The organism is Actinoplanes sp. NPDC051411, assembly GCF_040682075.1.
In the GTDB taxonomy this organism is placed as follows: domain Bacteria; phylum Actinomycetota; class Actinomycetes; order Mycobacteriales; family Micromonosporaceae; genus Actinoplanes.
The window spans coordinates 55,677-113,347 of record NZ_JBFBAD010000008.1 but is presented as its reverse complement, the minus strand read 5'-3'; the positions used below and the strand labels follow the sequence as shown (position 1 = coordinate 113,347).

The window sequence follows — 57,671 nt, the reverse complement described above, 5'->3', positions numbered from 1 at the left end:
CGGGAACCCGGCCCGGGCGGCCAAGCTCCGGCGTCTCCTGGACGCCGTCAGGCCATAGCGAGCAGCGCGAGCCCCATGCCGGCGCTCATCAGCCCGTGGCAGAGCGCGGACCAGCTCAACGGCCGCGGCCCGGGCGCCGGCGTGGTCGCCAGGCCGCCGAGGCGCAGGCCGCGCGCGAACCACCAGACCGCCGCGACCACCAGGTAACCCCCGAGCAGGCCGCTGATCAGGCCCGCCGTGGTCAGCCGGCCGGCGCCCCCGGACATCGCCATGCCGTCCATGGCGACCGGGGACGCCTGGGCCGGCATCGTCGCACCCATCCACGCGCAGGCCGCCATCGACGTCGCGAACAGCCCGAGCACGACCCGCCGGCCCGCCGACCGCAGCGCCCGCACGGCGAACCAGCCGGTCGAGGCGGTGAACACGGCGACCCACACCGGGGCCGGGACGACGCGGCCCCACGGCCAGATCATGGCGACCATCGCGAGGCCCATCACGAGGTGGACCGCCTCGGAGACGCGCTCGCCGCCGAGGGCTCGCGGCACCCGGGCCAGGTGGTAGGCCGAGGCCACGACAAAGGCCGCGGTCAGCACCCACCGCAGCGATTCGAGTCCGATCACGAGGCCTCCCCGTCGTGTGCCTTCACAGTAGAGACCGGCGACCGGCCGGTAAATCATCGGTCGACGTACTATCCGCCGGGTGATCTCCGAAGACCGGCGGCGCCGGTCACTCACGCTTTTCGCGTACGCCGTGGGCAGCGCGACCGTCGTCCTGACGATCAGCCTCGTGGCCGGGAAGTTCCCCTACACGTCGCTCAGCATCGAGGATCCGGGCGCCGTGGTCCGGGTCGGCGACCCGCTCCTGCGCCTGGTCGTCGACGCCGCCGCGACCGTGTGCACCGGCGCGCTGGTGTTCGCCGCGTTCTTCACCCGGCGGCGGGAGTCCGGCCTGATCTCGCCGTCCGCGTTCGCCGCTCTCCGCACGGCCGGCCGGGCCGCGCTCGTCTGGGCGGCCGCCGCGCTCGTCCTGTGGCCGTTCGACACCGCGGCCACCGCCGGGCTCCCCCTGCGCCGGATGCTCAACCTCGACGGCCTGGCCGTGGCGACGTGGACGCTCCCGGGCCCCAAGGCGTGGCTGGTCACGGCCGTCCTCGCGGCGACCCTGGCCGTCGCCGCCCGTCGCACCCTGCACTGGCGGGCCACCCCGGTGCTGAGCGCGCTCGCGGTCCTCGCCCTGCTGCCGGTCATCACCGCCGGGCACTCCGCTTCGGACACCGGCCACGACATCGCCACCGCGGCGATCGCCCTGCACATCCCCGCCGCGGTGGTCTGGCTCGGCACGCTGATCGCGCTGGTCCGCGCGCGGGGGCTCGGCGCCGACCGTCCGGCCGCGCTGCGCCGCTACGCCCGGCTGTCGCTCGGCTGCTGGTGCGTCGTGGTCTTCTCCGGCGTGGTCGACGCGGTGGTGCTGGCGCCGGGCCGGAGCTGGCTGACGACCGGGTTCGGCGCGCTGCTGCTGGTCAAGGCCGGCCTGATGGTCGCGCTTCTGGGCGTACGCAAGAAGCTGCTCACCGACCGGCCGGCGCCCGGGCGACTGCTGGCCGTCGAGCTGGCGGCCCTGGCCGCCGCCTTCGGGCTGTCGGTGGGGCTGACCGACCTGCCGGCGCCGAAGTTCCTGATCGACGCGGTGACCGGCGAGCAGTCGCTGCTCGGCTACGACCTGACCGCGCCGCCGACCCTGGTGCGGTTGCTGGCCGACTGGCGGTTCGAGCCACTGTTCGTTCCGCTCTGTGTCGCGCTGGCCGCCGCGTACGTCATCGGGGTGCGCCGCCGCCAGCGGCCGTGGCCGCGGAGCCGGACCACCGCCTGGCTCGCCGGTTGTGCGGTGTTGCTGCTGGCGACGTCGTCGGGCCTGGGGCGGTACGCGCCCGCGATGTTCAGCCTCGAGGCGGTCGACCACATGCTGGTCGGCATGCTCGCGCCGATGCTCCTGGCGCTCGGCGCGCCGCTGACCCTGGCGTCGGAGGCGCTGAAGCCGGGTGATCCGCCCGGGCCGCGCGAGTGGCTGCGGTGGGCCGGCGCGAAACGGTCGTTGACGAGACCGGTCGTGGTGACGCTGTTGTTCGTGGGGGCGCCGTTCCTGCTCTACTTCACCGACGCCTACGACCTCACCGTGCGCTTCCACTGGGCCCACCTGGGCATGGACCTGGTGTTCCTGGTCATCGGCTACCTGTTCGCGTGGACGGTGATCGGCGCCGACCCGACGCCCGACCCGGCACCGAGCCTGATCCGTCTCGGACTGCTGCTGGTCGCGATGCCGTTCGACATCGTGCTCGCGGCGGCGATCGCCGGCCGCGGGCGCCTGATCGGCGACGGGCCGGCGAGCGCGAACCTCTACACCGCGCTCGACCTGCCGTGGGTGCACAGCCTCGCCGCCGACCAGCGCCTCGGTGCGTATCGGGCGCTGGCCGTGAGCGAGGTGGTCATGTTCGCGATGCTGGTCGTGGTCGTCCTGCGCTGGCGGCCGTCCGCGCCCGACCGCGACTATGAGGCGGTCGTCGAGATGCTTCAGTCCCAGCAGAGGCTTCAGTCCCAGGAGACGCTTCAGTCCCAGCAGAGGCAGAAGGGCTTGCCGGCCGGGTCGGCGTAGACCCGCCAGTTGTCCCCGCTCGCGTTCAGTGAGGTCGCGCCCAGCTTGAGCACCGCCGCCTCGGCCGCGTCGACGTCGTCGACCGTGACGTCGATGTGGAGCTGCTGCGGGTAGGCCGGGTCGGGCCAGCGCGGTGCCCGGTAGTCGGCGATCTGCTGGAACATGATCGGCTGGGCGCCGTCCTCGCCGATCATCGCCACGCCCTCGCCCTCGTAGGTGACCGGCTTGCCGAGCAGCTCGGCGTAGAACGCGCCCAGCTCCTTCGCGTCGGGGCAGTCGAGCATGACGCCCATCAGCGTGGTCTCCGCCTTGGCCGGGAACAGGCACAGGTCGAACGGGTGCCCGGCCGGGTCGGCGAGGGTGTACCAGGCCTCGTTCTTCCGCAGCAGGGTGGCGCCCAGCTCGGCCGCCCGGGCCGCGCCGGCCTCGAGGTCGGGCACGCGCAGGTCGAGGTGGGCCTGCTGCGGGAAGGCCGGGTCGGGCCAGCGCGGCGCGACGTGGCCGGGGCTGAGCTGGAAGGCGATGCGCCAGCCGTCCGGCGCCTCGATGACGAACCACTCGTCGTCGGCCGACCGCTCGGTCCAGCCACCCAGGGCCAGATAGAACGCGGCGAGGCCGCGGGCGTCGGGAGTGTCGAGCGCGACCGCGCGCAGGGTTCCGATCATCGGACCATCATGCGGTCACCAGTCGACGGGGCGGTAGTCCTTGAGGAAGCAGCCGTACAGATCTTCGCCCTTCTCGCCGCGGACGATCGGGTCGTAGACCCGGGCCGCGCCGTCGACCAGGTCGAGCGGGGCGTGGAAGCCCTCCTCGTGCAGGCGCATCTTGGTCGGGTGCGGTCGCTCGTCGGTGATCCAGCCGGTGTCGACGCTGGTCATCAGGATGCCGTCGGCGAACATGTCGACCGCGCTGGTGCGGGTCAGCATGTTGAGCGCGGCCTTCGCCATGTTGGTGTGCGGGTGGCCGGCGCCCTTGTAGCCGCGCTTGAAGATGCCCTCCATGGCCGAGACGTTGACCACGTAGCGGCGCGGGTGCTCCGACCGGCGCATCGCCTCACGCAGGCGGCTGACCAGGATGAACGGGGCGGTCACGTTGCACAGCTGCACCTCGAGCAGTTCGAGCGGGTCGACCTCGTGCACCCGGTCGCTCCAGCTGTTGGTGGGGGCGATGTCGGGCACCAGGCCACCGGCGTCGATGATCGTTTGCCGGGCCGTGAGCGCCATTTCGGTGACCTGCCGCGCGGTCAGTCGGGTCTTGCCTTCCGTGAGGACGGCCGCCGGGCTCTTGCTCGCCACGCCGAAGTATTCGAGCTCGGGCAGCGGGCCGCCGGGCAGCGCCTCCTTCTCGGCCGCCACGATCGCCGCATAACTCCCCGGCGACCGCCGCACGGTCTGGGCCGCGTTGTTGATCAGGATGTCGAGCGGGCCCCGGGCCGCCACCGCGTCGGCGAGGCCGCTGACCTGCGCCGGATCACGCAGGTCGAGGCCGACCACCCGCAGCCGGTGCAGCCAGTCGGCGCTGTCCGGCATCGCGGTGAAGCGGCGGACGGCGTCGTGCGGGAACCGGGTCGTGATCGTCAGGTCGGCGCCGTCGCGGAGCAGGCGCAGCGCGATGTACATACCGATTTTGGCGCGGCCGCCGGTCAGCAGTGCCCGCCGGCCGGTCAGGTCGGTGCGGGCGTCCCGGCGCTCGTGGTTGAGCACCGCGCAGTCCGGGCAGAGCTGGTGATAGAACGCGTCGACCTGGGTGTAGCGCTGCTTGCAGACGTAACAGCCGCGCGGCTGCCGCAGCACCCCGGCGCTCGCCCCGGCCGTGGCGCTGCTCAGCGGGATGCCGGCCGTCTCGTCGTCGATGCGGCCGGGCGCGCCGGTCGCGGTCGCCGCGGTGACCGCGTTGTCGGCGGCCAGGATCGCGTCGCGCCGGTCCCGCCGGCGCTGCAACTTGACCGTCTTGAACAGGCCCGCGGTCGCCCGTCGCAGCGCGACGGCGTCGGGGTGCTCGGGCGGAAGGGCCTCGGCCGCTCGGATGACGGCCAGGCACTCGGCGAGCTTTTCGGGGTCGATTCGGTTCTCCATCGCCCCAAGACTGTACTTGGGCTGGTTAGATGTTCTGCCATGCGGACTAATCGTTCGGCTCCGATCGCCACGGTCATCCCGGTGCTGAGCTATCCCGACGTGCGGGCCGCGGTGGCGTGGCTCACTTCCGCCTTCGGCTTCGTGGAACGGGTGCGGGTCGGCGAGAACCACCGGTCACAGATGCGGTTCGGCGACGGCGACCTGATCGTGGCCGACACCGGCAGCCATCGTTCGCCGCCGGTGCCGGGCCAGGTCGTCGCATCGGTCATGGTGCGGGTCGAGGACGCCCGGGCGCACTGTGCGCACGCCCGGGCGGCCGGTGCCACGATCGTGATGGAGCCGACCGACTTCGAGTACGGGGAACGGCAGTACGAGGCCATGGATCTGGCCGGGCACTTCTGGACGTTCACCGAGACGATCGCCGACGTCGACCCGTCGGCCTTCCGTTACTGAGTGTCGGCCGCCCCCAGCCCCATGATCACCTGGTCGAAGCCGTTGCCGTCGTTGTCGTCGGTGTAGGCGACCGCCACCTCACCCCAGGGCGAGACCGCGAGGGTGTACTCGTACTGCTTGCCGGTCGCGACCTGGGTGAGCACCTGGGCAGCGGGCCGGCCGGCCGCGGTGCCGTCCGGGTTGAGGCCGCGCAGCCAGCCGTCGACCCCGCCGGCCGTCCAGCCGACCATCAGGCCGCCCTGGTCGTCGATGCCGACGCTCGGCCCAGCGCCCGCGGTGGTCACCTGGACGTCGCCGGCGTTCTCGGGAAGGCCGGCGACGTCATAGGAACGTTCCCACACTCCCTGGCTGCCTTCCCACGCGACCGAGAAGGCGCCGGCGAAGTTCTCGGCGATCGCCGGCTTCGTCTGCGCACCGGCGGCCTGGGTGTTGGCGTTGCGGATGCTGAGCAGGGCGGCGCCGTTCGCGCGGGCGACGCGGGTGAGACCGATGTTGCTCCCCGACTCCCACACCACCGTGGCATCCCCGGAGGCGCTCACGGCCACATCGGGACTGTGGTTGGCTCCCGTGGTCGCGGACACGATCTTCTCGTACGCCTTGGTGGTGGTGCCGGTGTAACCGGCGGCCTTGATCGTGTGCGTGGTTCCTTGGATGTCCTCCCAGGCCACCGTGAACGCGACCGCGGTCGTGCTCGTGGGCGCGCCGTCCGGGTCGACCGCGACGTGCGGGTGGATCTGGTCGCCGTCGGCGCTCGCGTTGGCGTCACCCTGACCGAGGATGGCGCCGGTCGGCGACACCACCCGGAACGGGATGTTGTGCACGCCGTTGCCGTCCGGGTCGTCGGCCCAGACCACGACCGCGTCGCCCTTGTCGTCCAGGCTGACGTCGGGCTGCACGTGGGTCCAGTTGACGCCGGCGGTGCCGCCCGGCGACAGCTTCTTCTCGTAGACGGCGGTCCCGTTCGACCACAGGCGCAGATAGATCTCGGGGTGGCCGGCGCTGGCCCGGTCGTCCTGCCAGACGACCGCGACCTGGCCATTGCGGTTGGTGGCGATCTGCGGGGCACTCTGCTCGTTGGTGGACACGGTGTTGGCGGTCTGCCAGGAGACCGTGAGGGCGAGAGCGATGTTCAGCAGCACGATTTTCCTTTACGCGGTCTGGAGGCCGGGCTTGCCGTCGAGGATCACGAACGACTTCGCGGTGGTGATCGCCCCACCGTGTTCACTGACCTTGGCCACGCTGCGGAAGTCCGCCTTGACCTGGCTGGGCGTGACGCTGGCGAGCGTGTAGCCGCGACGGTCCTGATAGAACTTCAGGTGCGGGTTGGTGGCCACGTTCGGGATCGTGGTGCTGCCGTTGCCGTCGCCGTCCGAGGTGATCGAGGTGCAGACCAGCTCGGTGCCGATCACCGCACTCGTCGACGTCGAATAGTCGGCCTTGAGCTCATTGGCCCACGCCCGGTGCACGTCGCCGCTGAGCACCACCGGGTTACGCACACTGCGATCCCGCCAGCCCTGCTGGATGCGGGCCCGGCTCTGGCGGTAGCCGTCCCAGGCGTCCATGTTGGCGGCGCCGGTCGAATCGAACTGCCGCGCGAAGAACACCTGCTGGCCGATGAAATCCCAATTACCCAGGTGCTGGCCGAGGCCGTCGAGAAGCCACGCCTCCTCGGCGGTCCCGGTGATCGTACGGGTGGTGGAGTCGGCGTCCGAGCACACCTTCCAGCCGTCCCCGCAGGCCTGATCGTCGCGGAACTGGCGGGTGTCCATCATGTGGAAGGTGGCCAGCGAACCCCAGCGGACCCGGCGGTAGAGCGGAATGCTGTTGCCGCTCGGCTTGGACGCCGGGCGCAACGGCATGTTCTCGTAGTAGGCCTGGTAGGCGGCGGTGCGGCGGGCCACCCACTGGGCACTGGTCAGGGCCGGGCTGCTGTCCGCCCGCGTGTTGGTGGCGTAGTTGTTCTCCACCTCGTGGTCGTCCGGGACGACGATCCACGGCGCGGCGGCGTGGGCGGCCTGCAGATCGGGGTCCGACTTGTACTGGGCGTACCGGCGGCGGTAATCGGCCAGCGAGACGCATTCGGCGCCCAGATGGGCGCGCACCTGACCGGTACGGGCGGCGCCCTCGTAGATGTAGTCGCCCAGATGCAGCACGACGTCCGGACGGTCGTTCGCGATGCCGCGGTAGGCGGTGTAGTAGCCCGTCTCGTAGTGGGCGCACGACGCGAACGCCATCGTGAAGCTGCTGGCCGTGGTGACCGCCGGAGTCGTACGGGTGCGGCCGACCGGCGAGAGGAAGCCCTGGGCCCGGAACCGGTAGTAGTACTCGGCATCCGGGTTGAGCCCACCGGCGACCACGTGCACCGAGTGGGCCTCGGCGTAGTGGGCGGTCACGGTGCCGCTGGCGACCAGCGTGCCGAACGTCTCCGAGGTCGACACCTGCCAGTCCACGGCGACGTCGGCATTCGGCATGCCGCCCTGGCCGTCGGCGTTCAGCGGGCTCGGCGCCAGCCGCGTCCAGAGGACCACACTGTCCGGCGCCGGGTCGCCGGAGGTCACACCGAGCTTGAACGGGAACGGGGTGGCGGCCCCAGCGGCCGGCGAGGCGATCGCCACGCCGCCGGCGGCCGCCAGACCACCGAGGATGAACGTGCGTCGATGAAGCGTCATGGTCGCTCACGCTCCGGGCGTGTGGTTAATACGCGGAGCGAGAAGCGTTAGCCAGATACCAACAAATTGACTGTTGTCGTTTAATGGTCGGTTTACTAGGTGCTTACTAACGGCGTACTTCGGGGCTTTCTTCCTGGTCGCCGTACCCGGAAAGGTCCCGCGTCGGCCCGTCCTCCGGCCGGCGCGGCGCCGGTACATGGTCGGCGAGGGTCGCCGGACGCTTCGGCGGCTCGTCACCCAGGTGCTCGGGGCGGTGCCAGGTCTCCTGCTGCCAGGTCTGCCCGTACTGGCCGAGGTCGGCCGGGCGCGCCTCACGGCCGGCGATCGCCGGGCGCCAGCCGCCGGTCAGCTCGGGCGGCGACGCGGTGTAGCTGCCGAGATCGGTGGGCCGGGCCGGCCTCGGCTGCTCGGCGTCCTCCGCTTTACGCGGACTGTGGCCGACATATCCGGCCAGATCGGCGGGACGCTCGGGGGCCGAACGGTGCTCGATGACCTGACGCCACGCCGCCGCGACCTCACTCAGGTCGGCGGGGCGGCGGCGCTCCTCAACCGGCCGCGCAGGTTCGAAAGCGGGAGCCGGCGGCAATGCCCGCTCGGCCGGCGAGGCTTCGGGGGCGGGCCTGGAATCGCGGGCGGGCGTGCGGTCGAAAGTCGGCGCGGTTGGGGAAACGGGCTCGGAGCTCGTCGCCGGGGCCGGATCGAAAACCGGCACCAAAGACGGCTCGAATGGCGGGGCCTCGAATACCGGAGTTCGCTCCGGAGGCTCAGAAACCGGCGCCCCGTCCATTTCCGAAACCGATTCCACCGGCGGTGCGAACGGCCGGTCAGCCGAAACCGGCGCGGCGAACGGCCGATCCACCGGCGCCGGCTCCGGAACCGGCACGGGCGACGAAGCGAACGGCCGGTCGGCGGACGCCGCCGCCGGGCTACGGTGCGGCAGCGGCTCCTCGAACGGCATCGGAGCCGGCTCCCGGGCCGGCGGGGCGAACGGCGGCTCCTCCGCCGCGGGAGTGCGTCGCCGCAACGGCTCCGCGACTGGTTCAGAACCCGAATCCACCGATGTAGCCGACCACTCTCCCTCCGCCTCGGCTGAGGAGACAATCGGCTCGGCCGCCGACTCCGCGACCGGCCCGGAATCCGGTTCCGCCAATGAAGGCGACCACTCTCCCGCCGCCCCGGCTGAAGAGACAATCGGCTCGGCCGCCGGATCCGCCGACGATGTCAACGAACCCGGTCGGGAGGCAACCGGCTCGGGCGTCGCAGGGGTGTCCTCCGGCAACGACGCCGCGAAGGGCCTCGCCTCCTCGGCGGACGAGGAGGGCTGGTGCACCACCGCAGGGGCGCGTTCCGGCTCCGGCCCGTCGGCGGGCTCAGCGGCTGGCTCAGCGGGCCGCTCGGCGAGCGGCTCGGCGAGCGGCTCGGCGAGCGGCTCGGCGAGCGGCTCGGCGAGCGGCTCGGCGAGCGGCTCGGCGGCCGGCTCGGCGAGCGGCTCGGCGGCCGGCTCGGCGAGCGGCTCGGCGGCCGGCCCAGCGAACGAGGAGAACGGACGGGATGGCGGCTCGGTCGGTGACACGCCCGGCGACAGGGTGCCGAATCCCTCGGCGGCCAGGCGTTCGCCCAGGCTGGCGACCGGTGATTCCTCCGCGGCCTGGTCCTCGGCCGGGGTGAGGGTCACGTAGCGTTCGTCCTCCGCCGCCGGCACCTCCGTCCGGTAGAGGAACGGGTCGGGCGCCGCCGGCGCGAAGAACGCCTCGTCGGACGTCGACGACCAATCCGGATAGCGGTTGGCCGCCGGCTCCGGCGCCGGATTGAACAGCTCCGGGAACAGCGCCGCGTAAGAATCATTCCCGGCGCCGGCGAACAACGGGGTGTCCGACGAGCCTTCCGGCTCGGCGCCGGGTTGCGCCTCCGAGACGTACGCGTCCTCAGCCGCCCCACCCCCGGCGGACCCGGCCGTCGCGACCTCCTCAACCGGTTCGCCACCAGCATCGTCGAGCATGTCCGCCGCGAGAATGGACTCGCCCGACCCGGCCAGATCGCCGGTCGCCGTTTCGAAAGCCTCGACCGGTTCGCCGACCGCGGCCGCTCCGGCAACCCCGGCCAGCTCGTCGCCCGCGGCTCCGAAACCCCCGGATCGCCCGTCAACCGCGGCGGTTCCGGCGGCCCCGATGCCCTCAACGACAACAGCGGTCGCGGCACCCTCGACGGGCTCGTCGACCGCAGCCACTACGACACCCTCGGCCGGCTCGTCGACCGCAGCCGCTCCGGCGACCTCGGCCACACCAGTTCGGGCAGCCTCGACCGGCTCGTCGACCGCAGCCGCCGCGCCAACCTCGACCGGCCCATCGGCCGCGGCCGTCTCGAAAGACCCAGCCGGCCGCTCGGCCACGCCAGTTCCGGAAAGCTGGGCCGGTCCGTCGGCCACGGCAGTTCCGAACTGCTCGTCGGCCTCGGCCGTACCCGGGGCCTCGACCGGGTCGTCGGCGACGGCCTCGGGCAGCAGTTCGGCGTCTGTGATGTCGTCGGTGGGAGGCGGTTCCAGCGTCAGGATGCCCGTCGCCTCGATGTCGGCGGCGGCCGCGCCCTCTTCGACCAGTTCCGCGTCGACTGTTTCGGCTGCGGCGGCGGCCTCGGCCGAGACCGTCGCCGCCTCCAGTTCGATGCGGACTGTGCTCTGCTTGTCGGTGCCGTCCGAGTAGCGGGGGAAGACCACCGTGTCGGCCGGCATCGGAATTTCGGCCAGCAGGCCCGGCCATTCGCGGAACTCGTCGTCGCGGTAGAGCAGTTCCGGCGCCGGCGGCGTTCGGCGGGCGGGTGCGGCCGGCAGGGCGAAGACCACCGTGTCGTCCGGTGCGGCGTGGCGGCCGGGTGGGGCGGGGGCTTCTTCACCCGCGTACTCGGAAAGGCCGGCCCGTTGCTGAAGCCGCCGCAGCGGGCCGGGGGCCCACCAGGCCGCGTCGCCGAGGAGGCCGAGGACGGCCGGCACGAGCAGCATGCGGACGACCGTGGCGTCCAGGAGCAGGGCGACGATCATGCCGATGCCGACGAACCGCATGGAAGTGACCGCGGACAGGGCGAACGCCCCGGTCACCACGATCAGCAGCAGGGCGGCCGCGCTGATCACGCGGCCGGTGCGGGCCAGGCCGGTGGTGACCGCCTCGGCGGTCGACGCGCCGCGGGTGCGCGCCTCGACCATGCGGCTGAGCAGGAACACCTCGTAGTCGGTGGAGAGGCCGAAGACGACCGCCGCCATGAGGATGACCGTGCCGACCTCGAGGGGGGCCGGGGTGATGTTGAGGACGCCGGAGAGGTGGCCGTCGACGAAGATCCAGACGAGGATGCCGAAGGTCGCGCTGAGGCTGACGCCGCTCACCAGCACCGCCTTGATCGGCAGCAGGATCGAGCCGAAGGCGAGGAACATCAGGATCAGCGTGGCCCCGGCGAGCAGGCCGATCATCAGCGGCAGTTTGGCCGCGGTGGCTTTCAGGCTGTCCTGGTTGCGGGCCGTCGTGCCGCCGACCAGCAGTGAGGCGCCGGGCGGCACCGGCAGGTCGCGGATCGCCTCGACCGCGTCGCGGGCCGACGTGCTGTAGGGGTCGGTGTCGGTCAGCGTCGCCGTCATGATCGCGCCGGACGAGGTCTTGACCGTCGGCCCGAGCTCGTCGATGCCGGGAATCGACCGGACGGCCGCCGCGAACGGCCCGGTCTGCTGGGTGCCCTGCAGGACGATCTGTACGCCGTTGCTGGTGAACTGCGGGTAGGACGCCTTGAGCGTCTCGACCGCGATGCGCGACGGGTCGTCGGGCGGCAGGATCCGCTCGTCGCTGTCGCCGAAGTGCACGCCGAGCCCGGGCGAGGCGATCAGGAGCAGCACCGCGACGATGGGCAGCGCGACCAGCAGCGGCCGCTTCAGCACCGCCCGGCCGATGCGCGCCCACACGCTTTCGCCGCCCGCCGAACGGGGCAGCCGGATCGGCAGCTTGTCGACCCCGCGCCCGATGATCGCCAGCATCGCGGGCAGCAGCGTCAGCGAGAGGATGAGGGCGAGCCCGACTGCGGCCAGGCCACCGTAGGCCAGCGATTTGAGGAAGCCCTGCGGGAACAGCAACAGGCCGGACAGCGCGATCATCAGCAGGGTGGCCGAGAAGAGCACGGTGCGGCCGGCCGTTCCCATGGTGCGGCTCACCGCCTCGGCCGGCGACCGGTCGCCCGCCAGTTCCTCGCGGAACCGGCCGACCATGAACAGGCCGTAGTCGATCGCCATGCCGAGGCCGAGCAGGCTGGCCACGTTGACCGCGAACGAGTTGACCGGGGTGCCGTTGGCGATCAGGTGCAGGATGCCGAACGAGCCGAGCACCGCCATGCCCCCGACCAGCACCGGCAGCGACGCCGCGACCAGCGAGCCGAAGATGAACAGCAGCAGGATCAGCGTGATCGGCAGCGAGATCAGCTCGGCCTTGCCGAGGTCGGACGTGGAGCGGGTGGACGAGGCGTCGTTGAGCGGCACCCCGCCGGCCAGCTGCACGGTCGCGCCGGGCACCGAGAACGAGTCTTTGATCGCGCGGAACTGGTCGAGCTTGGCCCCGTCGTCCGGGCCGACGAGCGTGATCACGGCGACCGCGCTCTTCTTGTCCTTGGCCGCGAAGGCGGCGGATTTCGACGACCAGTAGGAGGACACGACCTTGACGTCAGCGGAAGGCAGCGCCGCCAGCCGGGCCTTGACCGCCTTGGTCAGCCCCGCGTCACCGATCTTGCCGCCCACCGGGGTGTAGATCGCCACCACGTCGCCGCTCTGGGTGCCGAGCGCCTGCTGCACGATCGCCCCCGCGCGGCTCGACTCGCTGTGCGGGTCGTTGTAGCCGCCCTCGGTGAGCTGCCCGAACACGCCGAGCCCCCAGAGGCCGCCCGAGACCACCGCGACAAGCGCGACGATCAGGACCGGCCACCGGAAGCGGGCGACCCACGATCCCCAGCCCGCGAACACTCAATCCCCTTTATGTCCTAGCGCAGCGTGGCGGCCTGCAGAGCCACCCCGCCGCATCCCGTCCCGAATGCGTCGTCGGTGTTCCAGCGCAGCGTGATCTTGCCGTCCTTGGGTGCCCGGTAGCGCAGCGTGAAAACGGCGGTGTGGAAGGTGCCGTCCTTCTGCTGCAGCGTGGTCGACGCGCTCGCGCTGCCGGTGGTGAGTTCGGCCGACAGGCGGCCCTTGCCCGAGATGATGCCGACGTAGAGCTTCAGCGTGCGGGTGGTGTCACCGGCCGGCGCGGAGATGCTGAAGCCGTTGCCCTTGCCGCAGGTGCGGATGCCGGTCGTGGTGCCGTCGGTGTGGTCGACCGGGTCGCCGCCGGTCCACGTGAACTGCTGCGGGCTCAGCGCGTGCCGGAACCGGGGCGCGGTCGGCGCGCCCTCGAGGATGGCGAAGCCACCCTTCTTGTCGCGTTCCAGCGAGAACGTGCTCTGCTCACCCCAGTGCACCCAGTCGCGGCTGCCCTCGGCCGACAGGTCGACCGTGCCCGGCACCGCGCCGCTGGTGACCGTGAGCGCACCCGGGTCGGGCGGGGCCTTGGTGGTCGGCGTGGGCGACGGCGAGGAGTCCGACGGCGACGGCGACGGGCTGGTCAGCGGGATCAGGCCCTGGCTGACCGACGACGAGGGCAGCGTGACCTCGCCGAGCGCCGGCGCCTCGGGCACCGGGATGTTGGGCGCCTCGCTGTGCGAGCTCATGGCCCGGCTGGCCACGAAGCCGAACCCGACCACCACCAGCACACCGGCCAGGATCACGGCGGCCGACGACAGCGTCTCGTTCCACCGGCGACCCTCGTCGGGCGGCGGGAGACCGTCGTCGTCGCGCCGGCGGGTGCCGGCGGTGCGCGCGGCCGCGCGGTGCCCGGTGATGCGCTTGCGGATGGGCAGGCGGCCATTGCCGGTCGTGGACAACCGACCCTCCCCGGTTGGCGGAAACATGTTCCCTGGCGGAGGAACAGTAGGTGTTTACAGGGGGCGAACAGGTTGAAGCAACTCCGCCGCTGTGCGTGAGGGATAAACGATCTCATCTCGATCAGTGACGGAGAAGAGCGGATCGCGTGACGATCCGGACGGCCGAGGAGGTCCCTCGGCGGTTCGGCTAGAGCTCGGTCACCACCACGTCGAGCTGCCGGGGCCGTCCGGTCACCGCCGGCTGCTCTTCGACGGTCAGTTTCAGATCCCGCAGGGCCGTGATCATCTCATCGACGGTCGCGGGCGCCGCCCGGGCCTCGGCCAGCGCCCGGACGATGCGCCCCTTGGTCGCTTTGTTGAAATGGCTGACCACCGACCGCTGAGTCCGGCCGTTCAGGGTGCGCTCGTGCAGGACCCGCACGGCGGCCGAGGTCGCGGCGGGCGGCGTCCACATCGCCGCGTAGGACCCCGAGCGAAGATCAAGAACCGGCCGGTTGCCGGCCGCGCGGTCCAGGTGCGCTTTCAGCGCCTTTTTCCAGTACGCGGTGAGCCCGCCCACCGGCGCCGGAAGCGTCGAGCCGATCGCGCACCGGTAGGCCGGGATGCGGTCGCCCAGCCGAACGACGCCCCACAGCCCCGTGAACACGACCACGGTCTCGTCGAGCCACGCGCGCGCGGGCGGAGGAAGGGAGGACGCGTCCAACGCCTCGTACAGAACCCCGGTGTAGATCTCCGAAGCCGGCGCCGCCGGCGCCTCGCCCAGCCCACCGTTTCGGGCGATCTCGGACCGCTGGCCGTCGGTCAGCCCGAGCGCCCGCAGCGACTCGGCCACCGACCGGGCGCTGGTTCGCCGGCAGAGCGCCACCAGCCGGGTGAGCACCCGCTTGCGGGCGGTGGTCAGACCGGGCAGCCACAGGCCGGCCAGATCAACCGGTTCACCGGTGGCGGCGGGCGTCTTGCCCTCGGACGGCGGCAGCAGGATGAGCACGCCGGAAGATTAGTACGCGCCCCGGTCGACCAGCGCATCGGCGACCTCACGGTAGACCGGCACCGCCGGCGTCAACCCGACCCTGTCGAGCAGCCGGACGAGAAACTCACTCGGCGCGGCCAGCCGCACCCACCCGCCGAGCGCGGCCGCCCGGTGATGGCCGACCACGAACGCGCTCAGCCCGATCGAATCGCAGAACCCGATGCCCGACAGGTCGACCACCACCCGCGGTAACGGGACGGCCAGCACCTGATCGAGCGCGGTGGTCAGCACCGGCGCACTGTCGACATCGAGGTCGCCACGGACCACCACGACAACGGAGTCATCGGGCTGATCCACCAGGGAGACATGCACCACCATGGCATGCCCACTGGGCGACCGAAAGCCACCTGTGGTTCCTCGACAGCCCGGTGGAGTTCCCCAGTGTGCGCGATCAGGCGTTTCGGCCATGCCCGCAGTGCGGGCGCAAGCTGGAACTCGCCCCGGCCGGGCCCCTGCTCGAAGCCCGCGCCCAGCGGGCAGCCGGCCACGCGGCCGGCTCACCCAGCCCGGCCGGCTCGCTCAGCCCGGCGGACCCACCCAGCCCGGCCGACCCACTCAACCCGGCGGACCCACCCAGCCCGGCCGACTCGCTCAGCCCGGCGGACCCACCCAGCCCGGCGGACCCAGCCAGCCCGGCGGACCCACCCAGCCCGGCGGACCCACCCAGCCCGGCGGACTCACCCGGCAGGGGGCGGCTCCATCTCTCGGGGAGCCCACCAGGGCTGATGGAACCGCCCGGCGCCGCGGGCCCACCCGGCGCGATCGGCCCACCCGGCGCGATCGGCCCACCCGGCGCGATCGGCCCACCTCTCACGGCTGCCCACCCGGCCTGGTCGGCCCACCCGGCCCGGTCGGCGTGAGTAGTGGGCCGGAGCCGTTTGCAGAGGCGATGGCACGGTGGTGCTGGTGTCGATCGACGGTGAGGTCTGTGGCGGGCTGCTGCTGACCGACACGGTCAGGCCATCGGCGGCCGGCGCGGTGCGGGAGATGGGCCTGCGGACCGTCCTACTCACCAGCGACGACCGGGCCGCCGCCGATGCGGTCGGGGTCGATGAGGCGTTGCCGGCCGGCAAGGCCGACACCATCGAGCACTTCCCGGCCGAGGGCCGCGTCGTGGCGATGGTCGGCGCCGGCATCGACGGCGCGCCCGCCCTCGTCCGGGCCGACTGCGGCCTGGCCGTGGTGACCGGCACCGACGGTGTGGCCGATATCATCCTGGTCCGCGACGACCTGGACGCGGCGCCGACCGCGATCGCGCTGGCCCGGCGCACGATCCGGATCAAACTGGTGTGGGGCGTTCGGCTACAAGGTCGTCGCCCGGCCGATCGCCGGCGCCGGCCCCGCGACCCGCTGATCTCCAGCGCCGCGATTGGCCCTGTCCTTGATGCCCGTGGTCACCAACAGCCTGCGACTCCGGCGCTGACCGCCTTTCCTGGCCGTCGCGCGGAGGGCAGCGGCTCCCAGGCCTCGGCCCTCGCGCGATCGCGTAGTGGCCGAAGAGGGAACAGATGTTACAAGCCGGGCAATCGAGCACCGGCGCAACGGGATCGCGCAGTGGGCACACCAGCTCCGGGCCGCTGACGACCGACTCTCGGGCCGCTGCCGCACGGCGAGCGCGTGAGCACCGTGAGCGCCGTCAGCGCCGTGAGCACCGTGAGCACCGCGAGCCGAAGAACCAATGAGCGCGACCAGCGCGCGGAACGGGCCGCGCCTCGATGGGTGCGGCCCGTTGAGCACTTGCGGTCGCCGGTGTGTGCGGCCGGCGGCTGTGGATCAGTTGGTGTTCGGCGTGGCCGACGGCATGCCGACGTTGTTGCCGGCGCCGGCCTTGATGGTGCCCTTCATTCCGTGGTGCTGGTCGTGGAAGGGTCCGCCGTGGTGGTGGTGATCGTTGTTGAACGGGAATCCGTCGTGGTCGAACGGGGATCCGCCGCCGTGCCAGCTGTAGTCGACGACCAGGACCCAGTCGCCGTCGTGCCAGCCGCCGCGCGCCGGGTAGCAGTTCCAGTCGTCCCAGCGGCCCAGGCGGTCGCCGATCCGGCCGGCGATGCGGCATTCGATGCGGCTGTCGTAGTAGCCAGCCACCCGGTCTCCCGGCTTCGCCGTCGCGTCGGCGGTCGAGGACTTCACCGCACCCTGTCCGGTGTTCGCGGCCGCCATCGCCGGGCCGGCACCGATCGTGATGCCGGCGAACACGCCAAGGCTGGTAATCGTAAGCATCCGGGCAATTCGGTTCATGTCATACCTTCTCTCAGCAAAGCGTTATGCCTCGAGAAGAACAACATATTCACGTTAGGTGACTGGCGAGTACCTCATCGTGTAACACGATCGTGGAAAAACAGACTCCGCTACCTTTCGGGGAGGGCTCGGTAGGCCGGGCGAAGCAGATCGACTATCGGGCGGCCGTCGTGGGCCAGGGGCGGCGGGTCGAGCTGGTCGAGCAGCGCGTCGGGCCGGGTGACGGCTCCCGGGCGCGCTCCGGTCGGCACCAGCGCCGGTGGCCCGCCCAGTCCCCAGAAGGCGGCCACGTCCAGGTCGTCGGGCCGGTCAGCAGGAGGCGCGGAAGCCACGCCGCCGTCCGCCACGGCATCCATCGCCGCCACCGCGGACGCGCTACGCAACTCCCGCAGATGCATCAACAGCTCGTCCCGCGTCCGCCCCCGCCAGGCGAAAACCGCGAACGGATCCTCCTCGAACGTCCGCGCCAGCGCGTAACACGCCGCCGCCAGATGCACGCACGGCATCGGCCACCGCTCGCACGTGCAGTCCATCGCCACCTCGTCGAGGGAGAGCGGCACCAGGCTCAACCCGGCCTCCGCGAAGATCTCGCCGATCCCCGGGGGCATCCGCCCGGCGAGCAGGTCGGCCGCGAAGCGTGCCTGCCCGGCCAGGTCCTGCTCGGCTCGCGCCCACTCCGACGCCCCGAACGCGCGGACCGCGATCCGGGCCCGGAACGCCGCCGGGTCGTCGGGGCCGCGCACCTGCGCGACGACCAGGCTGCCCGAGATCATCAGGTTGCGGACGTGCCCGGCCCGTTCGTCGCGGCGGCCGCGGGCGAACGTCGGCCCCATCCGCAGCGACTCGAAGGTGCCCAGGAAGGCCAGGGCGAGACCGTCAGTCACCGATCGCCTCCGGTTCCAGTACGAGCAGGTCGCGCAGTTCGGTGGTGGAGAGCGTGGTCAGCCAGCCCTCGCCGTTGCCGACCACCCGCTCGGCGAGCACACCCTTGTCGAGCAGGAGCCGGTCGATGCGTTCCTCCAGTGTGCCGAGGCAGACCAGCGTGTGCACCTGCACGTCGCGACGTTGTCCGATGCGGTAGGCGCGGTCGGTCGCCTGGGCCTCGGTGGCCGGGTTCCACCAGCGGTCGATGTGGACCACGTGGTTGGCCGCGGTCAGGTTGAGCCCGGTGCCCCCGGCCTTCAGCGACAGCACGAAGATGCCGGGCGTTGCGGAAGCCTGAAATTCGGCGACGAGACGGTCCCGTTCCGCCCGCGGCGTGCCGCCGTGCAGGTAGCGCACCGGCACCCCGAACCGCCCGGCCAGATGGGGGGTGAGCATCGTGCCGAACCGCGCGAACTGGGTGAAGCACAGCACGCTCTCACCCGCCGCGAGCGCGCCGTCGACGATCTCCTCCAGCCGTTCGAGCTTGCCCGAGCGGCCGGGCAGCGGGGACCCGTCGCCGAGCAGGAGCGCCGGGTGCACGCACGCCTGTTTCAGCTTGGTCATCGCGGCCAGCACGATGCCCTTGTTCCACTTGTCGTGCGCCTCGCCGAGCCGGGTCGTCATCTCGTCGAGCACCGCGCGATAGAGGCTGGCCTGCTCGACGGTCAGCCCGCACAGTTGTCTGACGAGGCGTTTCTCGGGCAGGTCGGTGATCACGGCCGGGTCGGATTTGACCCGCCGGAGCAGGAACGGCCGGGTCGCCTGGCGCAGGCGGGCGGCCGCGTCCTCGTCGGCGTAGCGCTCGACCGGCACCGCGAAGCGCGCGCGGAACGTGTGGGCGTTGGCGAGGACGCCCGGATTCAGGAAGTCCATGATCGACCACAGTTCGGCCAGGCGGTTCTCCACCGGCGTACCCGTCAAGGCGATGCGACTGCGGGCCGGAAGGCGCCGGACGGCCCTGGCCGCCGCCGAGGCCGCGTTCTTGACGTGCTGGGCCTCGTCGAGCACGACCCGGTCCCAGCTCACCGCGGCCAGTTCCTCGGCGTCGAGGGTCGCGGTCGCATAGGTGGTGAGGACGACGTCGGCGCCGGCCAGGGATGCCGGAGCCGGCCGGTTGGAGCCGTGCAGCACGGTGACGTTCAGCGAAGGCGCGAAGCGGGCCGCCTCCCGCTGCCAGTTGCCGAGCACCGACAGCGGGCAGATCAGCAGCGTCGGGCCGGCCCGCCGGTGCAGCAGCAGGGCCAGCAGTTGCACCGTCTTTCCCAGCCCCATGTCGTCGGCGAGACAGGCACCCACCCCGAGACCGTCAAGAAAGGTCAACCACGAAAAGCCCCTTTTCTGGTACGGGCGTAGCTCACCGACCAGGCCCTCGGGTTGATCGAGCAGCTCCAGCCGCTGCTCCAGCTCACCGGTCAGCAGGTCGGCGACCCAGCCCTCACCGCCCGACGCGGTCACCGGCAGCGGCAGGCTCTCGGGCGGCAGCAGCCGGACCGTGCGCAGTGCCTCGCCGGCCGTCATCGACCCGCCGCCCCGCCCGAGGAACCGCAGGCCGGCCTCGAGGTGCCGCTCGTCGAGGTAGACCCAGCGGCCGCGCAGCCGGACCAGCGGCACCTTGGCCTTGGCCAGGTCTTTCAGCTCGGTCTCGGTGAGCGGGTCGCCGCCCAGGGCGAGCCCCCAGCGGTAGTCGACGAGCGATCGCAGGTCGGCCGTCTGGTCACGCAGCACCGGCGTGATCGGGTCGCGCGTGCGCACCTCGAACGACAGCCCGAGCCCTCGCCGCTCCCGCCACCAGCGGGGAAGCAGCACGCCGTAGCCCGCCTCCTCGAGGGCCGCCGCCTGCCCGAGGAACCGGTGCGCCTCTTCGGTGTCGAGCACCATGTCGACCGGCCGGGGCACGTGCAGCGCCGCGTCGAGGTCGGGGTAGAGGCGGGCGGCCCGTCCGAGCCCGCCGAGCAGCCGTTCCTGGGGATGCCGGGTCCAGCGGCGCAGTGGCGCGTACTGGTCCTGCCAGATGTCGGCCGCGGTGACCAGCGCACTCGGCTCGTCGACCGCCTGCAGCAGGAATTCCAGCAGCCAGGTGTCGCGGGGCGCGATCGCCGCCGGGGCGGGGTCGGTGGCATCGGGCAGTTCGTCGTCCTGGTCGTCGACGTGGCTGAGCCGGAAGCAGAGCCGCACCGCCGCCCCGCTGACCGCGTCACCGTGCCAGGCGTCCAGCCGCGTCGTGAGCTCGTCGACCAGGCCCGGGGCGGCCGCGAAGCCGGGCTCGCCGGTCAGCGCGGCCAGCCATCCGTCCCCGATGTCGACCCCGGCCTCGGTCAGCCGCATCCGCACGAGCGTGTCGACGAGCCGCTCCAATGCCACGTGGAGAACGTCTTCCGCCGGCAGCAGCGCCACGTCACCGGGCCGCGCCCGCTCGGCCCGTACCGCGGCGGGCAGGCGCCGGAGCAGCTCGCCGTGGTGGGCCGCGTCGAGCCCGGTGATCACCGGCCGCCACCGCGCCTCCGACCGCCCGGCGGGCCAGGCGCCGGTCTCCGGACGGCCCGCTCGCCCCGCCACGGCCGGACGCACCGAGGGCAGCACCCGTCCGCGCCGCACCAGGTCGGCCGCGAACCCGCAGAGCTCGATCAGCCACCCCAGCGAGGGCGCGACCCGCCCGTCGAACTCGTCGGCCAGCTCCTCGTCGACGAAGGGCACGGTGACCGCCGGAACCTCCCACGCCCGCAGCCTCGGCCGGCCCCGCCGCGGTGGCAGCCCGAGCAGCGGCGACGGCATCGGCCCGGCGCCGGTCGAGGGCAGCACGACGGTGGCCGGCGGCCGGGCGTCGCCCACCGGCAGCCGCGAGGCCTCGACCGCGAACGGGTGAGCCGGACTCTTGGCACCGCTGCTGACGTCGGTCTCGGCCCACAGGTTGATCGCCCCGTCACGCCCGACGAACCCGTGCAGCACCCGCGTGCCCGCCCGCACCAGCTCACCCCGGCCCGATCCGGCCGCAACCACCTCATCACCCGAAGCCGACTCCGCGGTGCCCGGGCCGCCCCGAGGTGCTCCCGCCCCGACCGGCCGCCCCTCTGCCGACAAAACGGCCGCACCCGACTGAGTCCGCGCCGGACCGGCCACAACCGGCCCGACCGCGGGCTCCACTGGATCGGAGCGGGCCGACGACGCGCCCGGCCGCGGAGTCACCGCAGGGTCCACGTGATGTCGGGCGGCCGCACGCGGGCGCAGACCGGCCCGCCCTCCCGGTCGGTGAGGCCGAGCTCGGCCACCAGCACCCCCGCCCCCTCGTGGGCCCGGCGCAACAACTCGGTCGGGATGTCACCGAACATCAGCTTGGCCCGCCGGAACATCGCGAACGACGATCCGTCGACCGCACCCCAGCTCAGGTAGAGGAACCGGGCTCCGGGCCGCCCGTGCACCCAGGGCCCGCCCACGTCGAGCAGCCCGTCGACCTCGCGGCTGGTGACCTCGAACTCCCACCGCGCCTCCGGCTCGGACGCCGGCACCCGCGAAACGACCTCGGCCTTCTTCTGCACCCCGACGTGGACGTTGCCGAGGCGCAGCCGGCCGGCCGCCGGGCCCGGGCCGCGCCCCGGCAGGTCTGTTCCGATAATCCGCACGAGCACCCAACGACCCTATGCCGGGGGTCAGACATCATTCCGGGGGGCGGCCGACGTAGTGGCTGATCAGGTCGGGGTCGGCGGCCATCGCGTTCTGCTCGATGAGGAGGATCGCCCCGCCCGAGGCGTGCGGATCCGCAACGTCCGGAAGATCGCCGTCACGGCCCGCGGGCCAGGTCGGGGCTCGGCTCGTCGAGGATCAGCACCCGCGGATCGCCGACCAGGGCCCGCCCGATCGCAGCACCAGGGGGCGCCGTGCCCGGCAGCCAGGTCGGCGCCGGCCCGAGATGGGCCGGGTGGCGGCGGGAGGTGAACAATGGACGGGTGGAGATCACGGTTGTCGACGTGCCGGAGCGGGAGCGGTTCGAGGCGCGGACGCAGGACGGGACGCTGGCCGGGGTGCTGACCTATCAGCTGACCGGGCCGATCATCGCCTACACGCACACCGGGGTGGAGCCGGAATTCGAGCACCACGGTGTCGGGTCGGCGCTCGCCCGGGCCGTCATGGACGACGCCCGGAGCAAGGGCCGCACGGTCGTGCCGATCTGCCCGTTCCTCAGCGGATGGCTGGACGAGCACCACGACTATGACGCGATGCTCGCCCGCAGCCACCGCCGCGTCAAATAGGGCCTACACCTGGCCGGGGTAGAAGCCGAAGCGGGCCAAGGGCTCGACCAGCTGCTCCTCCTCGTAGGACAGGTGGGACAGCAGCGCGTCGCTCAGCTCGTCCATCGCCTTCTGCAGGGCGGTGAAGTCGCCGTCGGTGCGGACCAGGTCGACCAGGGCCCGGTCGACGCCCTCGATCACCTCGTGGATGACCACGTGCTCCTCCTGGAGGCGGTCGATGACCGGGACCAGGTCGGGGTCGGAGCGCCGCAGATGCGGGAAGATCTGCGCGTCCTCCAGGCCGTGGTGCTGGGTGATGCGGGTGCAGTAGGTGGCGCAGAACGCGCTCAGCTCCCAGTTGTTCTGCCGCAGCGCGGTCTCGTTGAGCGCCGACCGCGCGCCCGCCACCGACAGCGCACCGCTCTTCACCTGCGCGATCACGTCGTGGATGCGCTGCAGCTCGTCGCGGAGCATGCCGTGCACGTCGATCAGGTGCTGGCCGATTTCGCGGCCGTGTGGGGCGTACCGGAAACCGGCCGGCGCCGGCGGCGCGACCGGCCTCGCCTCCTCGTCCCACCGCTTGCTCGCCCGGGTTTTCGGGGTCGGTTGCACAACCGGGCGGGGGGCCGGCTCCGAGGGAGCCTCCGCTTTTTCGGTACGCGTCCCCGAGCGCCCCCGGCGCACCATCTCCCGCACCGCCGGGGCGATCTCCGACCCGAACCGCTGGATGGCCGCCGAGTCGTCGGCCGCCAGGATGAACGTCGAGATCCCGTGTTCGAGGGCGAACCGGGCCAGTTCCTCGGGTTCGGTGTGGTCCGGCCCGATGTTGAGCAGCCGCCGCACCTCGCCCGGCGCCCGTCCGGCCTCCTCCGCCGCCTCGTCGATGATCTTGTTGTCGGCGTCCAGTTCGGCGAGGCCGCCCTTGAGCCCGTAGAGGCTGGGCAGCCACCCGTCGGCGGCCCGGCCGACCAGGCGGAGCATCCGCGGCTTGTACGCGCCGAGCCAGATCCCGATGTCGTGTGCCGGCGCCGGTCCCCGCTTCGCCCCGGCCACCCGGTAGTGCTTGCCGTCGACCCGCACTCCGCCGCGCTTGGAGTCGTCCCACACCTCGCGGATGATCGTGATCGCCTCGTCGAGCGCCTCGACCGACTCGGCCGGGGTGCGCCGCGGCCCGCCGACCGCGGCGATCGCGTCCCAGAACGCGCCGGCGCCCAGCCCGAGCTCGACCCGGCCGCCGCTGAGCAGGTCGAGGCTGGCGGCGCTGCGGGCGAGCACCACCGGCGGCCGCAGCGGCAGGTTGATCACGTTGGCGCTGATCCGGATCGTCTCGGTGGCCGCCGCGACGTAGGACATCAGCGTCCACGTGTCGAGGAAGCCGGCCTGGTAGGGGTGGTCCTGGTAGGTGACCAGGTCGAGCCCCTCGCGCTCGGCGATCCGGCTGAGCGCCACGACGGCCTCGGCCTGCCCGGCCGCGGGGGTGATGAAGCTGCCGAAGAGCAGATCGTGTCCGTAGTCGGTCATGGTGCCTACTCTCCGGGCGTACGGTCCCCGGCGCAAACCGCGAGAAAGTCGCTAACCTGGGGTAAGTGAGGTCCCTGGAGATTCCGCCGGCCGAGGCCGCCGGCACCTGCAACGCGGTCCAGCACGCCGCCGACCTGGTCGGCCAGCGCTGGGCCGCCGCCATCCTGAACGCGGCGCTGCACGGCGCCCGCCGGTTCACCGAATACCGCGCCGCCGTGACCGGCATCTCCGACAAGGTCCTGGCCCAGCGTCTCAAAGATCTGGAATCGCAGGGCCTGATCGAGCGAACGGTCATCCCGAGCACCCCGGTCCAGATCCGCTACGCCCTGACCCCCGACGGCACCGAGCTGATCGGCCTGCTCATGCCGATCGTCGCGTGGGCCCACCGGCGAGCCTTCAAACGGGTCTCAGCCTAGGCTTCTGAGCCGGCGGGCCCGGCGGCTCGCGGGTGCGGAAACCGTGGGGGCGCCGTGCGGGGTCGCCGGCCGTCCACCGCGGCGTCCATCTCGCGGCGCAGCACCTCGGCGGCGTCCCGCTCGTCGCGGCCGACCAGATCGATGTAGATGACCGCGCCGAGAAGACCGGCGGGGTCGCACGCCTCGACCCGGATCGGAATCACGCTGCGCCGGACGCCGTTCGGATCGGTGCGCCACACCGCCTGCCATTCGGCGGCACCGTACGGGCTGTCCTGAACGTAGGCCGGCGACAGCACCGGTACGACCCGGGCCGACTGCTGCACGCCTTGGTGGGTCATCGAGATCCAGTTGACTCCGGGCACGAAGTCCCAGCTCTGGAACAACAACCGGCACGGGCTGCCGTCCGGCCGGGTCCGGCGGGCCAGCTGATCAGCGATCCATTCCGCCCATTGCTGATCCGATCGGGTGAAGCTGACGAAGAAGTCGTACTCGGGGGCGTCGTCCGCCGGCATGCGGCCAGCATAGGAGGCGCGGTGCCGGAATGCCTGGCCCACGAGGCCGATAGCCCGCACCGGCGGCGGCGCCTATTCTCGATTCCGGGCTGTCATCCGATCGGAAGAGGGACGTATGGCCACGTTCGGAATAGATTTGGGAACGACCTATTCGTGCATTTCCTACGTCGGTGACGACGGCATGCCGGTGGTCGTCCGCAATGGCCGGGGCGAGGAGCTCACCCCGTCGGTGGTCTATTTCGAGTCGGCCCACAATGTGGTGGTCGGCGACGAGGCCAAGGACGCCGCCAAGAGCGACGCCGAGCGCGTGGTGGCCCTCATCAAACGGCACATGGGCAGCCGCGACCCGGTCGAGCTGGAGTTCGACGGGATCACCTACACGCCGGAGAGCGTCTCGGCGTTCATCGTCCGCGACCTGGCCCGGTCCGCTGTCGCGGCGACCGGCGGCCCGGTCGACGACGTGGTGATCACCGTCCCGGCGTACTTCGGGATCAGCGAGCGCAAGGCGACCGCCGACGCCGGCGAGATCGCCGGGCTGAACGTGGTGAGCGTCGTGCCCGAGCCGGTCGCGGCGGCCCTGCACTATGGAGCGCTCGGCAACGGCGCGGCCGCCGCCGACCGCACGATCCTCGTCTACGACCTCGGCGGCGGGACCTTCGACACCACCGTGATCCGGCTCAGCGGCGACGACGTGACGGTGGTGTGCACCGACGGCGATCACCAGCTGGGCGGCGCCGACTGGGACGAGCGGATCGTCAGCCACCTGCGCGACTGCTTCGTCGCCGAGCACCCGGGCGCGGGCGCCGGCGCGAGCGAGGCGTTTCTCCAGAGCCTGGGGCTGATCGCGGAGGATCTCAAGAAGGCGCTCTCGGTGCGGATGACCAAACGCCAGCCGATCCAGTTCGAGGGTCTGCGGGCCCTGGTCGAGATGACCCGGTCGACCTTCGAGGAGCTCACCGCCGATCTGCTCGACCGCACGGTGGAGATCACCCGCCGGACGCTCCGGACGGCGCAGGAGCTGGGCTGCCGCCCTCCGGACACGGTCCTGCTGGTCGGCGGATCTACCCTGATGCCGGCGGTCGCCCAGGCGCTGCGGCAGCATTTCGGATTCGAGCCCCAACTGCATGATCCGCAATTGGCGGTCGCCAAGGGCGCGGCCATGTTCGCGCTTCAGGAGACGGTTCGCGTACGGCTGGCCGACACGGGTGACGACAGCGCGATCCGGAAGATCGCCGGTGATCTCGGCGTTTCCTCGGATCTGATCAGAACGGCGTCGGCCAAGAAGGTGACGATCGTGGTGCCGCGAGCATTCGGCACCGGAATCGTGGCCCGCGGAACCGAACCCGAAGAAGGCAAGATCGAGGTCCGGCATCTGCTGTTCGCGAACACGCCGTTGCCGTCCAAGCCGGTAACCGAGCGATTCGTGACCGCGTTCAAGGACCAGACGTCGATCACGATCGACATCTGGGAGCAGGCCGGCACCGACGTCTCGCATCTGCCGGAGGACAACCTGAGGATCGGCGACGGCGAGATCTCCCGGTTGCCGCCGTTGCCGAAAGGCTCGCCGATCGACATCACGTTCGCCATGAACGAGACCGGCGTGCTCAAAGTGGACGCGATCGAGCTGGTCACCGGCCAGAAGGTGCACATCGAGGTCCAGATCGGCGGCCTGGACGCCAAGCGCGTCCGCCAGGCCCGGGAGGCGATCACCCGGCTGTCCTGACCGCTCCTTCCGACCACCGGCCGGCCGGTGGTCAGGGGCCGGGCGCGGCCCGGCGCACCCGGTGCGGGCGGACGACCAGCGGAACGCCGGCGACGGCCGAGTGCCGGGAGCGCATCTCGCGCAGCACCTGATCGACCGACGGCCCGAGATAGGCCGGCATGCCCGCGCTGAACGGCTGCTCCCCGGCGAGCCAGCGGGTTCGGCGCAGCCACAGCAGGTCCCGCCAGCGCGACTCCACCGTCGACACCGCCGGATCGCTGTCCGGGCTGAGCCGGCCCCCGGCCAGCAGGGCCCGGCACGCCACCGCCGCGGCGACGTCGTTGAGCTCGGCCGCGCTCTGCGACGACCGCCTCAGGCACTGCACCGCCTCGGTGCGCCGGCCGGCCGCGAGGTGGATCCGGGCCAACGCGCGCTCGTCGTGCATCACGGCGATCTCGTCCCGCAGAGCGCGGCTGATGTCGACCGCCTGCTGCTGATGCGTGGCCGCACCGGCCTGGTCACCGGCGGCCAGGGCGGCCCGGGCCAGAGCCCGCCGGCAGTCGGCGACCAGGGCCTCGACCTCCTGCGCCGACCGCAGCGCGGCCGCGAACCACTCCAGGGCGCCCCCGGGATCGCCGGCCTCGAGCCGTTCCTCACCCGCGGCGAGCAGACCGATGACCCGCAGGGCCGACGGAGCGAGGTCCTCGGCCAGCACGCCGGCCTTCAGCGCCGCCGAGGCCGCCTCGTCGTCCGCCCCGGTCATCCGGTGCGCCCGGCACAGCAGGAGCAGACACCAGGCGGCGCTGTCGGGCACGTCGTGGTCCCGGTAGATCGCCAGGGCACGCCGCAGGTCCGGGACCGCCCCGGTCCAGTCCTGGTGATCCAGTCGCAGCCGGCCCCGCCGACGGCACGCCTCCGCGATCAGGTCGACGTCGGTCTCCTCGTCGAGCGGCCCCAGCGCCTTCGTGTACCAGGTCTCGGCCTCGGCGCGGCGTCCCTGGTCGTCGGCGATCCGGGCCAGGTGCAGCCGGCAGTTCGCGGCCGCCCGCCGGTGGTCTCCGCCCTCGGCGACGGCGAGAGCCTCGATCAGCCGCTCGGCGGCGGTCCCGTCCTGCCCGTGCTGCCGGGCGAGCAGGCCGAGAGCCGTCCAGCAGGAGATCATCGCCCGCTGGTTGCCCGCCCGCTCGGCGCGGCGCAGTGCCTGCTCGAACCACTCCTCCGCCGCTTCGTGCCGGCCGTCGCGCGCTTCCAGGCTGCCGAGCTCGATCGCGCCGGCGATCCACACCGCCGGGGCCCCGGCGGTGTCGGCCACCATGAGCGCATCGAGCAACCACCGCCGGGCGGTCGCCGCGTCCCCCCGCCGTCGCGCCGCCTCGCCCCGGAACAGTCCCGAGGCCGCGACCAGTGACCGGTTGTCGAGCCGCTCGGCGATCGCCGCGGCCTCGGCGAAGTGTCCCTCCGCCAGTCCGGCCCGGTCGGCCGGGTCGTGCTCGATCGCGACCCGGCCCAGCTGCTGCTCCGCGATCGCCTGCCGCACCGGGTCGCCCAACTCGTCGGCGAGCTCGGCGAACTTGCGGTAGATGCCGGCCGCCGCCGCGAACTGTCCGGTCTCGAAGAGGACATCGCCCAGCAACTGCAGACACTGCGCGTACAGCTGGTGGTCGCCGAGTCCGGCGGCGGCATCCAGCGCCTGCCACAGTTCGTCGGCGGCCAGCGCGGGCGCGCCGTGCAGCAGGCGGACGGCGCCGGTCTGCAGCGCCGACGTGGCGACCAGCCGGTGGGCGTCCTCACCGGCCGCGGCGTACTCGCTGGCCCGCAGGCCGTGCTGGTCGGCCCGGGCCTCGTGACCCAGCGCCCGGGCGAGCCGCGCCAGGTCCCGTTCGGTGGCCGCCGGGCCGGCCGACTCGGCCAGCTCGTCGGCGATGTTGAGCGCGCCCTTGCTCCACCGCCAGGCCTCGCTGTTCTCCCGGGCCAGATCCAGGCCGCCGAGCTGCTGATAGGAGGCGGCCAGCACGGTGAGGGCGGCGGGCTCCTCCCGGATCCGCCGATCCTGGCACCGCCCGATGGCCTCGCGGTAGAGGCTCCGTGCGGTGTCGGCGTCGCCCCGCAGCTGAGCGATCGCCCCCAGCTCGCGCAGGCTCACCGCCTCGTCGAGCGGGTCGGCGCGGGCGACCGCCAGTTCCAGGCAGCGCCGTTGGTGCCGCTCGGCGTCCGCGTACCGGCCCTGCCACATGTCGAGGACGCCCAGCTGGTGCCGGAAGAACCAGGTCTGCAGGTGGTCGTCGCCGATCAGCTCGATCGTTTCGAGGCAGACCAGACGCTCCTGATAGAGGGCGCTGCGCCCGTGCAGGACGGTGCACAACTCGGCGGCGACGGCGACCGCCTGGTCGAGGTCACCGGCCGCGGCGCTGTGGTAGCGCGCCTCCTCCAGATCGGCGTGGTCGTAGTCCGGGTCGGCGGCGTGCAGGTCGGCCCACCATCGCCCGTAGGCCGCGGCTCGCCGGTGGGCCCGCCGGAGCTCCGGCGAGTCGGTCTCGGCCAGTGCCGACGCGGTCCAGCGATGGACCATCCAGCAGCCGTCGACGGTCGGGGTGAGCAGGCCGAGTCGTTCCAGCTCGGCCCGGGCCCCGGCGAGCCACGGTACGTCGGGCGGCCGGGCGAGCACCGCCATGTCGGCGCGCAGTTCGGCCGACTCGGAACCGGAGAGCTCCAGGTCGGCAAGGGTCGGGGCGGCGTCGGCCCGGCGCGACTTCAGAAGCGACCGGTAGGCCCGGCGAACCCGGGCGGTACGGTCGCGATCGGGCTCCGTACGCTCGCTGACCACCCAGACGAGGCCGGGCTCGGGCACCGGGCGGCGATGCACCGAGGCCGCGAGGAGCAGGCGATGTGCCTCTGGATGGCACTCCGCCAGACGGTTCAGGATGCCGGTCAGCAGGGCGTCCGCGGCGGCGGCGGTCACCGTCTCGGCGATCGCCACGTCCACGTCGCGGCCGGCCGCCCGCATCCAGCCGGCGGGATCGTCCACACCACGTCGGTGCAGCACCGTCTCCATCCGGTCGGCGATCGCGGCGAACGGACGGTCGCCGCCGCGGGCTCCGGTGACCGTCGCGTCCCGCTCCCGGCCGGCCTGCAGAAGCGCGTCGAGATATTCCAGGGCCCGCGGGTGACCGCCGAGGTCACGGTAGGCACGGTCCCGGTCGGCGTCGCTGAGCGCGTACACCCCCGGCAGGCGCCAGTAGAGCTTGGCCGCCTCGGCCTGCGACAGCGGGCCCAGATGATGGGTGTGGAGCCCGGACGGCGGGGGCCCGAGCGCGTCGGCCCACCGCGCGGTCGCCACCAGGCGGGTGCCCCGCGGTATCCGCAGCCAGGCCTCCAGGAACCGACGCACCTCGGGATCGAGCCCGTCGGCGGTCGTCCCGCTCTCGTGCCGCAGCGGGTCGCCGAGCGGGTCGTCGAGCAGCAGGACGACGTCGAGCCCGGCGGCCAGAACGTGATCTTCCAGCAGCTCCAGGCGCTCGGACCAGTCGTCCTGCGCGTCCTTCAACTGCCCGCGCAGCGAGCGGGCCTCGTCGGCGCCCAGCGCGGTGCCCCGCAGCCGGCCCGGCCGGAGCGCGTCGGCGATCGACGCCATGATCTCGTCGGCCGTGCCGGGGCCGTGCCTGGTCACCACGATCGTGTCCGGCGTGGCCAGCATGCGGACCAGCTGCACGGCCAGGCTGCTCTTCCCGACGCCCCCGATGCCGTGCAACAGGACGCCTCGCCCCGGGGCGCGGGGGCCGCGCAGCAGCCGCAGAAGTCGTCTCAGGTCGGCCCGCCGGCCCACGAACTCGCCGCTGTCGAGATCGACTATCCCGCCGGCGAGGCGGATCGGCGGTGCCCGGTCCGGACGGCGGGCGCCCGGCGTCCGCGGGTCGAACAGGGCCGTGTCGCGTACCCGGGCGAAGAACGCGGCGATCGGCCATTCCGGCAGCTGGGCCAGCGGGTCGCGGGCCGGGCGGGTGGGCCGGGCGGACTCGATCGTGCGGCGCGCGTCGGAGAGGACATGGAGCGGGTCCGGCGGGTCGCCGACGCGCGCCATCTCGCCGTACACCAGGGAGAGCAGCTCGGTCGCGTAGATATCGGTCACCGGAGCCGTCATGGCCAGGACGGTCGGCACGCCGTGCTCGAGCAGCGTCTGCGCGAACCCCGGCAGTTCCCGGTGCGTCGGGTCGGTGGTGGACAACGCGGTGGAGCAGCCGGCCAGCACCACCAGCGGCACCGTGCGGTCGGGCAGGATCAGTTCGGCGGCGAACCGGGCCGCGTCGACCCGGTCCGGTTCACCGTCGGGCGTCTCCAGCACCAGCACACCCGGTGCGGCGTGGCAGGACACGTGCAGCACGTGGAAGCGCTCCTCGATCAGCGCCTCCCGGATGGCGCCGACCGACCCCCAGTTCAGGACCCGAACGTGGGCCCGCCCCCGGAAGGCCGGGTCGACCCGCTCGAGGATCAGGCTCAGCTCGTGTTCGTAGTCCAGCAGTTGCTGGCCGTTGTGGTCCGGTGCGGCCACCACCGCCAGGATGCGGAGCGGCCCCGGAATGTCCGGCTGGGCGGTCGGACCGAGCTCAGCGCCCCGGAAGACCCGGACGCGGGGGTGCAGCGCGAGCGGCGCCGGCAAGCCGGGCAGCCGAAGGCATTCCCACGGCACGTCGGCCAGCTGGGGCGACCCCGGCGCGGTCTCGATCGCCAGGCGCAGGCCCCGATTGCGCCGGTCGGCGTCCGTCACCAGGCTGGTCAGCGCCGTCGCCACCGGCCCGGACAGGAACCGGCGGCCGAGCTCCTCGCCGAGTCGCCGCACCGCCGCGTCCGCGCCCGGCCCGGGCACCACCCGGCGCCGGCCGGCCGCCCAGATCTGCTGATCGAGACCCGCGCCCAGCCCGCCGTGCCGCACCGCGATCTCGGTGCCGGCCGGCAGCACGAGGACCGACTCGGCGGGGCCGATGCGCAGGCGGGCGGTCACCGGGCCCTCGGACCGGCGTTCGAAATCGAGCGCGGCGAAGCTGCGGCGCGCGATCGGCTCGCCGCGCAGCGCGCCGACCAGCGCCATGACCCGGGCGTCGAACGCGGCCGGGCTGTCGGCCCGGGAGAAGTCGACCCGTTCACGTCCGCTCAGTGAGGCCGGCACGACCGCGCCCTCGAGCAGCACCGGCACCAGCTGCAGGGCGCCGAGGTCGGCCTGTTCGGTCAGCCCGGGGTATTCCCGGATGCCGGTGCTGGACCGGCCGAGGACCACGACCGCGGCGCGGCTGCCGCGCATCGCGGCGTCCATCGCGTGCACGGTGACGTTGCCCGCCACCACGTCCCACGCGCGGACGAACGTGCGCAGCCCGGCCCGTTCCAGCGCCTCGGCGAGGTGCTGCGCCCACACCTCGTCCTCCGGGGCATAGGCCACGTAGACCGGGAAGACCTCGGGCATGAACTGTTATCCGCTCTGGTAGACCACTATCCACTCGGGCAGGCCGGGACGCGCCCGATCTTCGCAGCAGCACAGCCGGACTGCAATGCGTCATCGGCCATCATTGATCGCCGTTTTTGGTATTCCCCACCACCGAACACCGGGTTATGGTGTTTTCGGCCGAGGGTCGTGGAGATCAATTCTGAATCGCACCCCGGATCGGGACTCCCCAAGATCGAAAATAGCCCGGGCTCCTTTCGACTGTCGCATTTCCGTCAACCGGTTGCATCCGGAAAGGGGTCCACGTGAGTGAGTTGCCGGCCGGCCCGGCCGTGGCCGAGGACGCCCCACCGGACGCCGCGCTGCTCGTCCGGCTCGCCTCCATCGAGGACGCGCTGCGCGCCTTCCACCAGCGCTCGGCGCACCGCGAGACCGTCATCGACCGCCTGCACGAGGAAAATCAGGTCCTCCGCGAGGGAACGCTCCGGACGCTTCTGCAACCGGTGGTGACCGACCTGCTCAAGCTTCACGACAGCCTGTCCCAGCAGGCATTACGCGCCGCGGCCGAGCCGGATCGGGCGGCCGGGCGCGACCTGTGGGCGAGCTTCGCCGACGACGTCGCGATGACGCTGGAGCGCTGCGGCACCGAGATCATCACGGCCGTGCCCGGCGAGGCGTACACCCGGGGCCGGCATGTCGCGGCGGGCTACGTCGACCACCCCGACCCCCCTCCCGGCGAGGTCGTCGCCGAGGTCGCGGCGGCCGGCCTGGTCGACCGGGAGAACGGCCGGATACGCCGGCCCGTCCGGGTGCGCCTCTACCGTGCGGCGGCACCGGAACAATCGCACGAGGGACCGGCGGGTGCGCAATGACCACTTTCGGAATCGATCTAGGAACGACGTACTCGTGTATTGCGATGGTCGACGACACCGGCCGTCCCCTGATCGTGAAGAACGCGATCGGCGAGGACTCGACCCCCTCCGTCGTGTTCTTCGAGACTCCGGACAATGTCGTCGTCGGCCGTGAGGCAAAGAACTCGGCCAAGCTCTTTCCCGACCTGGTCGTGTCCCTAATCAAACGGCGCATGGGCGAGGACGGTGTGGAACTCGAGTTCCACGGCGCCCGGCACACCCCGATCACCGTGTCGGCGCTGATCCTGCGCGAGCTCGCACGGGCGGCCGAGGAGATCGCCCACGTGCCGGTCCGGGACGTGGTGATCACCGTGCCGGCCTACTTCGGGGTGAAGGAGCGTGAGGCGACCCGGGCCGCCGGCGGGATCGCCGGGCTCAACGTGCTCAACGTCGTGCCCGAGCCGGTCGCCGCGGCACTGCACTACGAGTCCTTCCAGCGCGACACCGATCAGACCATCCTCGTCTACGACCTGGGCGGCGGCACCTTCGACACCACCGTCATCCGGATCGCGGACGGCGACATCGTCGTGGTCTGCACCGACGGCGACCACCGGCTGGGCGGGGCCGACTGGGACGACCGGATAGCCGATCTGCTGCTCAAGTCCTTCGAGGACGAGCATCCCGGCACCGACGCCCGCGGCAGCGAAGACTTCATGCAGGAGCTGGCGATCGCGGCCGAGGATCTAAAGCGGGCTCTGAGCAGCGTGGCGAGCCGCCGCTACAACATGCGCTACGGCGACGACTCGTCGCGGGTCGAGCTCACCCGGGAGGCGTTCGAGAACAGCACGGCCGACCTGCTCGAACGCACTCACGACATCACCCGGCGGACCCTCGAGGCCGCCCGGGCCAAGGGCATCACCGAGTTCGACGACGTCCTTCTGGTCGGCGGCTCGACCAGAATGCCGGCGGTCCAGGAGATGCTCCGTAAGAGGTTCGGGTTCGCCCCCAAGCTGCACGACCCCGACCAGGCGGTCGCCAAGGGCGCCGCCATGTTCGCCGCGATCGAATCGGTCAAGATCGCGCTACCCGGCACGGACGGCGAGACCACCGCGCCGTCCTCGGCCCAGGTCAAGGAGGCCGCCGCCGAACTGGGGCTCGACGAGGCGAGCGTGCTCAGCCTGGTCGGCAAACGGGTCGCCGGGGTCGTCCCCCGGGCGTTCGGCGTCAAGGTGCTCGCCGAGCAGGATCCGGACGCCGACCCGGACGGCTTCGTCGTCGACCATCTTCTGCGCGCGAACGACCAGCTGCCCGCGTCGCCGCCCACCCAGTCGTACGGAACGGCGTTCGAGGGCATGGTCAGCATCGTCCTGGAGATCTGGGAACAGGCCGGCTCGGTCGAGTCCCGGCGGTTGTCCGACAACGCGAAGATCGGTGAGGGCCGGATCGATCACCTACCGCCGATGCCCAAGGGGTCGCCGGTCAAGATCACCTTCACGATGGACGAGATGGGCCTGCTCCGCGTCCACGCCGTCGAGGGCGTGACCGGCCAGGAGGTCGCGATGGAACTGGCGATCGCCGGTCTCAGCGGCGACGAGCTCGCCGAGGCCCGATCCGCCGTCGCCCAGTACGACGTCGGCGCCTGAGCGGACCGGACGCGCCATGGCGACCGAGTGGGACGACTACAAGGTCTCGGTTCTGGAGCCGGCCATGCGGGCCGGCAACGTGATACCGCAGGATCTCTTCGTCCGGTACGCGCTGCACGGCGCCGACCGCAGCGCGGACCGTTTCGCGGTCCGGCTGGAGGCGGCGGTCCGCTACTGGAAGAAGCTGGCCACCACCACCAAGGTCTACAAGCCGCTCGCCGAGGCACTGCTCGCCGCGCACAAGGAACTCGACCGGGCCGGAGCGCTGACACCGGAGAGCTTCGAGGAGCGCCGCCGCCAGGCCCGCGAGCGGGCCGCCGAACGCATCGACGCCTGGCTCCGGCAGATCGCCGCCGAGGTCCCGCACCTGACCGCGACGGCGCTGACCCACCTGGTCGAGCAGAGCGGCGGCCTACTCGACCAGGCGGCCGTCCGCACCCGGATGACCGCGGCCGGCGTTCACCTCATCGACCCCGGATGGGACCTGCCGGACCGCCCGCCGGTGCCGGTCGCGGTGCAACTCGGCGGCCACCTGCGGCTGCTCGGTGTGCGCCTGTCCCCGGCGGTGGTGTTCACCGCCGAGCGGCTCGCCACGGGCTTCCGGGTCAAGGACGGATTCCGCCTGTCCGGTGGCGCCGGCGAGCGGCTCACCCGGCGCGAGCTCGAGGCGGCCCGGGACGCCCAGGCCAAGCGCCCGCACGACAGCAGCAAGACGGCCGCCGAGAACGTGCTGACGATCCTGCTCACCGCCGAGGCCGCCGGCGCTCTCGAACAGCTGCTGCGCTGGGAGCTGGCCGAACTGGTCCGGGCGCAGCTGGCCGCCGGGCTGCCGGTCCGGGTCGCCGCCGGTGTCGTCACCGAACTCGGCCTGGACTCCACCGAAGCGCTCGAACTGGCGGTCACCCTCCAGGCCGCGGGTCGCCCGGCCCCGGCGTCCGACGACGGCACCCTGATCGCCGCCGCGCTGTCAGGCGGAAGTCTGCGGGAGGCGGAGAGGCTGCTCGCGGCGCTGCCACCGGACGCCGTGCCCGACATCCGCGACCGGATCCGCCGGGCGGTGGCCGAGGTGGCGACGCTGACCGCTCAGGCCGACACCGCCGAGGCGGCCGGGGAGACCGAGCAGGCGGCGGTGTCGCTCGCCGAGGCGGTACGCCGCGCCGCCGACGACGCCGACCTGCGCGCCCGGCTGGACCGGCTGCCGCCGCCCGCCCCGACCGGGGTGACGGCGAACGCGGACGGCAAACGGGTCGTCGTGCGCTGGACGCCGAGTGCCGCCCGCACGGGGCAGGTCGGCTACCGGGTCGTGCGGCGGGCCGGCGGCACCGCGATCGGTCCCGACGAGGGCGATCCGGTTGCCGACACCAGCTCCAACCACGCCACCGACCCGGCGCCGCCGATCGCCCAGGCCGTCGTCTACACGGTTTTCGCCGTCCGCGGGACGAGCGCCTCGCCCGGCGTCCCGTCCGAGCCGGTCACCCTGCTCCCGCCGGTCGAGGGATACGAGTTGTCCACCGACGGCCGGGTCGTCATCGGCGCCTGGCGGCTCCCGGCCGGCGCGGCCGGCGTCACGGTGACCCGGGCGCTGCTCGACGGCGGTGACGAGCGGGCGATCCCGGTCGGCGGCTCGGTCGATGGCTCGGCCGGCGGCTCGGCCGGCGGCTCGGTCAGCGGCTCGGCCGGCGGCCTCGTCGACGACAGCGCCGAGCCGGGCATCCCGTACGCGTACACGGTCCGCCCGTTCTATCTCGGACCGGACGGTGAGCGTCACCTCGGACCGTCCCGGGCCGAGTCGGTCGTCGTGGAGGAGGCACCGTCGGCCGTGCACGATCTCGCCGCCGAGGTGCTGGCCGGCGGTGGCGCGCCTCAGCTGCGACTGGCCTGGACGCCGCCCGAGGCCGGGCGGGTGGAGATCCGCCGGGCGCCCGGCCCGCCGCCCTGGGCGGCCGGCGAGCGCGTGCCCGCCGCCGCGGCCGACGAGTACGGCGAGGCACTGCCCGCGGTCGGGCATCCGTCGCCGGGCGGCCGCCGGGAGGCGATCGTCCCGGCCGGACAGGGCCGGATGACGCTGACCGCGATCACCCGCGGTCGCGGTACGGCCGTCGTCGGGAACAGCGTCCCGCTTGAACTGATCGCTCCGGTGCACGGTCTGCGGATCCGCCGCCGCTGGGACGCCGTGCACGTCGACTGGATCTGGCCGCCCGGCGTGCACGAGGCCCGCCTGCGCTGGTCGACCCCGGCCGGCGAGGGCGGCGAGCGGGTTCTGTCCCGCCGGGCGTTCCTCGACGAGGGCGGCGTCACCCTTCAGACCGGCCCGTCGGCGGTGTCGATCTCGGTCGAGACGCTGGTCCGGCAGAACCATCGGGAACTGGTGTCGGCTCCGGTGGCCGGCCAGGTCAGCGCGCGGCGGCCCCGGGTGCGGTGGCGCCTGGACCGCGGACGGCTGCGCCGCCGGATCGACCTGGTCCTGGTGGCCGACCAGACCTGTGACCTTCCGCCGACCGTGCTCCGCACGCCGGACACGCCCGAGAGCCTCGCGCTGCCGGCACGGTCCTTGATCGCCGGCACGAGCACGGTCGTCGACGTGACCCGCGGCGTGCCGCCGGGGCCGCTCGAGAAGGTCACCTATGCCCTCGCCGACCCCGGGGACCCGGTCGTGGTCCTGGTTCCGTGGACCGGCGGGCCGAGGGACGTGCCCGTGGGAGGTGGCCGCCGATGAACGGCGCGCTGTACTGCCCGTACTGCTATCACCGGTTCACCGCGCGGCAGATCATGTTCCGCTGCACGGGCCGGCCCGGGCCGACCGGCCGGCGCTGCGAGTCCCGCACCGACCCGCTGCTGGCCGCGCACACCGGCGACACCGCGCCGCGGCCACCGGCGTTCGAGGCCGACGGCCGCAAAGGGTCCGCCCGGTGCGAGTGCCAGGTCGAGACGACGGTACGCATCTGCCCGTTCTGCCACAGCCAGCTGCCGACCCATTTCGGCGCGGCCGACAGCCGGCTGATCGCTCTGGTCGGGGCCAAGGAGAGCGGCAAGACCGTGTTCATGACGGTGCTCCTGCACGAGCTGCGCAACCGGCTGGGCGAGTCGTTCGGCCTCGCCGTGATGGGCGCCGACGACTACACCCGCAATCAGTTCCCGGCCGACTACGAGGACCGGCTCTACACCGAACGGCAGTTGCACGAGTCGACCCGGACCGCGGCCGGCACCCGCGAGGGGCGCCGCCCACTGGTGTTCAGCATGACGTTGAACCGGCGCCGCGCCTTCAACCGCTCGACGATCGACCGCAGCCTGTTCTCCTTCTTCGACACCGCCGGTGAGGATCTGCGCTCGGCCGACAGCGTCGAGCGCAACGCCCGCTATCTCGCCGCCGCCGACGGGATCATCCTGCTGCTCGACCCGCTTCAGATGCGGGGCGCGCGACCGCTGGCCGAGCCCGGCACCCCGTTGCCCGAGCCCGGCGGCGCCCGCGACGACCCGGCCGGCGTGCTCAGCCGGGTCACCGACCTGCTGCACGACGCCGGCCGGACCCGCCGCGGTGGTCGCATCCGCAAACCGATCGCGGTCGTGTTCTCCAAATTGGACGCGCTCGACGGAACCCTGCCCGAGGACTCCGCGCTGCTGCGCGACTCGCCTCGGGACGCGGTCTACGACGAGGCCGACGGCCGGGCCGTGCACGAGGAGATCCGTGCGCTGCTCGACAAGTGGCAGGGCGGCGGGATGGATCTGCTGCTCGAGCAGAACTTCGAACGGCATCGCCTGTTCGGCGTCTCCGCTCTCGGCAGCAATCCGGTGCGCGACGAGAACGACGTGCAACGGGTCTCCGAGTACGGCGTCCTGCCCCGGCGGATCCAGGACCCGTTCCTCTGGCTGCTCAGCGAGTTCGGCACCATCTCGCGCCGGGACTCGCCGAGAAGAGCCGCCCCGGACAACACGGCCGCGAAGAGGCGGCTCTAGGAGGAGACATGGCGTTCTGGCAGCTCTACTACACCTCCTGCCGAGACGGCCTCGCCGGGGCGCCGGGCTTCCAGTTCAACGCCGCCACCCCCGGCCTGGGCGAGGATGTGATGCGCGACGTCGAGCAACTCACCGCCTACCAGCCGCCCCGCTCGGCGGCGCCCGGCGACAGCCCGGTCAACCTCTGCTTCCGGCCGGGGCCGGTCACCGTGGTGGCCCGGGTCGAATACGTGGGCGTCGACTACTCGCACCGTCCCGGCAACTACTTCGCGCATGCGCTCGTGACCCGCAGCCCGGAGGCCGATCTCGGCGCCCGGCCGGCGATCGAGCTCTGGAACGCACCCTTCTGGCGCGCCGAACCGGTGCCGGGAACCGAGCTGCCGCCGCTGGCCGGGCCACCGCCGGCCGGGCCTCTGGACCGGGCCACGGCCGAGGCGTTCACGCGCGGACGACCGGCGGCCCGGCATCTGCCCGCGATGCTGACCGCGGCCGAGGTGGCGGTCCGGTCCGGAGACCGCCGGGTGGTCCTGATCGGCGCGAGTGACCAGGAGCTCGCGTACTGGATCGCCGCCCTGTGCTATCGGCTTCCGGCGGCCACCGTCGCCGCGCTGTCGTTCGCCACCTACGAGCGTGATCCCCGGTACAGCCGGGCGCACCTGGTCGGGACCCTGCCTACCGGCGATCTCGGCCCGAGCGACCAGGACTTCGAGACGTTCGACCTGTTCGATCTGACCGGCGACCGGGTCAGCGACATCGCCGTACACCCGCTCGCGCGGATGCTGGCCGAGCTGAGCGCGGCCGACGCGGCCGAGGCCTGGCGGCGGGCCGCCCGGCTCGCGAGCGGCGCCGAACAGTCCTTCGACGACTGGCGGCCGGTCGTCGCCGCCACGTTGATGACCTGGTCCGGTTCGGAGAGCGCCCGCGACGAGCAGGCCGCTGTCTCGGCCTGGCTGGCCGCCGGCACGGCTCATCTGGCCGACACCGAGGTGGCCGAGCTGGGCCGCGTGACCCTCGCGTGCGTCCCCCGGGACGACGCCGGCGACGAAACCGTGTTCACTCTGGGCAACCTGGCCGCCGTGGCCGCCGCGCGCGGCCTCACCGCGCTGCTCGACCAGGTCGAACGCCGCGTGATCCAGGCCGTCGTGCCCCGCTCTCACGCCATGGGCGCCCTGCCCTCGGTTCCGATCCGCGGCGAGGCGGGCCGCGCGTACGGCTGCGAGTTGTTGTCCGGCGAGCTGCCGCGGCTGCCGGCGGCCGGGGCCGCGGCGCTTCTGGCCTGGGCGGCCGGTGCGGGGGTACCGGTCAGCGACGGCAGCTTGCGCGAGCTCGGCCGGCGCACGGCCGGGCCGGCCCTGCTGCTCCAGCCGGCCGACCCGATGTTGCGCGCCGTGCTGCCCGGCCGGCCGGCGCTGTGCGACGGGGTGGTGGCCTATCTGGGCGCGGTCGGCGCGCCGGAGTTCGACCGCCTGGTCGAGGCGGTCGAGGCCGGGCTCGACGAGGCGCTCGGGCCGGCGGTGACCGAGGCCGGCCCAGCCGTACGACAGGCGGTCGCCGTGGCCCGGGTGCGGGCCGGCCGGGCGGACCCGCTCGACGGCCTGTCCGCCGCGCTCGACGAGGGCGGGGACATCCCTGTCGGCCGCCTGATCGATCTGCTCTTCCCGGCCGGGCGGTGGACGGTCGCCGAGGCCGGCCGCGCGTTCGCCGTCCTCGGCCCGCGTCGGGCCACGATCGAACCGGTGACCGCCCGGTTCGCCGCGACCGTCCTGGCCGAGCCCCCGCCCGGGGCCCGGGCCGAACACGCCGACCTGTGCCTGCGGCTCGCCCGCTCGCCGGTGCGGGCCCGGCTGTCTCCGGCGGCCCGGGATCGGGTGGAGATGTTCGCGAACGCGGATCGCTGGGCCGATGAGATCGCGCGGAGCGGCAAGGACCGCGCCGATCTCCTCAAGAGCCTGCACTCCTGGTTGAGCCGGCTGCCGGACGCCGACCGCCGGGCGGTCGAGGAGGTGCTGCTCCGCCGGTTCGCCGACTTCAAGGCGTCCGCCCGGGCCGATCTGATCCAGGGGCTGATCGGGCTGCGGCGCGCGTACTGTGCCGGCCTGGTCGCCGCCCTCCGCGTGCGGGAACCCGATCTGGCCGTCGGCGCCTCGGCCGTGCGCACGCTGCGCCACCTCGCGATGAAACCGGCCTCGGGAGCCAATCAGGCGGCCTGCTCCGAACTCGACGGGGCACTGCGGGCCAGCATCGGCCGATGGCGCTCCGGGCGGCAGAACCGATTCCTCGAGTACGTCGAATCCAGCGCCCCGGACACCGCGGCCTTCCTCCGGCGCTGGTACGGGCAGGCCCCGGCCGGCCTGCTGAACCGGCTGGCCCGCCGGTTGCTGCCCCGCGGCGCGCCCTCCCCCGGTCCCGACCCTACCCAGCCGAGGCGGTCCCTCTGATGACGCCGAAGAACCGGCAGCCGTTCTACCCGTACCCGTACGTCATCCCGGTCGGCCGGTCGATGAGCCCGTTGGAGATCGGCCTGTCGCTGCTCGCCTTCCCCTTCGTCTTCACCGCCTTCTCCCTGTACGAGGCCGGCCGGATGTTCGCCGCGTGGGGCAAGGGCGTCCGGTCGGGCCTGGGCCTCGGCGCGGACGCGCAGCCGGTCACGGTGCGCCCGCCGGTGGAGCGCTGGGACGGCAAGCGGGAGCCCGCGTACGTCCAATATCTGTTCGGGCCGGTCTGGCGGGACATCAAGCACACCGTGGCCGTGGCTCGCGAGGCCGCGCGGAAGGCCGTCACCGCCCGCTTCAAGCTGGTGCAGACCCGGTACTTCGTGCCGTCCGACGACCGTCCGGACGAGCCGCTCGGCAATCGCTTCGTCGGCGTCGGCCGGTACGCCGCTCTGGCCTTCGCGGCCGTCCTCGCCGCGGCGCTGCTGACCGTGCTGTTCGCCGTCCAGGCGGTGGCGATCGTGGTGCTGTGGCTGATCGGGATCGCCGCCATCTATCTCCTGCGGGGTGCCGACTCGTTGCTGCTGCTCGGCCGGGGCATCCGGATCACCTGTCCCAACCCGGACTGCTACCGGAGGGTGCCGTACCCGACCTACCAGTGCGACAAGTGCCGGACGATGCAGCATGACGTCCGTCCCGGCCGGTACGGGATGCTGCACCGGTACTGCAAGTGCGGCAACCGGATGCCCACGCTGCTGATGCTCGGAAGTCATCGGCTGAAGGGCTTCTGCCCGTACTGCGACAAGGAACTCGAACAGTCGGCGGGCCGCGCCCCCGAGATCGTCCTGCCGGTCTTCGGCTCGCCCGGGGCCGGCAAGACCCAGTTCCTGGGCGCGGTCGCGATGGCCAGCGAGACCCTGACCGGGCGCAGCGGCGGATCGGCCCGGCCGGCCGACGACTACACCGGCAAGTGGTATCACCAGACCACCGACGCCTTCACCCGGGGCAGCGCGATGACCAAAACCGCCACCGTGGCCCAGCACGCGTACTCGATGCGGCTGGAGGTGGGCGGCAAGGCCCGGACGCTCAAGATGTTCGACGCGGCGGGCGAGATCTTCAAGAGCAGCAGCCTCATCCGGGAGATGGGCTATCTCCAGGCCCGCGCCACCTACGTCATGGTCATCGATCCGCTCTCGCTGCCGCGGCTGTGGGACTCCCTGGACGCCGCACGTCAGAAGGAGCTGAAGCCGATCCGGGCCGAGGCCCCGCCGCAGATGGTGTTCGAGGAGACCGTGCAGACCATGCACGGCATGAACATCCGGACCACCGGCGCCCGGCTGGCGGTGGTCCTGAGCAAAGCGGATCTGATCCGACCGCAGATCATGGCGGCCGAGGTGGGCACGAGCGACTCGATCCGGGCCTGGCTGCAGGGCCCGCTGGAGCAGGGAAACCTGATCCGGGCGATGGACCACGAGTTCGCCTCGGGCCGCTATTTCCTCACCGCGGCTCCCCTGGCCGGGACCACGGCTGATCTGAGCATCGAGTCGTTCGCGGCCTGGCTGTTGAACGGAGAAGGGATGACGGTGTGAAGAGTCACGACGTCTACCACCGCTGGCGGATCACGCTCTTCTCGATCTGGGTCACGCTGGGCGCGACGATCTGCGTCGTGGCGGTCGTGCTCCTGGTGCGCCGGCTGGGGCTCTGACGGAGCCGCGCCGGACCGCAGGACGAGGGGGCCTATCCGTCATGAGCGGCGGCGAGTCCGGCCCGGGTGCCCGCCCGCACCGGGAACTGGATCGGACCGCGGACGATGCCGGAGGTGCGGCGCCGGAGAGCGCCGGCGCGGGTCAGGCCGGGCAGGCGTTCGGCCAGGCGCTGGAGGCCGATGGTGGCCTCCATGCGGGCCAGCGGCGCGCCCACGCAGTAGTGGATGCCGCTGGAGAAGGCCAGGTGGTCGGCCTCCGGGGTGCGGTGGATGTCGAACTCGGAGGCGCGCGCGAAGACCTCGGGGTCGCGGTTGGCGGCGGCCAGCATGGTGACGATGTACTGGCCGCGCCGGATCGGGACACCGTCGATCGAGATGTCCTCGGACGCGCACCGGGCCGTCCGCTGCACCGGCGGATCCCAGCGCAGCGTCTCCTCGATCGCGGCCGCGGCCAGGGACGGGTCGTCGCACAGGTCGCGCCACTGGGCCGGGTGGGCCAGCAGGGCGTTGACCGCGTTGCCGATCAGGTTGACCGTCGTCTCGAAGCCGGCGACCAGCAGCAGCGTGCACATCGGCCGCAGTTCGTCGGGGTGGATCTGGTCGCCGGGCGCGGCCACCAGGTGGCTGATCACGTCGTCGGCCGGGGATTCGCGCCGCAGCTCGAAGAGGGCGGAGAAGAGCGCGCGCAGAATCTCGTCGGCCGCCTTCAGCTGGGCGGCGTGCCGCAGTGACCGGATGCCGCTGAGCGCGCTGCCGATCACCGTGCCGACCGACGAGAACTGGGCCGCGTCGGCGTCCGGCACCCCGAGCAGGTCGGTGATCACCGCGATCGGCAGCGGGGCCGCGAACGAGGACACCAGGTCGAACGAGCCCTTCGCCAGGGCCGCGTCGAGCAGGGCGTCGACCTGGGCGATCACCCGGGGACGGTAGCCGGCCATCAGTTTGGGGCTGAAGAACGGCTGGGCCAGGCGGCGCAGCCGGGTGTGGTCGGGGGGGTCCATGTCGAGGAACGACATGTCGAACTCGTCGGCCGTGTTGACCCGTTCCCCGCTGCGGACGCCGAAACGACGGTCGCGCAGCACGAAGTTGCAGACCTGGTGGGACGGCGTGATGAAGTTGCCGAGCCGGGTCGGCACCACGGTGCCCCGGGCGCGGACCCGCTCATAGATCGGGTACGGGTCGTCGCGCCCGGCCCGCCCGCGCAGCTGGGCCATCGGGTCGTGCCAGATCGTGCGGTGGTAGGCGTCCGTGAGCCGGCGCGTGTAGAGGGCAGTGGCGAATCGCAGCGCACCGGCCAAGGGGCACCCCCGTCACGAGTTGTCGCGGATCCAGGCGTCGATCAGTCCGCCGAAGTGCCCGAGGAACTTCTCGTGCTCGTGGACCGGATAGGTCGCCCGGACGGTTTCGCGCAGCAGCGACTGGAACTCGGCCGACGACACCCAGTCGTGGACGATCTCGTCGACGTTGGCGAGATACCGCGCGCAGAACTCTTCGTACTTGTCCACCTCAAAGTACTCGTCCGCGAGCTTGCGGTACGCCCCGAGTTTCTCCGCATAGGACATCTCGGAGGCGGCGATCTTGAAGTAGGAGGCGGTGTCCAGGTCGAGGCGGGGGCGCCGGCCGGTGACCACGCAGTAGACCGTCCAGCGCACGAGCGCCGCCATCGCCCACGGGAAGTAGTAGTGCAGCGACGTGATCGCCACGTCCGGGCACGCGTTCGCGTAGTCGATCGGATAGACGTCGGTGCCCCGCACCAGCGACTCGCACGAGTTGAACTCCCACCGGAAGAACGCGTTGACCAGGCGGGAGATCGTCACGACCTCGTTGCCCTGTTCGGCGCCGAGGAAGCCGTGGTCGACCTCGTAGCGGGCGTGCATGGGCTGCTCGGGCCGGAACTTCATGACCATGGTCTCGGGGCCGATGGTCAGCGACCGGGCGAACACGTCGTAGCCCTCGACCGACGCCTGCAGGTGCATGAGCCGCTCCCCCGAAGCGTCGTAGGCGGCGTGCAACTCCTCGGCGTTGCGGATCTTGGAGACGCCGACCCAGGCGCCCCCGTCGTAGGGCTTCATGAACATCGGATAGCCGACCTGGGCCGCCGTCTGGTCGAGGTCGAACGACTGGTTGTAGCGGGCCGCGGTGTAGGCGTAGCGGTTGTTGTCGAGCGGGTTCTTGTAGGGCACCAGCACCGTCTCGGGCACCTTCAGGCCGAGCCGGATCATCGCGCAGTAGGCCGCGTGCTTCTCCATCGACTGGAACGTGAACGGGCTGTTCAGCAGGTACACGTCGTCCATCAGCGCGATCTTCTTGAGCCACTCGCGCGGGTGGTAGTACCAGTAGGCCAGCCGGTCGATGACCAGGTCGTGCTTGGGCCGGTCGCGCAGATTGAACGGCTCGATCGTCACCCGCTCGGAGCGGACCCGGTGCGATTTGGCGTCCGGCCCGCCGATCACGCCGACCCGGCGCAGTAATGCCTCATATGCCCGCGGCCAGTCGTCCTCGGTGCCCAGCAAAAGGCCGATCGTGTGCTCGACGTCCGCCACGGAGTCCTCCCCTTAAAAGACGCGCTGCAGCAACGAAGTCAGATGAGGATCGAGGGCGTCGCGCCACCCGGTCCAGGTGTGCGCGTCGCGGTTCTCGGCGAAGCTCACCGCGTATCCCTGCCGGCGCAGGTATTGCGCCATGGCCCGGTTGTTGGCGAGGTTTTCCTCGACGGTTCCGCAGGTCAGCGCGGCCGGAATGGCCGGTCCGGCGTCGGCCCGGCGTACCCGCCCGACGAATCGGACAATGCGCAGCCAGCGCGCGAAACCCGATTCCTGCGGGTCGAGCCGGGGCTGGAAATAGCTCCCGGACTGCAGAAAAAGCCCGGCGAAACCCGCCGGATGACGACGCTGGGCGTGCAGCATCGCGAGGGCGCCCAGGCTGGCGCCGGCGCCGACGACGACGGGCCTTTCGGCCCGGAGAAGACGCGTTACCCGAGGCAGGATTTCCAGCGCCAGGCTTTTCGCGTACGCCGGGGAGGCGCTGTACCACTCGAGCCGGTCATTCGCGGGCAGCAGGACCAGGTGGCAGGGCGCGACGCGGCCGGCCGCGATCGACGTGGCGAGAAACCGGCCCAGTTCGCCGAACCGGTGGTAGTCGGGCCCGTCGTGGGCGAGGAGGATCCGCCCGCCGGCGCCGTCCGGCGACCAGACCGAGGCGGTGATCTCGCCATCCAGCGCCGGCAGCCGCACCTCGCTCCACCGCCCGGCGACCGCGGGCTGGCCCAGCCACGCCGGCTCGCGATAGCCGGGCGCCCAGCGCACCGACACGTCGCCGTAGCCGCCCGGGGCCCGGCGGGGCTCGTCCGGGTCGAGAACCCACTCGGTGCGGCCGTCGCGGTGCGTCAGCTCGAACTTGTATTCGATCCGGTCGACGTCCGGCCGGTCGAGTCGCAGCTCCCAGGAACCGGTGCTCACCGCGTACGAAAAAAGGGGTGACCCCAGATAGCGGCAGTCGAGCCGCACCGCGGCGAGGCTCCGATGGGGATCGGGGAAGCGGAAGCGGACCGCCGTGCTGATGTCGCACGCCCCGGCCGTCGCCTCCATGAGCAGAGGTTAACCGCGAACGGACTCCGGCGCGCGGGAAGAGAGAGTCAGGGGGTGTAACTCTGTGGCGAGGACGACGACGGGCTCGCCGGCAGCCCGAACATGTCGGCCAGGCCGGTCACGCGCAGCTGGCGGTGCACGAACTCGCTCGGGTTGCGCAGGATGAACCGGGTGCCGGTCTCGCGGGCCGCGTTGTGACCGCTGACCAGCGCGCCGATCCCCATCGAATCCATGAAGGTGACGAACGTGAGGTCGACGATCATGGTGACCGGCCGCTCGGCGTGCAGGGTGGTCAGCAGGGAGTTGCGCAGCGCGTCCACGGTGGCGGCGTCCAGGCTGCCACGGACGTCGATGACGATCGCTCCGTCGGCCTGGCGCCGCGTCGTCATGACGGCCTCGCCCATTACCGGCCACCTCCGAATCAGGCCGCTGCCCGTTCCCGAATCACGGTACAACGGCGGTCGTGTGATCCGCAGGCTGCCCGATGTTTCCGGCACGTCGCCGCACATTCAGTACGGGAAAGGGCACTCGACTTGCGCATGAACGACTTCGGTGCACAAGGTGACATCAGCGGTAGCCGATGTTCACCGTTCACCGTTTCACCGGAGAGGCGGGCTGGTTCATGGCCACGACATCGTCCGGGCGTCCCGGGATCTTCGCGATCCGGGACGTCCGGTCTCTGATCACCGAGACCGCCGAAGAGGGGCACGGTCTCAAGAAGGCGGTCGGCGCCACCCAGCTCACCGCGATGGGGGTCGGCGCCATCATCGGCACCGGCATCTTCGTGGTGATCGGCAAGGGGTCGGGCATCGCCGGCCCCGGCGTCATCCTCTCGTTCGTGCTCGCCGCGGTGGCGTGCGCGTTCTCGGCACTGTCCTACGCCGAACTGGCCTCGTCCATCCCGGTCTCCGGCAGCGCGTACACCTACAGCTACGCCACGCTGGGCGAGCTGGTCGCGTGGATCATCGGGTGGGACCTGATCCTGGAGTACGGCGTCTCGGTGGCCGGCATCGCGGTCGGCTGGGGCGGCAACCTGAACGCGTTCCTCGACGCGGCGTTCCACTACAAGTTGCCGGACGCCATCGCCAAGTCGCCGTCCGAGGGGGGCGTCTTCAACCTGCCGGCCGTCATCGTCGTGCTGGCGATCGCGTTCCTGCTGGTCCGGGGCGTCACCGAGAGCGCGCGGGTCAACCTGATCATGGTCGGGATCAAGCTGATCGTCCTGATCTTCTTCCTCATCGTGGCGTTCGCCCACTTCACCACCGCGCACATGACGCCGTTCGCGCCGGCCGGCTTCCACGGGGTGACATCCGCGGCCGCGGTCATCTTCTTCGCCTATATCGGATTCGACGCCGTATCGACCGGCAGCGAGGAGGCCCGCAACCCGGCCAAGGACCTGCCCTGGGCGATCATCGGCTCGCTGCTGATCTGCACCGTGTTCTACGTGCTGACCGCGGTCGGCGCGCTCGGCATCGCCACCCCCGACCAGATGAAGGGCAGCGACGCGCCGCTCGCGACCGCGCTCGACAAGGGCGCCGGCGTGGACTGGGCGGCCGGCATCCTGGCCCTCGGCGCGGTCGTCGCGATCACCAGCGTGGTCCTGGTCATCTTCTACGGCCAGACCCGCATCTTCTTCGCCATGTGCCGGGACGGCCTGCTGCCCAAGCAACTGGCCAAGGTCAACCCCCGGTACGGCACCCCGGCCCGCCTAACCCTCGGCCTGGGGGTGCTGATCGCGATCCTGGCCGCGCTGGTCCCGCTCGGCACGATCGTCGAACTCGTCAACATCGGCACGCTGTTCGCGTTCGTACTGGTCAACATCGGTGTGATCGTGCTGCGGCGGACCCGGCCGGAGATGCCGCGGCCCTATCGCGTGCCGTGGTCGCCGGTGCTGCCGATCATCGGGGTGGCGTTCGCCGTCTACCTGATGAGCGACCTGCCCTGGGAGACCTGGGTGCGGTTCGTGGTCTGGCTGGCGGTCGGCCTGCTGATTTACGCCGCCTACGGGTATCGGAACTCGCGGCTGCGCACGGAGCCGGCCGGGACGCCGGGGTGGGCGGCACCCTCGGCGACGTCCGACGCGCCGCACCCCGCTTCCGACGGGCCGCGCTCCGGGTCGCCGGACGCGCCGAGCGGGGACACGCCATGACCGGGCCGGTGGTGGTCGGCGTCGACGGCGGGCTGACCGCCCCCGACGCCGCCGTCCTCGGCTGCTGGCTGGCCACCTCCCTGGGCACCTCGCTGATCGTGGCCGCGGTGCACCCGGCACCGGCCGCCCTCGGCTCGGGCCGGGTCGACGCCGAATGGGTCGCCGACCGGCACCGGGCCGCGACCCGGGTGCTCGACGAGACCAAGGAGGCACTGGCCGGGGTGGCCTGCGCGATCGACTACCGTACGGTCGCCTCGAGCTCGGCCGCGCACGGCCTCTCCGATCTGGCCGAGCAGGTCGCCGCGGCCTATATAGCGGTCGGCTCGGGCCGTGACGCGCCGCGCGAGCGCCTCTTCGCCGGCAGCACGGCCGAGCGGCTGATGGCCGGCAGCGTGTGCCCGGTCGCGGTCGCACCCAGCGGACTGAAAGGCCCGCTGGGCTCGCTCAACCGGATCGGCGTCGCCTATGTCGACACCCCGGACGGGCGGACCGCGCTCACGGCCGCGGCCGAGCTGGCCCGGCACAGCGGCGCCCACCTGCGGCTGACCACGGTCGTGGCCGCGGGCGACGCCGCCCTGCCGTTCCTGCTCGGCGACGACACCGAGCGGGCCTTCCTCGACACCGCGCGGGAGACGTACGAGCAGTCGCTGGCGCGCGCGGCGGCCGACGTGCCCGGGGTGACCGCGGAGTGGGAGCTCCGCTCCGGCGACGCGGTCGACACGCTGGCCGACCTGGACGACGTCGACGTGCTGTTCTGCGGCTCCCGCGGCTACGGCCCGGCCCGGCGCGTCGTCCTGGGTGGCGTCTCGGCCCGGCTCTCCCGCCGGGCCCGCCGCCCCCTCATCGTCGTCCCGCGCAGCGGCTGACCGCCGTCTCGCGCCGCCGTTCTCAGGCGGTCTCGATGTCGATGCCGCGGATCCGCGCCGCGGTCAGGTGGTCGAAGTAGTCGCGCGACTCGACGATCTGACCGTCGCGGACCCGCAGCACGAAGATGCCCGGCTGCGTGAACGCCTCCCCGGTCTCCAGGTTGGTCCCCCGGTATTCGAACTCGGCGACGATCACCTCGGGATCGGCCGTCTCATGGATCCGGATGTTGGCCGGCCGGCGTTCCAGCCGCGGACCCTCCCCGGTCGGCGCGAAATGCTCCCGCAGCTCGTCCCGGCTGCGCAGCGCGGGCGGCCGAGCCGGGTGGAACGGGTGCGTGACGTCGGTCTTCTCCGCGTACAGATCGGGCAGTTCTTCCCAGCGCCCGGCGCAGACACCTTCGACAAGCGCGAGGAAGACCTCTCGTGGACTCTCAGCCATATCCGAAGTCTAGACTCCGGATATGCGAACCGACGGCCAGGCCAACCGCGACCGCATCCTGTCGGTCGCCGAGGAGGTCTTCGGGAGCGGCGGCCCGGCCGCCTCGACCGAGGAGGTCGCCCGCCGGGCCGGCGTCGGCATCGCCACCGTCTTCCGGCATTTCCCGACCAAGGCGGCACTGCTCGAAGCCGTGCTGACCCGGCGCTTCGACCGCCTCCACGCCGAGGCCCGGGGCGCGGAGTTCCACGACTTCTTCCGCCACCTGGTCGCCGACGCGGCGACGAAAATCGCCATCGGCGACGCGTTCGCGGACGCCGGCGGCGACCTCGGCGGCACCGCCGCCCAGGCCTCGCTCCGGCTGCGGCAGGCGGTCGGCGAGCTGCTCGACCGGGCCCAGCGGGCGGGCACGGTCCGCTCCGAGGTGGAGCTGCCCGAGGTCTACGCCCTGCTGATCGCGACCTCCCGTGCCCACCTCGACGCCGGCGTGCGCGACCGCGTGCTCGCGATCGTCTTCGCCGGACTGGCCCCCTCAGGCCCTTAGGCTCCGGTGCGCTGCCATTCCTCGATGCCCTGCTGGAGGCAGCGATTCACGGTGTGCAGGAAGCCGGCCGAGGAGTCGAAGCGGGCACCGGCCGGGGTGGCGGCACCGAAGAGCGCCGCCCCGCGCCGGGAGATGTCGACCAGGGCCTCGTTCATTCGCATCGCGGCGAGCGTGGTGCGCAGCCACATCTGGTCGTCGATCTCGTATCGCTCGCGGCGCCCGCCGGGGACCCGCGTCCGGATGAGCAGGCCCTGCTGGTCGAGGAACGCGACGGCCTGGGAGACGGACGCCGGGCTGACGTGCAGCTGCCGGACCAGTTCGGCGGCGGTGAGGCGGCCGGCCTCGGCGGTGTAGAGGGCGGCCAGCACCCGTGACGCCATCCGGGAGAGCCCCTGCTGTTCGAGGAGCGCGACGAACGACTCCGTGAACTCCTGGACGTCGTCGGGAACCGGTGGCGCCGGCGACTGGGCCGGCCTGGGGCGGCGTGCGCGTTGGCGGGTGGCCTCGTGCGCGTGCTCGGCCCGGTAGCCGTCCGGTCCGCCGTTGCGGGTGACCTCTCGCATGACCGTCGAGGCGGGACGGCCCAGCCGGCGCCCGATCTCGGTGTAGCCGAGCTTTCCGGTCAGCCCCTCGGCGATCTGCCGGCGGTCGTCGTCGGTGAGCCTGCCTCCGGGCATCGGTCCGCCTCTCGGTTGTCCGGTCCACAGTGTGCGTTCGGGCGCAGCCCATTGCAATCGAGTATTGCATTCAGCGCCATTGCCATTGCAACGAAACGGGCGAATCCGCTGCCACAGAATGGATTTCTCTCCCAAGACATGTTGACGGAAATATAAAGGCAACGTACGGTCAGGGCCGTTCAGGAATTGCCGAACGTCGAGAACGGGGATGGAATCATGGGTGGTTTCTCCGCGGCCGGGTTGCGCAAGATCCATGACGTGCTGAACCGGCATGTCGAAACCGGGCGGATCCCAGGGCTGGTCGCACTGATCGGCCGGGGCGAGGAGACACATGTCGAGACGATCGGAACCATGCGCCACGACGGCGGGCCCCCGATGCGCCGGGACACGATCTTCCGGATGGCCTCGACGTCCAAGCCGGTGTCCGTCGCCGCGGCGATGGTGCTGCTCGACGAGTGCCGGCTGCGGCTGGACGACCCGGTCGACCCGTGGCTGCCCGAGCTCGCCGACCGGCGGGTTCTCACCCGAATCGACGCCCCGCTCGACGACACCGTCCCGGCCCGCCGCCCGATCACCGTACGGGACGTGCTGAGCTCGACCTTCGGGGTCGGCATGGACATGACGTCGCTCGGCACCCCGATCATGAACGCGGTCTTCGAGCGCGGGCTCACCCCCAACCTGCCCGAGCCGATGCCGGCACCGGACGAGTGGATGCGCCGGCTCGGCGAGCTGCCGCTGATGCACCAGCCCGGGCAGCGCTGGCAATACCAGCTGGCCAGCGACCTGCTCGGCGTGCTGGTCGCCCGGGTCAGCGGCCAGTCGTTCCCGTCGTTGCTGCACGAGCGCGTCTTCGGCCCGCTGGGCATGACGGACACCGGCTTCCACGTGCCCGACGACCAGATCGCCCGGCTGCCGGCCCTCTACGCCCCCGACCCGTCGAGCGGCGAGTTCCACGTCTGGGACGAGGCGGCCGGCGGCCGGTGGAGTGCGCCCCCGGCGTTCCCCGGCGGGGGCGGCGGGCTGGTCTCGACCGCCGACGACTACCACGCCTATTTCCGCATGCTGCTCCACCACGGGCGGCACGGCGGCGAGCGGATCCTGTCCCGCCCGGCGGTCGAACTGATGACCACCAACCGCCTCGCCCCCGAGCAGCAGGCGGCCCGCGACGCGATGGCCCGCGACAACGTCCACCTCTCGCACGGCCAGGGCCAGCACGGCGGGTGGGGTTTCGGGATGGCGGTCCGCACGTACCGCGGCGACTACGCCCCGATCGGCCAGTTCGGCTGGGACGGCGGCAGCGGCACCTCGACGTACGCCGACCCGTCGAACGACCTGGTCGGCATCCTGCTGACCCAGGTCGGCGCCTCGGTCCCCGACCCGATGCACGTCATGCACGACTTCTGGACGACGGTCTACCAGGCCCTCGACGACTAGGCCGATTCCCGGAGCACCGGCCGGCTGGGGAAGACCGAGTCGTCGGCCCGGCCGGACAACGCGGCCCGGGCGGCCGCGGCGGCGACCTCCTCGACCGGGTGGGTGGCGGTCGACAGGGCCGGACAGACGGCGGCGGCCAGCGGGATGTCGTCGAAGCCGGTCAGGGCGATGTCGGCCGGAACCCGCACGCCCCGGGCGGCCAGGAACTGAAGTACGCCAAGGGCGGTCGCGTCGGTCACCGCGACGATCGCGTCGGTGTCCGGCCAGCGGCGCAGGATCTCCGAGGCCGCGGCGCGGCCCCGCCGGGCGGTGAAGTCGCCGGGCACGATGCGGGCCGGCAGGCCGGCGGCCCGCATCACCGAGACGTACGCGTCGAGCGGCGCCCGCGCCGCGGCCAGCCACCGCGGGCCGCGGACCAGCGCGATCCGGCGCCGCCCGGTCGCGTACAGATGGCCGGCCAGGGCACCGACACCGGCCGCGCTGTCGACGTCGGCGCGGGCGACCCCGGGAACGGCGGCACCGATCGTCGCGACGCGCCCGTGCAACGCCGCCGGCAGGGCCGAACGGTCGTGGCCGGCCAGCACGACCGCGGCCACCCCACGGTCGGCCGCCAGCTCGTCGAGCGCGGCCCGGCCGTCGAGCGGCAGGCGGCGCAGGCTCACGCCGAGCCCGCACGTGTCGGCGACCGTGGCCACGGCGGCCGTCGCCCGGGCCACGAACGGGTCCTCGAGGATCGACGCCCGCGCGTCCCGGAACGCCAGCACGATGCGCGTGCCGCCGCCCCGGGCCAGGCTGCGGGCGACCGGGTGCGGGCGATAGCCGAGCTCTCCGGCCGCGGCGAGCACCTCGCGCCGCGCCGCCGCCGAAACCGGCCCGGCCCCCGACAACGCCCGGGACGCGGTCGCCACCGAGACACCGGCCCGCCGGGCGACATCGGTCAGCCCGGGCCGGTCCGGGCGCTGCGGGGAGGTCACGCGGTTCAGTTTCGCACCCGTTGTGCAACCCGGGATGCCCTCGACCGGGCGCGACGGCGGCCGATGCTCTGCTCCGTCAACCCTTGACGTCTGGAGAACCCTCGTGGCCGCAGCACTGCACACCCTGCCGTACGCCGCCATCGCCGACTGGACCGCCGGCCTCACCGAGCCCACCATCGTGGTCGCGGAGGACGACGAGAGCATCCGCGATCTGATCGCGTTCAAGCTGGAGACCGCCGGCTTCCGCGCGATCACCACGGGCGACGGCAGCACCGCCCTCGACCTGGTGCACACCGTGCAGCCCGACATGGTGATCCTCGACGTCGTCATGCCGGTGCTGGACGGGCTGAGCGTCTGCTACGAGCTGCACTCGTCGGCCCTGACGGCGCAGATCCCGGTGCTGATGCTCAGCGGTCGCGACCGGCAGGTCGACATCGACCTCGGCCGTACCGTCGGGGCCGACGACTACCTGGTCAAGCCGTTCAGCCCGCCCGAGCTGCTCGCCCGCGTACGGTCGCTGCTGTATCGCGGTGAGGCGTTGGTCGCGTGATAGACATTTGCCGTGAGCGAAGCGAGGCGGCGGGCGGCGCGTAAGCGCGCCGACGTGCTCGCCGCCGCCGGGGCGGTGGTGGCCGCCCGGGGAGCCGAGGCGACCCGGTTCGCCGATGTCACCGCGGCCACCGGGGTCGGCGTCTCGACGCTCCAATACTATTTCGGCAGCCGCGAGGACATGCTGATCGCGGTGTTCCGGCACGCCGCCCAGGCCGACTTCGACGCGATCGAGGCCCGCCTGGCCGACCGGAGCGACCCGTGGGAGCGGCTGGTCACGATCGCCGCCCATCTCAGCGGCGACACCGGCTGGCGGGTGTGGGTCGAGTCGTGGCGGTGGGCCCTGCGCGATCCCGAGGTCCGGGCCGACGTGCTCGGCGACTACGCCCGCTGGCACAAGCTGATCGCCGCCGAGATCGAGGCGGGGCGGCGGGCCGGCCGGTTCGACCTGTCCCGCTCGTCGCTCGACACGGCCCGGCAGCTCCTCGCCCTGATCGACGGCCTGGCGCTGCCGGTCGCGCTCGGCGACCCGCAGATCCCGGGCGACCTGCTGACCGACGCCCTGTCGAGGCTCCTCGGGAAAGCCCCGGCCGGCTGACGCTACTTTCCCCGGCCCTCCGGCAGCGGCGTCGACCGCTTCCACCGCGGCCCGTCCCCGTCCAGCCGCCGCCGGGCCATCCCCGACAACGCCTCCAGCACCACCCGGTTGCCGAGCATCGCGGTGATCTCGGCGTGGTCGAACGGCGGCGACACCTCGACGATGTCCATGCCGACCACCGGCAGCTCGTGGCAGATGCGGGAAACGCTGTCGAGCAGCTGCCGCGCGGTCAGCCCGCCCGGCTCGGGCGTGCCGGTGCCGGGCGCGTGCCCCGGGTCGCAGACGTCGATGTCGACCGAGAGGAAGACACCGTCGCAGTCGTCGAGGGCGATCGCGAACGCCTGGTCGAGCACCGCGTCCAGCCCGCGCTCGACGATCTCACTCATGTGGAACGAGTTCATGCCCTGGCCGGCCATCCAGTCGAGCACGTCCGGCCCCGGCCAGTAGCCGCGCAGCCCGATCTGCAGGAACCGGTCGCCCCGGACCGCACCCGACTCGATGAGCCGGCGCATCGGCTGCCCGTGGCCGTAGAGCGACCCGAACTCGATGTCCCCGGTGTCGGCGTGCGCGTCGAAGTGGATCACGCTGATCCGCCCGGCGCCGTGGTGCCGCGACACCCCGGTGACGTCCGGCCAGGTCACCGTGTGGTCGCCGCCGAGCACCAGCGGAATCGCCCCGTTCGTCGCGATGAAGGCGACGGCGTCCTCGATGGTGCGGCAGCTGCGCTCGATCTCCCCCGAATAGACCTCGAGGTCGCCGGCGTCGACGACCCCGGTCAGGGCGTCGACCCGCATGGCCAGGTGCGGCCGCGACCCGTCGTGCGGCAGGTAGTCGGTGCCCCGGATGACCTGCGGGCCGAAGCGGGCCCCCGGCCGGTGCGACGTGCCGCCGTCGAACGGCGCCCCGACGATGACCACCTCCGCGCCGGCGTACGACGAGGGCTCCTGCCAGTCACAGGCCGGCACCCCGAGAAACGTGTAGTCGGGGCCGTACATCGGGCCGTATCTCGTCATCAGTCCTCCCGGCTGTATCGCGATACAGTACCGCCATACAGGTGACTCGTGGTTTGCCGATGTTCCCGCCGGGTACCGACCATCTGCGCCGGAACACGCTGGGAGGTCGGATATGCGAACGCTCGGCGGGCGCTACCAGCTCGTGCGGCGGATCGGCGTCGGCGGCATGTCCGAGGTCTGGTCCGGCCACGACGAAGTCCTCGACCGGGCCGTCGCGGTCAAAATTCTGGGGCCCGCCGCGGCGGTCACCCCGGGCGGCCCCTCCGGCGTCGATTCCGTACGCACGGAAGCCCGTTCCGCCGCCGCCTGGCCCATCCCAACGTCGCCGGCGTCCACGACTTCGGCACCTCCACAACCGACGGCGCCGAGGTGCCGTACATCGTGATGGAACTGGTCGAGGGCCACACACTCGGCGAGCACATGGCCGCCGGCCCACTGGACTGGCACATCGGCGTACGGATATGTGCGGAAGTCGCCGCCGCGCTGGCGGCGGCCCACGCCGAGCAACTGGTCCACCGCGACATCAAGCCGGCCAACGTGATGCTCACCCCGAGCGGCGCCAAAGTCCTCGATTTCGGCATCGCCGCCTCGGTCGGCGAACCCGACCCGGACCCCGACGGCCCGGTCATGGGCACCCCGGCCTACGTGGCCCCGGAACGCTTCGACGGCGACCCGGCCACCCCGGCGGCCGACATGTTCGCCCTCGGCACCCTGCTCTACCACTGCCTGTCCGGCCGCCTCCCGTGGACGGCGGCCAACCCGACCGAGCTGGTGAGGCGGCAACGCTACGACGACCCCGAGCCCCTGCCCGACATCGGCGGCCTGCCACCCGAGGTCCTCGACCTGTGCTCCCGCTGCCTCAACCGCGACCCGGCCGAACGCCCGACCGCCCTGGTAGCGGCCCTGCTGCTGGCCGAGGCGGTCGACGCCCGCGTCTACGTGCCGATGCACGACTTCAGCGTGGGCACCCGCCCGACGACCCCACCCCCGTGGACCCAGCGCGCCGCCGAAGCCCCGACCTCGGCCGCCGTCCCCGGCGCCCGCCACCCCACCCCCGACCCGGACCCGGACCGCCGAACCGACCGCCTCGGCCGCCACCGCTCCGGCTAGGACCGAAAGCTCAGGTTCCCGTCCCGCAGCAACGCGAATCCATTCGCTCAACGACCTGCAATTTCGGGTCGACGCACAAGGCGACGGCGAGTCCGAGGTCGATGAACCGCCGGCCAACAGGAACCCTTGATAGCGAATATAAGTATTCCGACCAGACGCAAACCCATTATCGCGACGCTTTCCGAGACGCAGCGCCGAACATTCGACAATCATTGCGATCGGGTCCGCCGCCTGATCCCGCCGCGAGTGATCCCGATCGTTTCCGAAGCGCGCGGTGCTCTCGAAGCGTCGGGTGGCGCCCGGCCGCCGGTCGGCGCCGGCGGGATCACTCGGCCGAGTCGACATGGCCGGCCGGAGGACCTGCCTGACCTGTCCGGTGGGGCGCGGCCCGATCGGCGGGGACGGCCGGATCGGCGGAGCCATCTGACCGAGGCGCTGCGCAGCCCGCCCGCCCCGGGCGGCCGGCCGTGTCGGCCTGACCGGCTCGGTCGGGCACTGCGCCATCCGCCCGCTCGCAGCGTCTGATCCGATCAGCCGGGCCGGCTTGGCCAGCGGATGCAGCTTGACCAGCAGGTTCGTCCGGACCAGCAGACGCGGACCGGTCGGCCGGTTTGTCCCGGCCGGCAGACACGGACCGGTCGGCCGGTTTGTCCCGGCCGGCGGAGGCGGCTTGGCCCGCGGAGGCCACTTGGCCCGCAGAGACAGCTCGGCCCGCAGAGACAGCTCGGCCCGCAGAGACAGCTCGGCCCGCAGAGACAGCTCGGCCCGCAGAGACAGCTCGGCCAGCAGAGACAGCTCGGCCAGCATGTATGGCCTGGTTGGCAGACAGGTTCTGGTCGGCGGGCACGCTGGTGGTCTGTTCGGCCGGGTCGGCCTCGCTGTCCTCTCGGCCGGGGCCGCAGGCGAGTCTGCGACCAGAGACGACGTTTCCGCTCGGAGCCTGAGCCGGAGGCCGCTCGACGTCGGCCGGTCCGGCCATCGGGGGCGCCGGCTCGGATGGCAGGCGACTGCTGGCGCGGTCAGTCGGTGCGGCGGCGTCGCCGTACAGACGCAGGTTCATCGCTCGGCGGCCATGACGTTGCCGCAGACCCCATTCACGGTGCCGCTCATGCTCCCGGCGAAACGGTCACGCTCAGGTGAATAATTGCGCGACGCGCTCCGGTCCCGCCACGATGCCAGTTGCGACCGGGGAAAGAACTCGAGCTGCGCCATAAGCCATTTTCCCGCATTCGAGTGGGAAAATGTCAGCCGCACCGGCGTGTCGTTCATGCCAACCTCGTACCGCAAAGGAATCGTCAAAGACCCGATCCTGGACACCGGGCGGGACTGCCGTCCGAGCCGGCAGTGGCGAAGTCCGGCGGTGCCCCGC

General features: G+C 72.3%; 45 protein-coding genes and 1 pseudogene (1 of these 46 only partly in view). 20 read left to right on the top strand and 26 right to left on the bottom strand.

Annotation, left to right across the window (positions count from 1 at the left end):
* Window positions 1-58: the 3' end of a reverse transcriptase family protein gene (locus AB0M88_RS06725; RefSeq protein WP_364096448.1), read on the top strand. Its footprint begins 1,430 nt before the window's first position; only the last 58 of its 1,488 coding nucleotides appear in the window; the start codon falls outside the window, past its left edge; it ends in the stop codon at window positions 56-58.
* On the opposite strand, the gene AB0M88_RS06720 is transcribed toward AB0M88_RS06725, so the two are convergent.
* Complete coding sequence (locus AB0M88_RS06720; RefSeq protein WP_364096446.1) at window positions 48-620, bottom strand: DUF5134 domain-containing protein; 573 nt, start codon at window positions 618-620, stop codon at window positions 48-50. The two genes, AB0M88_RS06725 and AB0M88_RS06720, sit on opposite strands and share 11 nt — an antisense overlap.
* Window positions 621-699: 79 nt before the next feature.
* Here AB0M88_RS06720 and AB0M88_RS06715 point away from each other — a divergent pair, with 79 nt between their 5' ends.
* Entirely contained in the window at window positions 700-2,649 is a 1,950-nt protein-coding gene (locus AB0M88_RS06715) for a cytochrome c oxidase assembly protein (RefSeq protein ID WP_364096443.1), read from the top strand.
* Here the strand turns inward: AB0M88_RS06715 and AB0M88_RS06710 are convergent.
* Together AB0M88_RS06710 and AB0M88_RS06705 are read right to left on the bottom strand one after the other, a co-directional pair.
* On the bottom strand, window positions 2,604-3,314 hold the full coding sequence (locus tag AB0M88_RS06710; RefSeq protein WP_364096440.1) for a VOC family protein: 711 nt from the start codon (window positions 3,312-3,314) through the stop codon (window positions 2,604-2,606). The genes AB0M88_RS06715 and AB0M88_RS06710 overlap by 46 nt on opposite strands.
* Before the next feature lie 15 nt (window positions 3,315-3,329).
* Window positions 3,330-4,724 carry an SDR family NAD(P)-dependent oxidoreductase gene (locus tag AB0M88_RS06705; RefSeq protein WP_364096437.1) on the bottom strand — a complete coding sequence of 465 codons (1,395 nt, stop codon included), beginning with the start codon at window positions 4,722-4,724 and terminating at the stop codon, window positions 3,330-3,332.
* A 39-nt stretch (window positions 4,725-4,763) separates the two neighbouring features.
* On the opposite strand from AB0M88_RS06705, the gene AB0M88_RS06700 reads away from it, so the two are divergent.
* On the top strand, window positions 4,764-5,177 hold the full coding sequence (locus AB0M88_RS06700) for a VOC family protein (protein ID WP_364096434.1): 414 nt from the start codon (window positions 4,764-4,766) through the stop codon (window positions 5,175-5,177).
* Here the strand turns inward: AB0M88_RS06700 and AB0M88_RS06695 are convergent.
* The 6 genes from AB0M88_RS06695 to AB0M88_RS06670 all read right to left on the bottom strand — a co-directional run bounded on the left by AB0M88_RS06695 (window position 5,171) and on the right by AB0M88_RS06670 (window position 15,110).
* On the bottom strand, window positions 5,171-6,316 hold the full coding sequence (locus AB0M88_RS06695; protein WP_364096431.1) for a hypothetical protein: 1,146 nt from the start codon (window positions 6,314-6,316) through the stop codon (window positions 5,171-5,173). The two genes, AB0M88_RS06700 and AB0M88_RS06695, sit on opposite strands and share 7 nt — an antisense overlap.
* Before the next feature lie 9 nt (window positions 6,317-6,325).
* Window positions 6,326-7,846 carry an alkaline phosphatase D family protein gene (locus tag AB0M88_RS06690; RefSeq protein WP_364096428.1) on the bottom strand — a complete coding sequence of 507 codons (1,521 nt, stop codon included), beginning with the start codon at window positions 7,844-7,846 and terminating at the stop codon, window positions 6,326-6,328.
* A 106-nt stretch (window positions 7,847-7,952) separates the two neighbouring features.
* Window positions 7,953-12,830 (bottom strand): MMPL family transporter, encoded by a 4,878-nt coding sequence (locus AB0M88_RS06685; RefSeq protein WP_364096425.1) that lies wholly within the window; start codon window positions 12,828-12,830, stop codon window positions 7,953-7,955.
* A 17-nt stretch (window positions 12,831-12,847) separates the two neighbouring features.
* The gene (locus tag AB0M88_RS06680) at window positions 12,848-13,783 is read right to left on the bottom strand and encodes a hypothetical protein (protein WP_364096422.1); all 936 of its coding nucleotides are present in this window, start codon (window positions 13,781-13,783) and stop codon (window positions 12,848-12,850) included.
* A 187-nt stretch (window positions 13,784-13,970) separates the two neighbouring features.
* The gene (gene yaaA / locus AB0M88_RS06675; RefSeq protein ID WP_364096420.1) at window positions 13,971-14,771 is read right to left on the bottom strand and encodes a peroxide stress protein YaaA; all 801 of its coding nucleotides are present in this window, start codon (window positions 14,769-14,771) and stop codon (window positions 13,971-13,973) included.
* A 9-nt stretch (window positions 14,772-14,780) separates the two neighbouring features.
* Window positions 14,781-15,110, bottom strand: coding sequence for an STAS domain-containing protein (locus tag AB0M88_RS06670; protein ID WP_364096417.1), 330 nt, complete (start codon window positions 15,108-15,110; stop codon window positions 14,781-14,783).
* Between the two features lie 609 nt (window positions 15,111-15,719).
* Here AB0M88_RS06670 and AB0M88_RS06665 point away from each other — a divergent pair.
* The gene (locus AB0M88_RS06665) at window positions 15,720-16,394 is read left to right on the top strand and encodes an HAD family hydrolase (RefSeq protein WP_364096414.1); all 675 of its coding nucleotides are present in this window, start codon (window positions 15,720-15,722) and stop codon (window positions 16,392-16,394) included.
* A gap of 192 nt (window positions 16,395-16,586) precedes the next feature.
* On the opposite strand, the gene AB0M88_RS06660 is transcribed toward AB0M88_RS06665, so the two are convergent.
* The 5 genes from AB0M88_RS06660 to AB0M88_RS06640 form a co-directional block, all read right to left on the bottom strand.
* Complete coding sequence (locus tag AB0M88_RS06660) at window positions 16,587-17,033, bottom strand: hypothetical protein (RefSeq protein WP_364096412.1); 447 nt, start codon at window positions 17,031-17,033, stop codon at window positions 16,587-16,589.
* A gap of 128 nt (window positions 17,034-17,161) precedes the next feature.
* On the bottom strand, window positions 17,162-17,935 hold the full coding sequence (locus AB0M88_RS06655; RefSeq protein ID WP_364096409.1) for a hypothetical protein: 774 nt from the start codon (window positions 17,933-17,935) through the stop codon (window positions 17,162-17,164).
* Window positions 17,928-20,921 (bottom strand): DEAD/DEAH box helicase, encoded by a 2,994-nt coding sequence (locus tag AB0M88_RS06650; RefSeq protein ID WP_364096613.1) that lies wholly within the window; start codon window positions 20,919-20,921, stop codon window positions 17,928-17,930. The genes AB0M88_RS06655 and AB0M88_RS06650 overlap by 8 nt, the downstream gene beginning before the upstream one ends.
* A gap of 233 nt (window positions 20,922-21,154) precedes the next feature.
* On the bottom strand, window positions 21,155-21,598 hold the full coding sequence (locus AB0M88_RS06645; protein ID WP_364096406.1) for a DUF5990 family protein: 444 nt from the start codon (window positions 21,596-21,598) through the stop codon (window positions 21,155-21,157).
* A gap of 152 nt (window positions 21,599-21,750) precedes the next feature.
* Window positions 21,751-21,927: a hypothetical protein gene (locus tag AB0M88_RS06640; protein ID WP_364096403.1), complete on the bottom strand. Its 177-nt coding sequence runs from the start codon at window positions 21,925-21,927 to the stop codon at window positions 21,751-21,753.
* Here AB0M88_RS06640 and AB0M88_RS06635 point away from each other — a divergent pair.
* Window positions 21,917-22,219, top strand: coding sequence for a GNAT family N-acetyltransferase (locus AB0M88_RS06635; protein ID WP_364096401.1), 303 nt, complete (start codon window positions 21,917-21,919; stop codon window positions 22,217-22,219). The genes AB0M88_RS06640 and AB0M88_RS06635 overlap by 11 nt on opposite strands.
* 3 nt (window positions 22,220-22,222) lie before the next feature.
* On the opposite strand, the gene AB0M88_RS06630 is transcribed toward AB0M88_RS06635, so the two are convergent.
* Window positions 22,223-23,719: an LLM class flavin-dependent oxidoreductase gene (locus AB0M88_RS06630; protein WP_364096399.1), complete on the bottom strand. Its 1,497-nt coding sequence runs from the start codon at window positions 23,717-23,719 to the stop codon at window positions 22,223-22,225.
* 65 nt (window positions 23,720-23,784) lie between these two features.
* On the opposite strand from AB0M88_RS06630, the gene AB0M88_RS06625 reads away from it, so the two are divergent.
* Window positions 23,785-24,135, top strand: a complete 351-nt coding sequence (locus AB0M88_RS06625; protein ID WP_364096396.1) for a helix-turn-helix domain-containing protein — start codon at window positions 23,785-23,787, stop codon at window positions 24,133-24,135.
* Here the strand turns inward: AB0M88_RS06625 and AB0M88_RS06620 are convergent.
* On the bottom strand, window positions 24,132-24,647 hold the full coding sequence (locus AB0M88_RS06620) for a toll/interleukin-1 receptor domain-containing protein (RefSeq protein ID WP_364096393.1): 516 nt from the start codon (window positions 24,645-24,647) through the stop codon (window positions 24,132-24,134). The genes AB0M88_RS06625 and AB0M88_RS06620 overlap by 4 nt on opposite strands.
* 115 nt (window positions 24,648-24,762) lie before the next feature.
* On the opposite strand from AB0M88_RS06620, the gene AB0M88_RS06615 reads away from it, so the two are divergent.
* A complete protein-coding gene (locus AB0M88_RS06615; protein ID WP_364096390.1) occupies window positions 24,763-26,370 on the top strand; it encodes an Hsp70 family protein in 1,608 nt (535 codons plus the stop codon).
* 31 nt (window positions 26,371-26,401) lie between these two features.
* Here AB0M88_RS06615 and AB0M88_RS06610 read toward each other — a convergent pair whose 3' ends face one another.
* Window positions 26,402-31,801, bottom strand: coding sequence for a tetratricopeptide repeat protein (locus AB0M88_RS06610; protein ID WP_364096387.1), 5,400 nt, complete (start codon window positions 31,799-31,801; stop codon window positions 26,402-26,404).
* A 284-nt stretch (window positions 31,802-32,085) separates the two neighbouring features.
* Here AB0M88_RS06610 and AB0M88_RS06605 point away from each other — a divergent pair, with 284 nt between their 5' ends.
* The 6 genes from AB0M88_RS06605 to AB0M88_RS06580 are packed head-to-tail and all read left to right on the top strand — an operon-like array spanning window position 32,086 to window position 42,249.
* Window positions 32,086-32,652 carry a molecular chaperone GrpE gene (locus AB0M88_RS06605; protein WP_364096384.1) on the top strand — a complete coding sequence of 189 codons (567 nt, stop codon included), beginning with the start codon at window positions 32,086-32,088 and terminating at the stop codon, window positions 32,650-32,652.
* Window positions 32,649-34,274: an Hsp70 family protein gene (locus AB0M88_RS06600; RefSeq protein WP_364096381.1), complete on the top strand. Its 1,626-nt coding sequence runs from the start codon at window positions 32,649-32,651 to the stop codon at window positions 34,272-34,274. Before AB0M88_RS06605 ends, AB0M88_RS06600 begins: the two co-directional genes overlap by 4 nt.
* Before the next feature lie 16 nt (window positions 34,275-34,290).
* Window positions 34,291-36,990, top strand: coding sequence for a hypothetical protein (locus tag AB0M88_RS06595; RefSeq protein ID WP_364096378.1), 2,700 nt, complete (start codon window positions 34,291-34,293; stop codon window positions 36,988-36,990).
* Window positions 36,987-38,228, top strand: coding sequence for a hypothetical protein (locus AB0M88_RS06590; RefSeq protein ID WP_364096375.1), 1,242 nt, complete (start codon window positions 36,987-36,989; stop codon window positions 38,226-38,228). The genes AB0M88_RS06595 and AB0M88_RS06590 overlap by 4 nt, the downstream gene beginning before the upstream one ends.
* 8 nt (window positions 38,229-38,236) lie before the next feature.
* Window positions 38,237-40,666: a GTPase-associated protein 1-related protein gene (locus tag AB0M88_RS06585; RefSeq protein ID WP_364096372.1), complete on the top strand. Its 2,430-nt coding sequence runs from the start codon at window positions 38,237-38,239 to the stop codon at window positions 40,664-40,666.
* The gene (locus tag AB0M88_RS06580) at window positions 40,666-42,249 is read left to right on the top strand and encodes a hypothetical protein (RefSeq protein ID WP_364096369.1); all 1,584 of its coding nucleotides are present in this window, start codon (window positions 40,666-40,668) and stop codon (window positions 42,247-42,249) included. The genes AB0M88_RS06585 and AB0M88_RS06580 overlap by 1 nt, the downstream gene beginning before the upstream one ends.
* Before the next feature lie 148 nt (window positions 42,250-42,397).
* Here AB0M88_RS06580 and AB0M88_RS06575 read toward each other — a convergent pair whose 3' ends face one another.
* Genes AB0M88_RS06575 through AB0M88_RS06560 form a run of 4 tightly spaced genes read right to left on the bottom strand, consistent with a single transcriptional unit; the run spans window position 42,398 to window position 46,356 of the window.
* A complete protein-coding gene (locus AB0M88_RS06575; RefSeq protein WP_364096366.1) occupies window positions 42,398-43,663 on the bottom strand; it encodes a cytochrome P450 in 1,266 nt (421 codons plus the stop codon).
* 12 nt (window positions 43,664-43,675) lie between these two features.
* A complete protein-coding gene (locus tag AB0M88_RS06570) occupies window positions 43,676-44,908 on the bottom strand; it encodes a hypothetical protein (RefSeq protein WP_364096363.1) in 1,233 nt (410 codons plus the stop codon).
* Between the two features lie 12 nt (window positions 44,909-44,920).
* Window positions 44,921-45,952 (bottom strand): alpha/beta hydrolase-fold protein, encoded by a 1,032-nt coding sequence (locus AB0M88_RS06565; RefSeq protein ID WP_364096361.1) that lies wholly within the window; start codon window positions 45,950-45,952, stop codon window positions 44,921-44,923.
* Between the two features lie 47 nt (window positions 45,953-45,999).
* On the bottom strand, window positions 46,000-46,356 hold the full coding sequence (locus tag AB0M88_RS06560; RefSeq protein ID WP_364096358.1) for an STAS domain-containing protein: 357 nt from the start codon (window positions 46,354-46,356) through the stop codon (window positions 46,000-46,002).
* Between the two features lie 176 nt (window positions 46,357-46,532).
* Between AB0M88_RS06560 and AB0M88_RS06555 the strand changes: the two genes are divergently transcribed.
* Window positions 46,533-48,101 (top strand): amino acid permease, encoded by a 1,569-nt coding sequence (locus AB0M88_RS06555; protein ID WP_364096356.1) that lies wholly within the window; start codon window positions 46,533-46,535, stop codon window positions 48,099-48,101.
* Entirely contained in the window at window positions 48,098-48,967 is an 870-nt protein-coding gene (locus AB0M88_RS06550; protein ID WP_364096353.1) for a universal stress protein, read from the top strand. Before AB0M88_RS06555 ends, AB0M88_RS06550 begins: the two co-directional genes overlap by 4 nt.
* A gap of 22 nt (window positions 48,968-48,989) precedes the next feature.
* Here AB0M88_RS06550 and AB0M88_RS06545 read toward each other — a convergent pair whose 3' ends face one another.
* A complete protein-coding gene (locus AB0M88_RS06545) occupies window positions 48,990-49,406 on the bottom strand; it encodes a nuclear transport factor 2 family protein (protein ID WP_364096350.1) in 417 nt (138 codons plus the stop codon).
* A 22-nt stretch (window positions 49,407-49,428) separates the two neighbouring features.
* Between AB0M88_RS06545 and AB0M88_RS06540 the strand changes: the two genes are divergently transcribed.
* Window positions 49,429-49,947 (top strand): helix-turn-helix domain-containing protein, encoded by a 519-nt coding sequence (locus AB0M88_RS06540; RefSeq protein ID WP_364096347.1) that lies wholly within the window; start codon window positions 49,429-49,431, stop codon window positions 49,945-49,947.
* Here AB0M88_RS06540 and AB0M88_RS06535 read toward each other — a convergent pair.
* Window positions 49,944-50,624 carry a MarR family transcriptional regulator gene (locus AB0M88_RS06535; protein ID WP_364096344.1) on the bottom strand — a complete coding sequence of 227 codons (681 nt, stop codon included), beginning with the start codon at window positions 50,622-50,624 and terminating at the stop codon, window positions 49,944-49,946. The two genes, AB0M88_RS06540 and AB0M88_RS06535, sit on opposite strands and share 4 nt — an antisense overlap.
* A 216-nt stretch (window positions 50,625-50,840) precedes the next feature.
* Between AB0M88_RS06535 and AB0M88_RS06530 the strand changes: the two genes are divergently transcribed.
* Window positions 50,841-52,058, top strand: a complete 1,218-nt coding sequence (locus AB0M88_RS06530; protein WP_364096341.1) for a serine hydrolase domain-containing protein — start codon at window positions 50,841-50,843, stop codon at window positions 52,056-52,058.
* Here the strand turns inward: AB0M88_RS06530 and AB0M88_RS06525 are convergent.
* A complete protein-coding gene (locus AB0M88_RS06525) occupies window positions 52,055-53,032 on the bottom strand; it encodes a LacI family DNA-binding transcriptional regulator (protein WP_364096338.1) in 978 nt (325 codons plus the stop codon). The two genes, AB0M88_RS06530 and AB0M88_RS06525, sit on opposite strands and share 4 nt — an antisense overlap.
* 103 nt (window positions 53,033-53,135) lie before the next feature.
* On the opposite strand from AB0M88_RS06525, the gene AB0M88_RS06520 reads away from it, so the two are divergent.
* On the top strand, window positions 53,136-53,582 hold the full coding sequence (locus AB0M88_RS06520; protein WP_364096335.1) for a response regulator: 447 nt from the start codon (window positions 53,136-53,138) through the stop codon (window positions 53,580-53,582).
* Between the two features lie 12 nt (window positions 53,583-53,594).
* A complete protein-coding gene (locus tag AB0M88_RS06515; protein ID WP_364096332.1) occupies window positions 53,595-54,179 on the top strand; it encodes a TetR family transcriptional regulator C-terminal domain-containing protein in 585 nt (194 codons plus the stop codon).
* Between the two features lie 2 nt (window positions 54,180-54,181).
* Here AB0M88_RS06515 and speB read toward each other — a convergent pair whose 3' ends face one another.
* Entirely contained in the window at window positions 54,182-55,192 is a 1,011-nt protein-coding gene (gene speB / locus AB0M88_RS06510; protein WP_364096329.1) for an agmatinase, read from the bottom strand.
* Between the two features lie 112 nt (window positions 55,193-55,304).
* Between speB and AB0M88_RS06505 the strand changes: the two are divergent.
* A pseudogene (locus AB0M88_RS06505) lies at window positions 55,305-56,302 on the top strand (serine/threonine-protein kinase).
* 1,056 nt (window positions 56,303-57,358) lie between these two features.
* Here AB0M88_RS06505 and AB0M88_RS06500 read toward each other — a convergent pair.
* Window positions 57,359-57,571, bottom strand: coding sequence for a hypothetical protein (locus AB0M88_RS06500; RefSeq protein ID WP_364096326.1), 213 nt, complete (start codon window positions 57,569-57,571; stop codon window positions 57,359-57,361).
* Between the last annotated feature and the right edge of the window lie 100 nt (window positions 57,572-57,671).

Excerpts from the sequence above, each read along its gene's own strand:
- AB0M88_RS06555 (WP_364096356.1), top strand. The coding sequence starts at position 46,533 with ATGTTCACCGTTCACCGTTTCACCGGAGAGGCGGGCTGGTTCATGGCC.
- AB0M88_RS06580 (WP_364096369.1), top strand. The coding sequence starts at position 40,666 with ATGACGCCGAAGAACCGGCAGCCGTTCTACCCGTACCCGTACGTCATC.
- AB0M88_RS06710 (WP_364096440.1), bottom strand. The coding sequence starts at position 3,314 with ATGATCGGAACCCTGCGCGCGGTCGCGCTCGACACTCCCGACGCCCGC.
- AB0M88_RS06540 (WP_364096347.1), top strand. The coding sequence starts at position 49,429 with ATGCGAACCGACGGCCAGGCCAACCGCGACCGCATCCTGTCGGTCGCC.
- AB0M88_RS06590 (WP_364096375.1), top strand. The coding sequence starts at position 36,987 with ATGAACGGCGCGCTGTACTGCCCGTACTGCTATCACCGGTTCACCGCG.
- AB0M88_RS06615 (WP_364096390.1), top strand. The coding sequence starts at position 24,763 with ATGGCCACGTTCGGAATAGATTTGGGAACGACCTATTCGTGCATTTCC.
- AB0M88_RS06545 (WP_364096350.1), bottom strand. The coding sequence starts at position 49,406 with ATGGCTGAGAGTCCACGAGAGGTCTTCCTCGCGCTTGTCGAAGGTGTC.
- AB0M88_RS06585 (WP_364096372.1), top strand. The coding sequence starts at position 38,237 with ATGGCGTTCTGGCAGCTCTACTACACCTCCTGCCGAGACGGCCTCGCC.
- AB0M88_RS06610 (WP_364096387.1), bottom strand. The coding sequence starts at position 31,801 with ATGCCCGAGGTCTTCCCGGTCTACGTGGCCTATGCCCCGGAGGACGAG.
- AB0M88_RS06550 (WP_364096353.1), top strand. The coding sequence starts at position 48,098 with ATGACCGGGCCGGTGGTGGTCGGCGTCGACGGCGGGCTGACCGCCCCC.
- AB0M88_RS06560 (WP_364096358.1), bottom strand. The coding sequence starts at position 46,356 with ATGGGCGAGGCCGTCATGACGACGCGGCGCCAGGCCGACGGAGCGATC.
- speB (WP_364096329.1), bottom strand. The coding sequence starts at position 55,192 with ATGACGAGATACGGCCCGATGTACGGCCCCGACTACACGTTTCTCGGG.
- AB0M88_RS06600 (WP_364096381.1), top strand. The coding sequence starts at position 32,649 with ATGACCACTTTCGGAATCGATCTAGGAACGACGTACTCGTGTATTGCG.
- AB0M88_RS06690 (WP_364096428.1), bottom strand. The coding sequence starts at position 7,846 with ATGACGCTTCATCGACGCACGTTCATCCTCGGTGGTCTGGCGGCCGCC.
- AB0M88_RS06705 (WP_364096437.1), bottom strand. The coding sequence starts at position 4,724 with ATGGAGAACCGAATCGACCCCGAAAAGCTCGCCGAGTGCCTGGCCGTC.
- AB0M88_RS06595 (WP_364096378.1), top strand. The coding sequence starts at position 34,291 with ATGGCGACCGAGTGGGACGACTACAAGGTCTCGGTTCTGGAGCCGGCC.
- AB0M88_RS06530 (WP_364096341.1), top strand. The coding sequence starts at position 50,841 with ATGGGTGGTTTCTCCGCGGCCGGGTTGCGCAAGATCCATGACGTGCTG.
- AB0M88_RS06535 (WP_364096344.1), bottom strand. The coding sequence starts at position 50,624 with ATGCCCGGAGGCAGGCTCACCGACGACGACCGCCGGCAGATCGCCGAG.
- AB0M88_RS06630 (WP_364096399.1), bottom strand. The coding sequence starts at position 23,719 with ATGACCGACTACGGACACGATCTGCTCTTCGGCAGCTTCATCACCCCC.
- AB0M88_RS06700 (WP_364096434.1), top strand. The coding sequence starts at position 4,764 with ATGCGGACTAATCGTTCGGCTCCGATCGCCACGGTCATCCCGGTGCTG.
- AB0M88_RS06660 (WP_364096412.1), bottom strand. The coding sequence starts at position 17,033 with ATGCTTACGATTACCAGCCTTGGCGTGTTCGCCGGCATCACGATCGGT.
- AB0M88_RS06620 (WP_364096393.1), bottom strand. The coding sequence starts at position 24,647 with ATGCCGGCGGACGACGCCCCCGAGTACGACTTCTTCGTCAGCTTCACC.
- AB0M88_RS06565 (WP_364096361.1), bottom strand. The coding sequence starts at position 45,952 with ATGGAGGCGACGGCCGGGGCGTGCGACATCAGCACGGCGGTCCGCTTC.
- AB0M88_RS06500 (WP_364096326.1), bottom strand. The coding sequence starts at position 57,571 with ATGAACGACACGCCGGTGCGGCTGACATTTTCCCACTCGAATGCGGGA.